Origin of the sequence: Microbacterium sp. MEJ108Y (assembly GCF_000834175.1) — a bacterium.
Taxonomy (GTDB): Bacteria; Actinomycetota; Actinomycetes; order Actinomycetales; family Microbacteriaceae; genus Microbacterium; species Microbacterium forte.
In genome coordinates this window covers 1-40741 of record NZ_JXQX01000023.1, presented here as the reverse complement: position 1 = coordinate 40741, position 40741 = coordinate 1, and the positions used below count along the sequence as shown (strand labels likewise).

General features: G+C 66.4%; 38 protein-coding genes and 2 tRNA genes. 27 read left to right on the top strand and 13 right to left on the bottom strand.

Annotated elements, in window-relative coordinates:
• The 10 genes from uvrA to RU09_RS11795 form a co-directional block, all read left to right on the top strand.
• Positions 1 to 2563 (top strand): excinuclease ABC subunit UvrA (uvrA, locus tag RU09_RS11840; protein WP_042540787.1); only part of this gene is annotated, 2563 nt, incomplete at its 5' end.
• Complete coding sequence (gene uvrC / locus RU09_RS11835; protein ID WP_042540786.1) at positions 2563 to 4479, top strand: excinuclease ABC subunit UvrC; 1917 nt, start codon at positions 2563 to 2565, stop codon at positions 4477 to 4479. The genes uvrA and uvrC, both read left to right, overlap by 1 nt.
• A 29-nt stretch (positions 4480 to 4508) precedes the next feature.
• Entirely contained in the window at positions 4509 to 5381 is an 873-nt protein-coding gene (gene rapZ, locus RU09_RS11830; RefSeq protein WP_042540785.1) for an RNase adapter RapZ, read from the top strand.
• A 68-nt stretch (positions 5382 to 5449) separates the two neighbouring features.
• Positions 5450 to 6427: a DNA-binding protein WhiA gene (gene whiA / locus RU09_RS11825; RefSeq protein ID WP_042540784.1), complete on the top strand. Its 978-nt coding sequence runs from the start codon at positions 5450 to 5452 to the stop codon at positions 6425 to 6427.
• Positions 6428 to 6614: 187 nt separating this feature from the next.
• Positions 6615 to 7241, top strand: a complete 627-nt coding sequence (locus tag RU09_RS11820) for a superoxide dismutase (RefSeq protein ID WP_042540783.1) — start codon at positions 6615 to 6617, stop codon at positions 7239 to 7241.
• Between the two features lie 115 nt (positions 7242 to 7356).
• Complete coding sequence (gene gap, locus RU09_RS11815) at positions 7357 to 8367, top strand: type I glyceraldehyde-3-phosphate dehydrogenase (RefSeq protein WP_042540782.1); 1011 nt, start codon at positions 7357 to 7359, stop codon at positions 8365 to 8367.
• A 10-nt stretch (positions 8368 to 8377) separates the two neighbouring features.
• Positions 8378 to 9592, top strand: coding sequence for a phosphoglycerate kinase (locus RU09_RS11810; protein WP_042540781.1), 1215 nt, complete (start codon positions 8378 to 8380; stop codon positions 9590 to 9592).
• Positions 9583 to 10407: a triose-phosphate isomerase gene (tpiA, locus tag RU09_RS11805; RefSeq protein ID WP_042540780.1), complete on the top strand. Its 825-nt coding sequence runs from the start codon at positions 9583 to 9585 to the stop codon at positions 10405 to 10407. The genes RU09_RS11810 and tpiA overlap by 10 nt, the downstream gene beginning before the upstream one ends.
• Positions 10408 to 10488: 81 nt before the next feature.
• Complete coding sequence (secG, locus tag RU09_RS11800; RefSeq protein ID WP_042540779.1) at positions 10489 to 10737, top strand: preprotein translocase subunit SecG; 249 nt, start codon at positions 10489 to 10491, stop codon at positions 10735 to 10737.
• Positions 10737 to 11090, top strand: coding sequence for an RNA polymerase-binding protein RbpA (locus RU09_RS11795; RefSeq protein WP_042540778.1), 354 nt, complete (start codon positions 10737 to 10739; stop codon positions 11088 to 11090). Before secG ends, RU09_RS11795 begins: the two co-directional genes overlap by 1 nt.
• Before the next feature lie 73 nt (positions 11091 to 11163).
• Here the strand turns inward: RU09_RS11795 and RU09_RS11790 are convergent, their stop codons facing one another.
• Positions 11164 to 12369: a hypothetical protein gene (locus RU09_RS11790; protein WP_042540777.1), complete on the bottom strand. Its 1206-nt coding sequence runs from the start codon at positions 12367 to 12369 to the stop codon at positions 11164 to 11166.
• Between the two features lie 119 nt (positions 12370 to 12488).
• Positions 12489 to 12559 (bottom strand) — tRNA-Gly (locus RU09_RS11785).
• A gap of 109 nt (positions 12560 to 12668) precedes the next feature.
• Between RU09_RS11785 and RU09_RS11780 the strand changes: the two genes are divergently transcribed.
• The 9 genes from RU09_RS11780 to RU09_RS11740 all read left to right on the top strand — a co-directional run bounded on the left by RU09_RS11780 (position 12669) and on the right by RU09_RS11740 (position 20641).
• Positions 12669 to 12742: transfer RNA gene (locus RU09_RS11780), tRNA-Pro, on the top strand.
• A gap of 62 nt (positions 12743 to 12804) precedes the next feature.
• Positions 12805 to 14331 carry a trigger factor gene (gene tig / locus RU09_RS11775; RefSeq protein WP_042540776.1) on the top strand — a complete coding sequence of 509 codons (1527 nt, stop codon included), beginning with the start codon at positions 12805 to 12807 and terminating at the stop codon, positions 14329 to 14331.
• Between the two features lie 82 nt (positions 14332 to 14413).
• Positions 14414 to 14911 carry a tetratricopeptide repeat protein gene (locus RU09_RS11770; RefSeq protein ID WP_331452301.1) on the top strand — a complete coding sequence of 166 codons (498 nt, stop codon included), beginning with the start codon at positions 14414 to 14416 and terminating at the stop codon, positions 14909 to 14911.
• An 81-nt stretch (positions 14912 to 14992) separates the two neighbouring features.
• The gene (locus tag RU09_RS11765; protein ID WP_042540775.1) at positions 14993 to 15589 is read left to right on the top strand and encodes an ATP-dependent Clp protease proteolytic subunit; all 597 of its coding nucleotides are present in this window, start codon (positions 14993 to 14995) and stop codon (positions 15587 to 15589) included.
• A 20-nt stretch (positions 15590 to 15609) separates the two neighbouring features.
• The gene (locus RU09_RS11760) at positions 15610 to 16251 is read left to right on the top strand and encodes an ATP-dependent Clp protease proteolytic subunit (RefSeq protein ID WP_042540774.1); all 642 of its coding nucleotides are present in this window, start codon (positions 15610 to 15612) and stop codon (positions 16249 to 16251) included.
• Positions 16252 to 16405: 154 nt separating this feature from the next.
• Positions 16406 to 17341 (top strand): sugar-binding transcriptional regulator, encoded by a 936-nt coding sequence (locus RU09_RS11755; protein WP_042540773.1) that lies wholly within the window; start codon positions 16406 to 16408, stop codon positions 17339 to 17341.
• On the top strand, positions 17338 to 18339 hold the full coding sequence (gene deoC / locus RU09_RS11750) for a deoxyribose-phosphate aldolase (RefSeq protein ID WP_082041112.1): 1002 nt from the start codon (positions 17338 to 17340) through the stop codon (positions 18337 to 18339). Before RU09_RS11755 ends, deoC begins: the two co-directional genes overlap by 4 nt.
• 11 nt (positions 18340 to 18350) lie before the next feature.
• On the top strand, positions 18351 to 19793 hold the full coding sequence (locus tag RU09_RS11745; RefSeq protein WP_042540772.1) for an aldehyde dehydrogenase family protein: 1443 nt from the start codon (positions 18351 to 18353) through the stop codon (positions 19791 to 19793).
• Positions 19790 to 20641 (top strand): aldehyde dehydrogenase family protein, encoded by an 852-nt coding sequence (locus tag RU09_RS11740; protein WP_042540771.1) that lies wholly within the window; start codon positions 19790 to 19792, stop codon positions 20639 to 20641. Before RU09_RS11745 ends, RU09_RS11740 begins: the two co-directional genes overlap by 4 nt.
• A 292-nt stretch (positions 20642 to 20933) precedes the next feature.
• On the opposite strand, the gene RU09_RS11735 is transcribed toward RU09_RS11740, so the two are convergent.
• The 4 genes from RU09_RS11735 to RU09_RS11720 form a co-directional block, all read right to left on the bottom strand.
• Entirely contained in the window at positions 20934 to 22844 is a 1911-nt protein-coding gene (locus RU09_RS11735) for an ABC transporter ATP-binding protein/permease (protein ID WP_042540770.1), read from the bottom strand.
• Entirely contained in the window at positions 22844 to 23914 is a 1071-nt protein-coding gene (locus RU09_RS18085; RefSeq protein WP_197066030.1) for a peptidoglycan-binding domain-containing protein, read from the bottom strand. The genes RU09_RS11735 and RU09_RS18085 overlap by 1 nt, the downstream gene beginning before the upstream one ends.
• 221 nt (positions 23915 to 24135) lie before the next feature.
• Entirely contained in the window at positions 24136 to 25044 is a 909-nt protein-coding gene (locus RU09_RS11725) for a hypothetical protein (RefSeq protein WP_042540769.1), read from the bottom strand.
• Between the two features lie 5 nt (positions 25045 to 25049).
• Positions 25050 to 25451, bottom strand: a complete 402-nt coding sequence (locus tag RU09_RS11720) for a hypothetical protein (RefSeq protein WP_042540768.1) — start codon at positions 25449 to 25451, stop codon at positions 25050 to 25052.
• Positions 25452 to 25629: 178 nt separating this feature from the next.
• Between RU09_RS11720 and RU09_RS11715 the strand changes: the two genes are divergently transcribed.
• From RU09_RS11715 to RU09_RS11700, 4 genes are all read left to right on the top strand, one after another.
• Complete coding sequence (locus tag RU09_RS11715; protein WP_082041111.1) at positions 25630 to 26193, top strand: RNA polymerase sigma factor; 564 nt, start codon at positions 25630 to 25632, stop codon at positions 26191 to 26193.
• A gap of 151 nt (positions 26194 to 26344) precedes the next feature.
• Positions 26345 to 27178 (top strand): hypothetical protein, encoded by an 834-nt coding sequence (locus RU09_RS11710; protein ID WP_042540766.1) that lies wholly within the window; start codon positions 26345 to 26347, stop codon positions 27176 to 27178.
• 155 nt (positions 27179 to 27333) lie between these two features.
• Positions 27334 to 28602 (top strand): ATP-dependent Clp protease ATP-binding subunit ClpX, encoded by a 1269-nt coding sequence (clpX, locus tag RU09_RS11705; protein ID WP_042540765.1) that lies wholly within the window; start codon positions 27334 to 27336, stop codon positions 28600 to 28602.
• A complete protein-coding gene (locus RU09_RS11700) occupies positions 28599 to 29183 on the top strand; it encodes an NUDIX hydrolase (protein ID WP_082041110.1) in 585 nt (194 codons plus the stop codon). Before clpX ends, RU09_RS11700 begins: the two co-directional genes overlap by 4 nt.
• A 25-nt stretch (positions 29184 to 29208) precedes the next feature.
• Here RU09_RS11700 and RU09_RS11695 read toward each other — a convergent pair whose 3' ends face one another.
• Both RU09_RS11695 and RU09_RS11690 read right to left on the bottom strand, forming a co-directional pair.
• Complete coding sequence (locus tag RU09_RS11695) at positions 29209 to 31260, bottom strand: M3 family metallopeptidase (RefSeq protein WP_042540764.1); 2052 nt, start codon at positions 31258 to 31260, stop codon at positions 29209 to 29211.
• Entirely contained in the window at positions 31257 to 32165 is a 909-nt protein-coding gene (locus tag RU09_RS11690) for a LysR family transcriptional regulator (protein ID WP_042540763.1), read from the bottom strand. The genes RU09_RS11695 and RU09_RS11690 overlap by 4 nt, the downstream gene beginning before the upstream one ends.
• Positions 32166 to 32246: 81 nt before the next feature.
• Between RU09_RS11690 and tdh the strand changes: the two genes are divergently transcribed.
• The 4 genes from tdh to RU09_RS11670 all read left to right on the top strand — a co-directional run bounded on the left by tdh (position 32247) and on the right by RU09_RS11670 (position 35380).
• Positions 32247 to 33290: an L-threonine 3-dehydrogenase gene (tdh, locus tag RU09_RS11685; RefSeq protein WP_042540762.1), complete on the top strand. Its 1044-nt coding sequence runs from the start codon at positions 32247 to 32249 to the stop codon at positions 33288 to 33290.
• Positions 33290 to 34468: a glycine C-acetyltransferase gene (locus RU09_RS11680; RefSeq protein WP_042540761.1), complete on the top strand. Its 1179-nt coding sequence runs from the start codon at positions 33290 to 33292 to the stop codon at positions 34466 to 34468. Before tdh ends, RU09_RS11680 begins: the two co-directional genes overlap by 1 nt.
• Positions 34469 to 34541: 73 nt before the next feature.
• Positions 34542 to 35165, top strand: a complete 624-nt coding sequence (locus RU09_RS11675; RefSeq protein WP_042540760.1) for an ArsR/SmtB family transcription factor — start codon at positions 34542 to 34544, stop codon at positions 35163 to 35165.
• Positions 35162 to 35380 carry a hypothetical protein gene (locus RU09_RS11670; RefSeq protein WP_042540759.1) on the top strand — a complete coding sequence of 73 codons (219 nt, stop codon included), beginning with the start codon at positions 35162 to 35164 and terminating at the stop codon, positions 35378 to 35380. The genes RU09_RS11675 and RU09_RS11670 overlap by 4 nt, the downstream gene beginning before the upstream one ends.
• 67 nt (positions 35381 to 35447) lie before the next feature.
• On the opposite strand, the gene RU09_RS11665 is transcribed toward RU09_RS11670, so the two are convergent.
• From RU09_RS11665 to RU09_RS11645, 5 genes are all read right to left on the bottom strand, one after another.
• Positions 35448 to 35663: a hypothetical protein gene (locus RU09_RS11665; protein ID WP_042540758.1), complete on the bottom strand. Its 216-nt coding sequence runs from the start codon at positions 35661 to 35663 to the stop codon at positions 35448 to 35450.
• On the bottom strand, positions 35663 to 38257 hold the full coding sequence (gene valS, locus RU09_RS11660; protein WP_042540757.1) for a valine--tRNA ligase: 2595 nt from the start codon (positions 38255 to 38257) through the stop codon (positions 35663 to 35665). The genes RU09_RS11665 and valS overlap by 1 nt, the downstream gene beginning before the upstream one ends.
• A gap of 97 nt (positions 38258 to 38354) precedes the next feature.
• On the bottom strand, positions 38355 to 38828 hold the full coding sequence (locus RU09_RS11655) for a hypothetical protein (RefSeq protein ID WP_042540756.1): 474 nt from the start codon (positions 38826 to 38828) through the stop codon (positions 38355 to 38357).
• A 1-nt stretch (position 38829) separates the two neighbouring features.
• A complete protein-coding gene (locus RU09_RS11650) occupies positions 38830 to 40401 on the bottom strand; it encodes a hypothetical protein (protein ID WP_042540755.1) in 1572 nt (523 codons plus the stop codon).
• On the bottom strand, positions 40398 to 40741 hold a 344-nt coding region (locus RU09_RS11645), incomplete at its 5' end, for a hypothetical protein (RefSeq protein ID WP_042540754.1). The genes RU09_RS11650 and RU09_RS11645, both read right to left, overlap by 4 nt.

Here is a 40741-nt window from a genome sequence, read left to right as displayed (position 1 = left end):
CACCGAGATCTACGACTACATGCGTCTGCTCTGGGCGCGCATCGGCATTCCGCACTGCCCCGAGTGCGGTGAGCGCATCCAGCGACAGACCGTGCAGCAGATCGCCGACCAGCTGATGGAGCTGCCCGAGCGGACGCGCTACCAGATCGTCGCGCCCATCGTCTCTCAGAAGAAGGGCGAGTTCGTCGATCTGTTCCGCGAGCTGGGCGCCAAGGGATACTCCCGCGCGATCGTCGACGGAGACCTGATCCAGCTCGCCGAGCCGCCCACGCTGAAGAAGAGCTACAAGCACGACATCGCCGTGGTCGTCGATCGTCTGGTCGCGGCCGACGACATCCTCGGTCGTGTCACCGACTCGGTCGAGACCGCACTCGGACTCGCCGGCGGCGTCGTGCAGGTGAACTTCGTCGACGAAGAGGGCGACGACGCCTGGCAGTCGTTCTCCGAGAAGCTCGCGTGCCCGAACGGGCACGCGCTGTCCCTCACCGAGATCGAGCCGCGCACCTTCTCCTTCAACGCGCCGTTCGGCGCATGCCCCGCCTGCTCGGGGCTCGGCACCCGCATGTCGGTGGACATCGACCTGATGCTCGGTGACGAGGAGCTCTCCATCCGCGAGGGCGCGATCATCCCCTGGACCACCCAGGGCAAGGGCCTCTTCCAGTACTACGAGCGCCTGCTCGAGGGCCTGGCCGACGACCTCAACTTCTCGCTCGACACCCCGTGGCAGGACCTCAGGGTCGACGTGCAGGACGCGATCCTCCGCGGAGACAACTACAAGGTCACGGTCAAGTTCAAGAACCGGTACGGGCGCGAGATGCGTTACGCGTCCGGCTTCGAGGGTGTCGTCCCCTACATCGAGCGGCAGTACGCGCAGGCCGAGTCCGACACGCAGCGCTCGCGCTGGGGCGAGTACCTCCGCGAGGTGCCGTGCCCCGTGTGCGACGGCAACCGTCTCAAGCCCGAGGTGCTCGCGGTGCAGGTGCACGGTCACTCGATCGCCGAGGTGTCGCACCTGAGCCTCGCCGATGCGCGCTCGTTCATGGAGACCCTCACTCTCACCGACCGCGAGGCGCAGATCGCGGCGCAGGTGCTGCGTGAGATCCGCTTGCGACTCGACTTCCTGCTGCAGGTCGGGCTCTCGTATCTCAACCTCAGCCGCTCGGCCGGATCGCTCTCGGGCGGCGAAGCACAGCGCATCCGCCTCGCGACACAGATCGGGTCGGGCCTCACCGGTGTGCTCTACGTGCTCGACGAGCCGTCGATCGGTCTGCACCAGCGCGACAACCGTCGACTGATCGACACCCTTCTGAAGCTCCGTGACCTCGGCAACACGCTCATCGTCGTCGAGCACGACGAAGAGACCATCGAGTCGGCTGACTGGGTCGTCGACATCGGGCCGGGCGCGGGAGTGAACGGCGGTGAGGTGGTGCATTCCGGTTCGTACGAGGCACTCCTGAACGAGCCGGACTCGATGACGGGACAGTATCTCTCCGGTCGTCGCGAGATCCCGACCCCTGCGAAGCGCCGCAAGCTCGACAAGAAGCGGATGCTCAGCGTCGTCGGTGCTCGCGAGAACAACCTGAAGAACGTCAGCGTGAACTTCCCGCTGGGTGTTCTGACGGCGGTCACCGGAGTGTCGGGATCGGGCAAGTCGTCGCTCGTCAACGACATCCTCTACCAGGTGCTCGCCTCGCGGCTCAACGGCGCCCGCACGGTTCCCGGAAAGCACACCCGAGTCTCGGGACTCGACAACCTCGACAAGGTCGTGCACGTCGACCAGGCGCCGATCGGCCGCACGCCGCGCTCGAACCCGGCCACCTACACCGGCGTCTTCGATCGCATCCGCTCGCTCTTCAGCGAGACGCCGGAGGCGAAGGTCCGCGGCTACCAGCCGGGGCGCTTCAGCTTCAACGTCAAGGGCGGCCGCTGCGAGGCGTGCTCGGGCGACGGCACGATCAAGATCGAGATGAACTTCCTGCCGGACGTCTACGTCGACTGCGAGGTCTGCCACGGCAAGCGCTACAACCGCGACACGCTGTCGGTGCACTACAAGGGCAAGAACATCGCCGAGGTCCTCGAGATGCCGATCGCCGAGGCGGCGGAGTTCTTCGAGCCCATCCAGGCGATCCACCGTTACATGAAGACCCTCGTCGACGTGGGTCTCGGCTACGTGCGTCTCGGTCAGTCGGCGACGACACTGTCGGGCGGCGAGGCGCAGCGCGTCAAGCTCGCCACCGAGCTCCAGCGTCGCAGCAACGGCCGCAGCATCTATGTGCTCGACGAGCCGACCACGGGGTTGCACTTCGAAGACGTGCGCAAGCTCCTCGAGGTGCTGAACGGGCTCGTCGACAAGGGCAACACGGTGATCGTCATCGAGCACAACCTCGATGTGATCAAGTCCGCCGACTGGGTGATCGACCTCGGACCGGAGGGCGGTTCCGGTGGTGGTGAGATCCTGGCGACGGGCACCCCCGAGCAGATCGCGCGAGTCGAGGACAGTCACACGGGCCAGTTCCTCGCCGAGATCCTGGGTGAGGGGCGTTCTGCGCGGAAGGCCAGCTGATGGCCGACGTCCTGCCGTACAAGCCGCGGGCTGGTGAGATCCCCACCAACCCCGGCGTGTACCGATTCCGCGACGCCGATGGACGCGTGCTCTATGTCGGCAAGGCGAAGAACCTGCGTCAACGTCTGTCGAACTACTTCGCGCCGTTGCGCACGCTCCACGAGCGCACCAGACGGATGGTCACCACGGCGTCCTCCGTCGAATGGACGGTCGTCTCGACCGACGTGGACTCGTTGCAGCTCGAGTACATGTGGATCAAGGAGTTCGATCCGCCCTTCAACGTCCGCTACAAGGACGACAAGTCCTACCCGTTCATGGCCGTGACGCTGGGCGATGAGGCGCCGCGAGTGATCGTCACCCGCAACCGCAAGATCCCCGGTGCGCGCTACTTCGGTCCCTATCCGAAGGTCTGGGCGGTTCACGAGACGATCGACCTGATGGTCAAGGCGTTCCCGATCCGCACCTGCAGCGACTCCAGCTACAAGCGCGCGATGCAGACAGGGCGTCCGTGCTTTCCGGGGCAGATCGGCAAGTGCGGCGGGCCGTGCTCGATGACGGTCACCATCGAGGAGCACCGTGCGATGGTCGACGACTTCGTCGCATTCATGGCCGGAGGCGACGAGCGCTTCACCCGAGAGCTGACGAAGAGGATGCTGGCCGCCTCCGCTGCGATGGACTACGAGGCCGCCGCCAGATTCCGCGACAAGCTCACGGCGATCGATGCGGTGCTGGGCAAGAGCGCGCTGGTCCTCGCGACCGACGAGGATGCCGACCTGTTCGGAATCGCGGAGGACGAGCTCGCCGCAGCGGTGCAGCACTTCGTGATCCGCGGCGGACGCGTCCGAGGCGTCCGCGCGATGACGATCGAGAAGGAGATCGACATCTCGACGGCCGACCTGGTCGACCAGGTGCTGCAGCGCGCGTACGGGGATGCCCAGGACGTGCCGCGGCGAATCATCGTGCCGACGCTGCCGGACGACGCGGCGGAGCTCGAGGTGTGGCTGCGCGAGCGGCGAGGCAAGAAGGTCGAGATCGCCGTCGCCCAGCGCGGTCAGCGCGCCGACCTCATGCGCACCGCGACACTCAACGCGCAGCAGGCGTTGATCCGCTACAAGACCCGTCGCACGAGCGACTACATCGCGCGCACGCAGGCTCTCACAGATCTTCAGGAGGCGCTGGGGATGTCGGAGGCGCCGTTGCGCATCGAGTGCTTCGACATCTCGCACCTCGGCGGCACGAACGTGGTGGCGTCGATGGTGGTCTTCGAAGACGGGCTGCCGCGAAAAGATCAGTATCGTTCGTTCAACATCGCCGAGACCACGGACGACACCGACTCGATGTACCAGGTGCTGCGACGTCGTCTCGCCTACCTCGATCGTCCCGAGGAAGCCGAAGTGCCCGCCGCAGCCGTGGGGGTCCCTGGAGAGTCGGAGGACGACCTCGACGAGGTCGTCGTCGAGGTCAAGCGCAAGCCCCGCTTCGCCTATCCGCCGCAGCTGCTGCTCGTCGATGGCGGGCAGCCGCAGGTCGAGGCGGCCGCGCGGGCACTCCGAGACGCCGGTCACACCGAGATCGCCGTGTGCGGCATCGCCAAGAGGCTCGAGGAGATCTGGCTCCCCGGGGATGACTTCCCGGTGATCCTGCCTCGCACCAGTGAGTCGCTCTACCTGCTCCAGCGACTGAGGGACGAAGCACACCGATTCGCGATCACGCACCAGCGCAAACGACGCAGGAACGACATCACGTCGATCCTCGCCGAGGTTCCCGGCCTCGGTGCGGCGCGGATAAAGGTCCTACTCAAGCACTTCGGATCCGTCACCGCACTGCGGTCTGCACCGCCCGAGGCGATCCAGGAGGTGCAGGGGATCGGGCCTGTGCTCGCCGAGAACATCCATACGCATCTCTCTTCTCGCTAGGCTGGGGGAGCGGGGGAGAAGGAGTAACCATGACTGACGGGGACAAAGGCGAGTTCCTCATCGTCACGGGCATGTCGGGCGCTGGACGCACGACGGTCGCGAACGCACTCGAGGACCTCGGCTGGTATGTCGTGGACAACCTGCCGCCGCAGATTCTCCGTCCATTGCTGGACCTCACCGACATGGGTGGCAACGCCTTGCCCAAGGTCGCCGCCGTGGTGGATGTCCGAGGACGCAACCTTTTCGACGATTTTCCCGGCGTGGCGCGGGCGTTGCGATCGCGCGGTTCGGTGCGCGTGCTGTTCCTGGATGCGTCCGACGACGTCCTCGTGCGTCGATTCGAGGCCGTCCGCAGGCCGCATCCGCTCCAGGGCGACGGCACCCTGCTCGACGGCATTCGCATCGAGCGCCTCCGCCTCGCGCCGATCCGCGAGTCGGCCGACCTCGTGGTCGACACCTCAGCGCTCAACATCCATCAGCTCGCCACGCAGGTGTCCGACCTGTTCTCCGAAGAGGGTGCAGCGCGGCACCGTGTGACGCTCATGAGCTTCGGGTTCAAGTACGGTCTTCCGACCGATGTCGACATCGTCGCGGACATGCGCTTCCTGCCCAATCCCTTCTGGAACGAAGAGCTCCGCGGCCTGACGGGTCAAGACGAAGCGGTGAAGAACTACGTGCTCTCCCGTGAAGGCGCCGCAGAGTTCCTCGATTCCTACACGTCAGCGCTGACCCCGGTGCTCGAGGGGTATCAGCGCGAGAACAAGAGCCACTCGACGATCGCTATCGGCTGCACGGGCGGCAAGCACCGCTCGGTCGCCATGGTGGAGGAGCTTGCTCGTCGGCTCACGTCCGTGCCCGGAGTGGCCGTCAACGTGCGTCATCGGGACCTCGGCAGGGAATAGCAGGAGCCTCCGTCAGAGTAGGCTGGAGGTTTGCGCCGCGATCCGGCGCGTGAGCGTAGAGGAGTGTCGTGGCACTAACCACCGACGTCAAGGCTGAGCTTGTCAGCATCCGTAATGCACCCCCGACGGTGCGTGTCGCGGAGGTCACCTCTATCCTCCGGTTCGCCGGCGGACTGCACTCCATCGCCGGGCGGGTCGCCGTCGAGGCGGAGGTGGATGCCGAGATCCTCGCGCAGCGTGTCGCGCGCGACCTCGCGGAGATCTACGGTGTTCGGCCCGAGATCGCCCAGGTGCAGTCGAGCACGGCCAACGACGGAGCGCGGTGGGCAGTGAGGGTGATCGCGTCGGGGGAGACCCTCGCACGCCAGACCGGTCTGCTCGACCAGCGCCGTCGCCCGGTCCGCGGACTTCCCAACCGTCTCACCACGGGCTCCCGCGCAGAGGTCGCCGGTCTGTGGCGCGGAGCGTTCCTCGCCGCAGGAACCCTGAGTGAACCAGGCCGCTCTGCCATGCTCGAGGTCGCCTGCCCGTCGTCTGAGGCTGCCATGGCGCTCGTCGGCGCCGCGCACCGCCTCGGAGTGGCTGCGAAGGCACGCGAGGTGCGCGGCATGCCCCGCGTCGTCGTCCGCGAGGGCGAGGCCATCCGCACGATCCTCAGCGAGATGGGTGCGCAGAAGACCGCGGTCGCCTGGGAGGAGATGCGCCAGCGCCGGGAGGTGCGCGCGGGTGTGAACCGTCTCGTGAACTTCGATGACGCCAACCTGCGTCGTTCCGCGCAGGCCGCTGTCGCCGCCTGCGCCCGTGTGGAGCGCGCTCTCGAGATCCTCGCCGACGAGGTGCCCGACCACCTCAAGGTCGCCGGTGAGCTGCGCCTCGCGCACCGAGACGCGAGCCTCGACGAGCTGGGCCACCACGCCGACCCGCCGATGACGAAGGATGCCGTCGCCGGCCGCATCCGCCGTCTTCTGGCCATGGCCGACAAGCGTGCGCAGCAGGAGGGCATCCCGGGCACCGAGGCCGCCGTGCCCGCCGGACTCGACGTCTGAGCCCGTCCATCGACATCAGCGAGGCGATCCCTGTCAAGGGGTCGCCTCGCTTCGTCATATGGGGGAAGGATCAGGGTCGGCGACACGTTGTCGTCACTAGGATGAGTTAAGTCCGCTCTACGCCGCACCTCGGCGGCGCAGAGGATCGGCAAGCGCCGCGGCGCGGCGCGGATTGGATGAAAGCGACATGGCGACCTACACGCTCCCCGACCTTCCCTACGACTTCGCAGCCCTCGAGCCGCACATCAGCGGCAAGATCATGGAGCTGCACCATGACAAGCACCACGCGACCTACGTCGCCGGCGCGAACACCGCCCTCGAGCAGCTCGCCGAGGCCCGTGACAGCGGCAACCTCGCCAACGTGAACAAGCTCGAGAAGGACCTCGCGTTCAACCTCGGCGGTCACGTCAACCACTCGATCTTCTGGACCAACCTCTCGCCGACCGGCGGCGGACAGCCCGAGGGCGAGCTCAAGGCAGCCATCGACGAGTTCTTCGGCTCGTTCGAGAAGTTCCAGGCGCACTTCACCGCGAACGCCCTCGGAATCCAGGGCTCCGGCTGGTCGGTGCTCAGCTGGGACTCGATCGGCCAGCGTCTGATCATCCAGCAGCTGTTCGACCAGCAGTCGAACACGGCGCAGGGCACCGTGCCGCTGTTCCAGCTCGACATGTGGGAGCACGCCTTCTACCTCGACTACCTCAACGTCAAGGCCGACTACGTCAAGGCCGCGTGGAACATCGCCAACTGGGAGAACGTCGCTCAGCGCTTCGAGGTCGCCCGCGAGAAGACGAACGGCCTGCTGGTACTGTCGTAATCGGGTCGCGTCCCGACGGGCCCAGTCTCGTCGGGACGCCATCTCAGCCAAAAACCCCCGCGCATCGCGTAAGCACTTTTGCTGCGCACAGCGCACGAGAAACAGGGAGACCTGAGTGTCTGTCAAGATCGGTATCAACGGCTTCGGCCGCATCGGACGCAACTACTTCCGCGCGGCTCTCGCGCAGGGAGCGGACATCGAGATCGTCGCGGTCAACGACCTCACCGACAACAAGACCCTTGCCCACCTTCTGAAGTACGACTCTGTGGGCGGCGTCCTCGACGCTGACATCAGCTTCGACGACGAGAGCATCACGGTCAACGGCAAGGCGATCAAGGCGTTCGCAGAGCGCGATCCCGCCAACCTTCCGTGGGGTGAGCTGGGCGTCGACATCGTCATCGAGTCGACCGGCTTCTTCACCAAGGCCGAGGCTGCCAAGAAGCACATCGATGCGGGCGCCAAGAAGGTGCTCATCTCAGCTCCCGGCACCGGTGTCGACGGCACCTTCGTCATGGGCGTGAACGAGGACACGTACAACCCGGAGACGGATCACATCATCTCCAACGCCTCCTGCACGACCAACTGCCTCGCGCCGCTGGCCCAGGTCTTCAACGACGCGTTCGGCATCGACCGCGGCTTCATGATGACCGCTCACGCCTACACCGCAGATCAGAACCTGCAGGACGGCCCGCACAGCGACCTGCGTCGTGCACGCGCCGCTGCGATCAACATCACCCCGGCCTCCACCGGTGCAGCCAAGGCGATCGGCGAGGTTCTGCCCGAGCTCCAGGGCAAGCTGAGCGGCTCGTCGTACCGCGTTCCGGTTCCCACCGGCTCGATCGTCGACCTGACGCTGATCACCGACCGCGAGAACCTCACGGTCGAGGAGGTCAACGAGGCCTACAAGAAGGCTGCTGCCGACGGTCGCCTCGCCGGCTTCCTGCAGTACAACGAAGACCAGATCGTCTCGAGCGACATCGTGCACAACCCGCACTCGTCGATCTTCGACGCGACCCTGACCAACGTCAGCGGCAACCTGGTCAAGGTCTCCAGCTGGTACGACAACGAGTGGGGCTACTCCAATCGTCTCGTCGACCTGACCGAGTACGTGGCCGAGCGTCTCTGAGACACCTCCCATGACTCTGCGCACCCTGGATTCACTGGGTTCGCTCGAGGGCAAGCGCGTCATCGTCCGTTGTGATCTCAACGTCCCCCTCCGGGACGGGATCATCACGGACGATGGCCGTGTCCGCGCCTCGTTGCCTACCCTCAACGCACTGATCAACGCGGGCGCCCGCGTCATCGTGTGCTCGCACCTCGGACGCCCCGACGGTGCGCCCGACCCGCAGTACAGCCTCGCGCCGGTCGCCCAGCGACTGTCCGAGCTGCTCGGCAAGCCGGTGGCGTTCGCACGCGACACCGTCGGCGAGTCGGCCCAGGAGGCCGTGGCCTCGCTCGAGGACGGCGACATCGTCGTCATCGAGAACCTGCGGTTCAACCCGGGGGAGACCTCGAAGGACGATGCCGAGCGCGGCGCCTTCGCGGCTCAGCTCGCAGAGCTCGGTGACGTGCTCGTCTCCGATGGATTCGGTGTCGTGCATCGCAAGCAGGCGAGCGTCTACGACCTCGCCGAGCTGCTGCCCTCCGCTGCCGGTCTGCTGATCGCGACAGAGCTCGACGTGCTCGACCGTCTCACCGAGAACCCCGAGCGCCCGTACGCGGTCGTGCTCGGCGGGTCGAAGGTGAGCGACAAGCTCGGCGTCATCTCGCACCTGCTGCCTCGCGTGGATCGCATCCTCGTCGGCGGCGGCATGCTGTTCACCTTCCTGAAGGCGCAGGGCCACGCCGTGGCCTCCAGCCTCCTCGAAGAGGATCAGCTCGAGACGGTGCGCGGCTACATCGCCGAGGCCGAGAAGCGCGGCGTGGAGCTCGTGCTCCCGACCGACGTGGTCGTCGCCTCCTCGTTCTCGGCGGATGCCGACCACGAGGTGACGGCTGCGGACGCGATCGAGGACACGGCGTTCGGCGCTGCCGGAATCGGCCTGGACATCGGTCCCGAGACTGCGGCGCGATTCGCGGAGGTCATCCGCGAATCGAAGACGGTGTTCTGGAACGGTCCGATGGGCGTGTTCGAGTTCCCGGCGTTCGCCGGCGGCACCAAGACCGTCGCGCAGGCGCTCACCGAGGTAGACGGCCTCAGCGTCGTCGGCGGCGGTGACTCGGCCGCGGCCGTGCGTCAGCTCGGCTTCGCCGACGACCAGTTCGGTCACATCTCGACCGGCGGCGGCGCCAGCCTCGAGTTCCTCGAGGGCAAGAAACTACCCGGCCTGGAGGTGCTCGGATGGGCCTAGAAAACAATTCCCGATCGTCGGCTACGCCGAACAGGGCCCGTACCCCGCTGATCGCGGGAAACTGGAAGATGAACCTCGACCACCTGCAGGCGGTCGCGTTCGTGCAGAAGCTGCACTGGACTCTCAAGGATGCCAAGCACGAGGACGGATCGGTCGAGGTCGCGGTTTTCCCGCCCTTCACCGACATCCGCAGCGTGCAGACGCTGATCGACGCAGACAAGATCCCGTTCGCGCTGGGTGCGCAGGACCTCTCGGCACACGACTCCGGTGCGTACACCGGTGAGGTGTCGGGAGCGTTCCTGGCGAAGCTCGACGCGAAGTACGTCATCATCGGTCACTCCGAGCGCCGGGAATACCACGCGGAGTCGGACGACGTCGTGGCGGCCAAGACGAAGGCAGCGCTCAAGCACGGCCTCTCGCCGGTCATCTGCGTCGGCGAGACGGCCGAAGACCTGGAGAAGTTCGGCGCGAGCGCGGTTCCGGCCGGTCAGCTCGAGGTCGCTCTCCAGGGGCTCTCGAAGGATGCCGACATCGTTGTGGCGTACGAGCCCGTCTGGGCCATCGGCTCCGGACAGGCGGCCACGCCGCAGCAGGCACAGGATGTCTGTGCCGCGCTGCGCGCGGTGATCGCCAAGGTCCTCGGTGACGACGCTGCCGCGCGCACCCGGATCCTGTACGGCGGATCGGTCAAGGCGGCCAACATCGCCAGCTTCATGCGTGAGCCCGATGTCGACGGCGCACTGGTCGGAGGCGCGAGCCTCGTGGTCGACGAGTTCGCTGCGATCATCCGCTTCGAGAAGCACGTAGGCGTGTGAGTGTGGCGGGGCTCCGGCCCCGCCGCACCGTATACTTGACCGTTACCGGGGCAATCCTGCCCCAGCGAAAGGCTCTTCCTCGTGGAAATTCTCGAGTTCGTCCTGCAGGTGGTGCTGGGCATAACCAGCGTCCTGCTGACTCTCCTCATCCTCCTCCACAAGGGTCGCGGTGGCGGCCTCTCCGACATGTTCGGTGGCGGAATGACGTCGGCTGTCGGCTCGTCGGGTCTCGCTGAGCGCAATCTCAACCGCTTCACCGTGGTCCTCGCCCTGGCGTGGTTCGTGGCGATCGTGGCGCTCGGTCTCATCACGAAGTTCGAGGTGATCTGATGGCTACCGGCGGCAATGCGATCCGAGGAACCCGTGTCGGTTCCGGCCCCATGGGCGAGCAGGACCACGGCTACCACGCCGACCGCATCGCGGTCTCGTACTGGGACGGCCTCGGCAACGAGACGGTCCGCTACTTCGCCGCGGGACTCCCGGAAGAGGAGATCCCCGAGACGATCGACCACCCCCAGTCAGGTCTGCCGGCCGGACGAGACAAGGCGAACCCGCCCGCACTCGCGAAACCGGAGCCGTACAAGACCCACCTCGCGTATGTGAAGGAGCGTCGCACCGACGCAGAAGCCGTCCAGCTTCTCGAAGACGCGCTCACCCAGCTCCGTGAGCGTCGAGGTCAGTGACCTCGATCTGAACTCATGACAGAAGCCGCCGCGATCCGATCGCGGCGGCTTCTCTCGTATCGAGCGGGCGTGCTCACCGGCATCCATACGCGGCGTCGATGTAGGACTGGGGCGGGTACCCGTAGGCCCAGACGCCGTTGGCGTCGTCGGTGAAGCCCATGCTGATCGCCCAGGCGGTGGCCCACTTCTCGATGCTGTCCTGGGTCGACGAGTCGTACATGTCCTCGCACTTCACGCTGATCGCATGGCCGACCTCGTGGGCGACGAGCGCTTTGCTGCGGTCGGCAGGCCACTGCTCCGCGACCGAGTTCGACAGTTCGATGGCCGCGCGATCGGGGTCGTCCCACCACCAGGTGGTGAGGCCTCCCATGCTGCCGTTGTAGCCGGCGTTGTTGACGATCTGATTCCAGTCGAACTCGAGCAGCACCCCGGGCGCGAGTGAGCGAGCGAAAGCCTCGATCTCCGTCCGTGCGGTCTGCAGGGGCCCGGCCTTCTCGGCGAGCTCGGCCTGTTCGGTCGCAACGACCTGCGCCGCTGCATCCTGCAGTGACACGAGTGTCTCGACGGCTGACGCGTCGAGGCGTTCTGTGCCGGATGCTCGCGATGCCGCGTCGCGCAGTGCGATCACTGCATCGTTCTTCGCCGAGAGATGCGCGGACTCGAATGCCGGTGCGGAATCGGCCGCAGAATGGAGGACGGCCGCGCCGGCCTCGGTCACGGACGTGCCGGCGGTGGTCAGCGGGGGCATCATGCTGTCGAGGTCGGCTGCCAGATCGTCGAGATCGCGCGTCTGCGCGGCCAGTTCGCCGGACGCCGCGAAGAGCTGCCAGAAGATGCCGGGTTTCTCATCTGCGGTCGGCAGGTCGTGGTCGAGAAGATCCTCCGCGGGAGTCACGACCTCGCGGGCATCGGTCGCGGCCGTCGACAGTGTTTCGCGGGCCGCTGGAGCGACGAGCACGCCGGAGTCGGTCTGCACGAGCAGGTCGGCGACGCCGAGGGTCGACGCGAGCGCGTCGAGCTCCTGCTGAAGTGCCTCTCCTGTGCTCGCGGTCGTGGCCAGGCTGGCGTCGAACTCGGTGCGAGCCTCGTCGTAGCCGAGGCTGGCGGTGATCTGGAGAAGCCCCACCGTCACTGCGGCGACCGTCGCCGCGACCGCGCCCAGGATCAGCGTGGGGCGTCGCCTGCGCCTTCTCGGTGCCGCTTCCGGCACGCTGGCGAAGCGCGCAGGGAGCGCGTGGCCTCCGATCGCGGAGGAGGCCACATCGACGGGAGCAGGCATTCTGTGGAGACCTCCGTGGGGAACCGGCGTACCACGACTCTAATGAGTGCGCCGCCTGAGAGGAGAAATCCCGGGGAAGAACGAAGGCCCCCGCTGATCGCGGGGGCCTTCGTGGAATGAGGGGCTGACGAGAATCGAACTCGCATCATCTGTTTGGAAGACAGAGGCTTTACCACTAAGCTACAGCCCCGATGTCGGCGAGGTCCGGGAGGACTGTGCCGACTCATCGATCATAGCGGACTCATGCGGGTGCTCGTGTCCGTTAGACTCGGTGGGGCTGAATCTGCAAGCGGATTCCCCGGGGCGTAGCTCAGTTTGGTAGAGCGCCCGCTTTGGGAGCGGGAGGTCGCAGGTTCAACTCCTGTCGCCCCGACATGGCTTCAACGGCCTGACAGCCGCGATTCAGCGCGGAAATCACAAGGAGAGCACACCAGAATGGCGAACAGCACCGTCGAGAAGCTGACCCCGACCCGGGTCAAGCTCAGCATCACGGTCACCCCCGACGACCTCAAGCCCAGCATCGCGCACGCGTATGAGCACATCGCTCAGGACGTGCAGATCCCCGGCTTCCGCAAGGGCAAGGTCCCCGCTCCGATCATCGATCAGCGCATCGGACGCGGTGCGGTCATCGAGCACGCGGTCAACGAGGGCCTCGACAAGTTCTTCCGCGACGCGACCGTCGAGCACAAGCTCCGCGTCGTCGGGCGTCCGGCCGCCGACATCACGCAGTGGCCCAACGAGAAGGACTTCTCGGGCGACCTGCTCGTCGACATCGAGGTGGACGTCCGTCCCGAGATCGAGCTTCCGTCGTACGACGGCATCACGGTCACCGTCGACGCCGTCGAGGCTGACGACGCGGCGCTCGACGCCGAGCTCGAGAACTTGCGCGCCCGTTTCGGCACGCTCGTTCCCGTCGACCGCCCGGCAGCGAAGGGTGACTTCGTCGAGCTGGACCTCGTCGCGACGATCGACGGCGCCGAGATCGACCGCGCAGAGGGTGTGTCCTACGAGGTCGGCTCGGGCGAGCTGCTCGAGGGCATCGACGACGCGATCGAGTCGCTCACCGCGGGTGAGGACACCACGTTCCGCTCTGCGCTCGTCGGCGGCGACCACGCCGGCTCCGAGGCCGAGGTCGCCGTGACCGTGAAGGCTGTCAAGGAGCGCGAGCTTCCCGAGGCCGACGACGACTTCGCGCAGATCGCCAGCGAGTTCGACACGATCGCCGAGCTCCGTGCGAGCCTCGCCGAGCGGGTCTCGCAGCAGGGCGTGTTCGCGCAGGGCTCCGCAGCGCGCGACAAGCTCGTCGAGACGCTCCTCGAGCAGATCGACATCCCGGTGCCGCCGAAGCTCATCGAGGACGAGGTGCACAACCACCTCGAGGGCGAGAACCGCCTCGAAGACGACGTGCACCGCGCCGAGGTGACCGAGGCCAGCGAGAAGCAGTTCCGCACGCAGGTGCTGCTCGACACGATCGCCGAGCAGGCCGACGTGCAGGTCTCGCAGGAGGAGCTCTCGCAGTACCTCATCCAGTCCGCATCGCAGTACGGCATGGCTCCGCAGGAGTTCGTCGAGGCTCTGCAGTCGTCCAACCAGCTTCCCGCGCTCGTCGGTGAGGTCGCCCGCAACAAGGCCCTCGCCATCGCGCTCGGCAAGGTCAAGGTCGTCGACACCAACGGCAAGCCTGTCGACCTGTCTGACTTCGTCGTGACCGACGACGAGGCCGAGGCTGAGGCCGACGCCGCTGCTGACGAGAAGCCGGCCAAGAAGGCTCCTGCGAAGAAGGCCGCTGCGAAGAAGGCAGACGACGCCGACGCCGCTGAGAAGCCGGCTGCGAAGAAGCCCGCTGCGAAGAAGGCTCCCGCGAAGAAGGCCGACGACGCAGAGGCCGCTGAGAAGCCGGCTGCGAAGAAGCCCGCCGCCAAGAAGGCTCCGGCCAAGAAGGCGGCCGACAAGGCTGAGTGATCGAACACGATCTCGATGAGAGGGGCGGATGCTGCGGCATCCGCCCCTTTCTCATGGAAGACGACACCCCGAGAGCGAGGACATGATGAAGACCTGGGACGAACGCATCGATGAGGTGTGGGACGACGCATCGGGTGAAGAAGTCGGCGAGGAGACGATCGCGCGGATCGACGCGCTGGCCGCCGAACGCGGCCTCGACGACGCGCGAGCGCAGTTCGAACGTGCGGGCGCGAGGGACTCCGCTGGGCGTCCCGCCGAGGCCGTGGAGCTCTACAGGCGTGCTCTCGCTCTCGGGCTCGACGACGAGCATCGCCCGCAGTGCGTCATCCAGCTCGCGAGCTCTCTGCGCAACCTCGGCGCGTACGACGACGCTCTCGCCGTGATCCTCGCGGAGCAGGAGCGGTCTGCCGACGGGCCCTACCGGGATGCCGTGGCGACAGTGCATGCGCTGATCCTGGCGAGTTCGGGAAAGCCGGCGCAGGGACTTTCGGTGGCGCTGCTGGCACTCGTGCCGCACCTCCCGCGCTACCACCGCTCGATGACCGCGTACGCACACGAGATCGCGGAACTCGACGCCTGATATGCCGACGGCGAACACGGCCTGAGCGCTGCGTTGTCGCCGGTAGATTCGAATCACTGAAACACGGAATCAGGAGCTGACATGGCTGCAGAACCCCTCCTCGCTACGAGCGTCTTCGACCGACTGTTGAAGGACCGCATCATCTGGCTGGGATCGGAGGTGCGCGACGACAATGCGAACGAGATCTGCGCGAAGATCCTCCTTCTCGCCGCAGAGGACTCCGAGAAGGACATCTACCTCTACATCAACTCGCCCGGCGGATCGATCACCGCGGGCATGGCGATCTACGACACGATGCAGTTCGTCCCGAACGACATCGTCACCGTCGGAATCGGCATGGCCGCATCGATGGGTCAGCTGCTGCTGACGGCAGGAACGAAGGGCAAGCGGTACATCACGCCGAATGCCCGCGTGCTGCTGCACCAGCCGCACGGTGGCTTCGGCGGCACGTCGAGCGACATCCAGACGCAGGCGCAGCTCATCACCTCGATGAAGAACCGCCTCGCCGAGATCACGGCGGCACAGACCGGCAAGTCGGTTGAGCAGATCAACGAAGACGGTGACCGCGACCGCTGGTTCACCGCCGATGAGGCGCTCGAATACGGATTCGTCGACCACATCCGCGACTCGGCCACCGACGTCGTCGGTGGCGGCGGAACCGACCAGGACATCAAGTAACGGAAAGCGAAAGGACTCCCATGTACGCACCCACCTTCCGCTCTGCCGGCGACCTGCCCTCCAGCCGCTACGTGCTCCCTCAGTTCGAGGAGCGCACGGCTTACGGCTTCAAGCGCCAGGACCCCTACAACAAGCTGTTCGAAGATCGCGTGATCTTCCTCGGCGTGCAGGTCGACGACGCGTCGGCTGACGACGTGATGGCCCAGCTTCTCGTTCTCGAGAGCCAGGACTCCGAGCGTGACATCACGATGTACATCAACTCGCCCGGTGGTTCCTTCACCGCGATGACGGCCATCTACGACACGATGCAGTATGTCGCGCCGCAGATCCAGACAGTGGTGCTCGGTCAGGCCGCTTCGGCCGCCTCGGTTCTGCTCGCAGGCGGGCACCCGGGCAAGCGTCTCGCCCTGCCCAACGCCCGCGTGCTCATGCACCAGCCGGCGATGGGCGAGGCCGGACACGGCCAGGCATCCGACATCGAGATCCAGGCTGCGGAGATCCTCCGCATGCGTACCTGGCTCGAAGAGACGATGGCTCGCCACACCGGCAAGTCCGTCGAGCAGGTCAACCGCGACATCGATCGCGACAAGATCCTGTCCGCCGCCGAGGCGCTGGACTACGGCATCGTCGACCAGGTGCTCACTTCGCGCAAGCGCATGTAGGCATCCGGCATCGAGAAGGACGTCGACCCCTCGGGGTCGGCGTCCTTTCGTCGTCTCCGGCGAATGTGCGACGATCGCTGCGATAGTGCTCATATGAGCAGACGGGTGCGCGAACGGTGATGCCGTCGTAAGCTGGGGGAGGAAGGAGGATGCCATGGAAGAGGAACTGATCATGGTCCGCGTCGCCGAGCTGTACTACGACGAGGACAAGACACAGGACGAGATCGGCGCCCTCCTCAAGCTCTCCCGCTGGAAGGTGGGACGGCTTCTCACTCAGGCCCGGGAGCGTGGCATCGTCCGGATCGAGATCGTGCACCCGCGTGCGCGCCGGCTCGGACTCGAACGCCAGCTCGTCGAACGTCACGGACTCGCGGCCGCGGTGGTCGTTCCCTCTCCGGACGGCGATGACGGAACACTCGAGCGCGTCGCTCAGGCCGCAGCCGACTACCTCACCGCGATGCGGCCTGTGCCGCGCACTCTCGGCGTCAGCTGGGGGCGCACTCTGCGTGCCGTGGCCGAATCGCTGCCGGACGGCTGGGCGACAGGCGTGACGGTCGTGCAGCTCAACGGGGGAGTGAGCCTCAACCGGCGCTCCGGTGGAGCCGCGGGCCTCGCCGTCACGATCGCCCAACGGGCATCCGGACACGTGTCCCTCCTGCCGAGCCCGGCGATCCTCGAGCGCGTCGAGACCAAGCAGGCGATCGAAGCGGACCGCACCGTCGCGGCCGTTCTCGTCGAGGCAGCCGAAGCGCAGGCGTTCCTGTTCACCGCGGGCCCGTGCGATGCGTCTTCCGCGCACGTCGAGAACGGCTACCTGTCGGCATCCGATGTCGAGGAGCTCGCGCGTCGAGGTGCCGTGGGCGATGTCCTGGGGCGCTACATCGACGCCGACGGCAACATCGTCGACCCGCAGCTCGACGCCCGTACGGTCGGAGTCGACCTCGGGCGCCTGCGCGCAGCGAAGCGCTCGATCTTCGTCACCGCCGGTGACGCGAAACATGACATCGCGCGCACAGTCGTCACCAGCGGCCTGTGCAGCGTTCTGGTGACAGATGAGACCACAGCACGAGCATTGTTGGAGGAACGATGACGACCCAAGAACTCAGCCGCAGGACGGCGGTGGACGTTCTCGGCGGTGAGCCGGATGACGCCACGCTCCGCCGGTTCCTGCACGAACTGCCCGGTGTCGACGCCGTCGGCCTGGAGCAGCGCGCTGCCGGGCTCGGCACGCGGTCGATCAAGACCACCTCGAAGGCCTGGGCTCTCGACACGATCATCAAGCTGATCGACCTCACGACCCTCGAAGGCTCGGACACCCCGGGCAAGGTGCGGTCCCTCGTGGCCAAGGCCAAGAACCCGGATGCCGCAGATCCGTCGACTCCGAAGGTCGCCGCCGTGTGCGTGTACGGCGACATGGTGGGCGACGCGGTCGAAGCGCTCGGTGCGCTGCACGGTGACCCCGATGACGGACTGATCTCGGTCGCAGCCGTCGCCACAGCCTTCCCGAGCGGTCGATCGTCGCTGGCGATCAAGCTCGCCGACACCGCAGAGGCAGTCGCGGCAGGTGCGGACGAGATCGACATGGTGATCGACCGAGGAGCTTTCCTCTCGGGCCGATACGGGCTCGTCTACGACCAGATCGCTCAGGTGAAGGAAGCCTGCCGTCGCGTGGACGGCTCGTATGCCTCGCTCAAGGTGATCCTCGAGACCGGCGAGCTCAACACCTACGACAACATCAAGCGCGCCTCGTGGCTCGGCATCCTCGCCGGTGGCGACTTCATCAAGACGTCCACAGGCAAGGTGCAGCCGGCGGCGACGCTTCCGACCACGCTGCTCATGCTCGAGACGGTGCGCGACTGGCACCGCGGCACGGGCGAGCGCATCGGCGTGAAGCCCGCGGGCGGCATTCGCGCGTCCAAGGACGCGGTGAAGTATCTCGTCACGGTCGCCGAGACCGTGGGCGAGGAGTGGCTCCAGCCGCACCTCTTCCGCTTCGGCGCCTCGAGCCTTCTGAACGACGTGCTTCTGCAGCGTCAGAAGCTCACCACCGGCCACTACTCCGGCCCCGACTACGTCACGATCGACTAGGAGCCCCACATATGTCATTCCTGGAATACGCTCCGGCCCCGGAGTCGAAGGCGGTCCTGAACCTCAAGGACAGCTACGGCCTGTTCATCGATGGCGAGTTCGTCGACGGATCAGGAGCGAGCTTCACGACCATCTCTCCCGCCGATGAGAGCCGCATCGCCGAGATCGCCACGGCGAACGATGCGGACATCGACCGTGCGGTCGCCGCCGCGCGTCGTGCCTACGACAAGACCTGGTCGAAGATGAGCGGTCGCGATCGGGGCAAGTACCTGTTCCGCATCGCACGCCTCGTGCAGGAGCGCGCCCGCGAGCTCGCCGTCGCCGAGAGCCTCGACAACGGCAAGCCGATCAAGGAGAGTCGCGACGTCGACGTTCCCCTGGTCGCATCCTGGTTCTTCTACTACGCGGGCTGGGCCGACAAGCTCGACCACGCGGGCCTCGGCGCGAACCCCCGGGCGCTCGGCGTCGCGGGGCAGATCATCCCCTGGAACTTCCCGCTGCTGATGCTCGCGTGGAAGCTCGCTCCCGCTCTGGCAGCCGGCAACACCATCGTGCTCAAGCCCGCCGAGACCACGCCGCTGACGGCGCTGATCTTCGCGGAGATCCTCCAGCAGGCCGACCTTCCCGCCGGCGTCGTCAACATCGTGACGGGCGCAGGTGCGACCGGTGCGACTCTCGTGCGCCACCCCGATGTCGACAAGGTCGCGTTCACCGGTTCGACCGGAGTCGGGCGCGACATCGCCCGAGCCGTCGCAGGAACCGACAAGAAGGTCACGCTCGAGCTGGGCGGCAAGGCGGCGAACATCGTGTTCGACGACGCGCCGATCGATCAGGCCATCGAGGGCATCGTCAACGGCATCTTCTTCAACCAGGGCCACGTCTGCTGTGCCGGAAGCCGCCTGCTCGTGCAGGAGTCGATCCACGACGAGGTCATTGACCGACTGAAGAACCGTCTGTCGACGCTGCGGCTCGGCGACCCTCTCGACAAGAACACCGACATCGGCGCGATCAACTCGGCGGCGCAGCTCGCGCGCATCCGTGAGCTCAGCGACATCGGCGAGGCCGAGGGAGCGGAGCGCTGGACCGCTGATTGCGCGATCCCCGACAAGGGGTTCTGGTTCGCCCCGACGATCTTCACCGGCGTCGAGGCGTCGCACCGGATCGCCCGTGACGAGGTGTTCGGACCCGTTCTCTCGGTGCTCACGTTCCGCACTCCGGCGGAGGCGATCGCGAAGGCGAACAACACCCCGTACGGTCTGTCCGCGGGCATCTGGTCGGACAAGGGATCCCGCATCCTCGCCGTGGCCGACCGCCTGCGGGCGGGCGTCATCTGGGCGAACACCTTCAACCGATTCGACCCGTCGAGCCCGTTCGGCGGATACAAGGAGTCCGGATACGGCCGCGAAGGCGGACGCCAGGGTCTCACCGCATACCTGAAGGGGGCATCCGCATGAGCAAGCGATTGACCGTTCCGAAGACCTACAAGCTCGCCATCGGCGGGGCTTTCCCCCGCAGCGAGTCCGGCCGCACCTACGAGGTGCTCTCCGCCAAGGGCGCGTTCCTCGCGAACGCGGCGAAGGGCTCTCGCAAGGATGCGCGGGATGCCGTCGTCGCGGCGCGGGCCGCGGTCAAGGGCTGGTCGGGTGCGACCGCGTACAACCGCGGTCAGGTGCTCTACCGGGTCGCCGAGGTGCTGGAAGGGCGCCGCGCGCAGTTCATCGACGAGATCGCTGCGCAGGAGGGCGTCTCGTCATCCGCTGCCGCTGCGCAGGTCGATGAGGCGATCGACCTCTGGGTCTGGTACGCCGGCTGGTGCGACAAGTACTCGCAGGTCGCGGGCAACGCCAACCCCGTGTCAGGGCCGTACTTCAACATCTCGGTGCCGGAGCCGACCGGTGTGGTCGCGATCGTCGCGCCTCAGGACTCCGCACTGCTCGGTCTCGTGTCGGTCGTCGCTCCCGCACTGGTGGCGGGCAACGCGGTCGTCGTGATCGCGAGCGAGCGGTTCCCGCTCTCTGCCATCAGCCTCGCCGAGGTGCTCGCCACGAGCGATGTGCCCGGAGGGGTCGTCAACGTGCTCACCGGGTCTCCGGCAGAGATGGCGCCGTGGCTCGCCTCGCATCAGGACGTCAACGCGCTCGATCTGGCAGGCGCTGGAGACCTCGAGTGGATCGACATGCAGATCGCCGCGGCCGAGACGCTCAAGCGAGTGCTGGCACCTGGCGCGGTCATCGCATCGCCCGAGCGCATCGGAGCCTTCACCGAGATCAAGACGGTCTGGCACACCAAGAGCATGGTCTGACGTACGTCGGAGTGTGTCTCTCCACGCCCCGGGAAGGCTGAACGCCAGCGCATTCGGGCTTCGCGACTGGCCGTGAACCTGCTGCATCGGGAAGGACCAGACCTCCGCTGCGAGAGCAGCGGTTTCATCCTCGGTAGCGTTCTTCCGGGGCGGCGGCGAGGTCGGCGATCGTCGAGCTCGCCGCCGTCGTTCGCCTGTCCCCGGGCAGCTGAGCGGAACCGTTGAACGCATGGCGCGCCGTTGCGGGAGTTCCCGCCGCTGTCAGCAGAGCGCCCCGCTCTTCTGACAGCGATCACGACCGCAGCGCGTCTGCGGGAACGATGCGGTTGGCGCGAACTGCTCCGGCGATTGCGCCGAGAGCGGCGATGGCGATTCCAGTTCCGAGAGCGGCAAGGGCGAGGACGGGGTCGAAGACCGGTGTCCATCTCTGGGCAATCGTCACGGCGAGTACAGCGGCCATCCCAGCGACGATGCCGACGAGACTGCCGATCAGGCCGATCAGCAGGGACTCGAGAAGCAGCATCGTCGCGATGTGGCTTTTGCGTGCCCCGATCGCACGTCGTAGTCCGATCTCGTTGCGTCGTTCAGCGACGGCCGACAGGGTGGCGATCGTCACTGAGGCCGCAGCAGCCAGTCCGGTCACGATCGTCAGCAGCGCAAGACTCAGCGCGACGCTCGCTTCCACGTTCGCGCGCAGCGAGTCCGCTGGCGGGGGAGATGCGACATCGACGCGTTCCGGCCGAATCGGGTCAAGCACCAGCGGCGCCTCCTCCGCGACGGTCGCGGCGGCTCCCAGTTCGGTGACGATATACGCCGTCACCGTGCCCATCGGAAGGTTCACGGTCTCAGGGCTCTCTCTGCCTCCGATTACGGCTTTGCCGAGCAGATCGGGTGCGCGAGGAGAATCAGTGATGATTCCTGCGACGACGAGTGTCCGGCCGGCGATCTCGATCGTCGGAGCCAGATCAACGGGCGCCATCCCGATGCCCTCGGCCAGATAGGCACCGACGAGCACCTGGTTCGTATCGAGCGACACTACTGGTGCGTTCGCCCAGTCGATGTCGAGGCGTAGCGCGGTTCTGACGTCTCCGTAGCTCGCGTATGTGGATGTGTCCACTGCATCGCGGGGGCTGCCGACGCGCACGCTCGCCGTGCCGAGATCTTCGAGGATGGCGACGGAAGCTGAGCCATTCAGGTCCGCCAAGGACCGGGCAGCATCCCGGAGCTCGGTGTCGATCGTCGCTGAGACGCCATCGCCGGAGACCGTCGCAGTGACGTCGCGGCTTTTGACGGCATCGAAGCTCTCGGAAACCTGCTGCTGCGCTGTGGCTGAGAGTCCCAAAGTCGCCACGAACAAGGCTGCAGCGACCGCGATCGCTGCGATGAGCGCGGCGGCGCGCCCGGGGCGGCTCAGCATGTTCGCCGCGGCGTCTTTGACTGCAGCCGCCGGCCGCACGGTGGACGCCTTCCCCGGAGTCTTCGGTTCTCTGCGGGGCGTGATGAGGGGAAGCCTCTCGGTGTCGCTGTCTTCGGTGAGCTCCTGAACCTTGCCGTCCACGACATGGATCTGTCTGTCAGCATGCTGGGCGACCTGATCCGAGTGGGTCACGAGGATCAGTGTCGCGCCATGATGACGGAGGTTCTCGAAGCTCCTCATGACGGCTTCAGTGGTGCTCGAGTCAAGGTTGCCTGTGGGCTCATCCGCCACGACGATGGGCGCCCCGGACGCGAGCGCTCTGGCGATCGCCACGCGTTGACGTTGTCCGCCGGACAGCTGGCGCGGCTTCGCATCGGCTAGGTCGGAGATTCCCACGTCATCGAGCGCCGCAAGGGCTCGTGTCCTCATCCTGCGGGGGTCTACACCGCGATAGTGCATCGACAGTTCCACGTTCTCGACGACTGATCGGCGGTCGAGGAGGTGGAAGGCCTGGAAGACGAACGCGAACGTCTCAGAGCGGTGGGCGCATGCTGCGCGTTCTTTCAGCGCGGCAACGTCCTGTCGGTCGATCAGGTAGTCTCCCATCGACGGAGCATCGAGCAGCCCCAGGATGTTGAGCAGGGTCGACTTCCCGCTGCCCGATTCACCCTGGATGGCGATGTAGCTGCCTTGCGGGATGTCCAGGTCGACGCCGCGCAGCGCGTCTACTGAAGCCAAGCGCGTGCCATAGCGCTTGGTGATGTCCCTGAGGCTGAGTACAGGCACTACTGGACTCTCACGAGATCGCCTGGCTTCAGCTGCTCTTCGTTCAGGATCTCAATGGCGCTGATGCCGTTCAGCTCGCCGACCTCCTTCACCGGGACCTCCTGGAAATCACTTTCCGCCTCTTGACGCAGAACGTACCGACTCGAGCCGCGGGAGGCGACAGCACGGCTCGGAACGAGGAGTGCATCCTGCGCGACCACGCTGCGGGTCACCACGAGAACGGGCTTCTCTCCGACGGACGAGTCCGCGATGGATACGGTGGCAGATTCGGCTGTCACGAACGTGATCGGGACCAGACCTTCCTCGTCGGCCACACCGATGTTCTGCAAGACGAGTGGGATCTCGGCCCCTGCAATCGTCGCTTTCGCCTCGAAGCCGACTTCGAGCTGGGCTGCGGTGGCTGCGATCACCAGAGCCGAGGCGATGGGAGATCCCTTGGCGAAGACGACCGCTGCATCATCCGGCAGCGAACCGACGCCTGGTGCGGCAACGACAGTAGCTGGCAGAACTGAGGTCACCACGAACGAACTCGACGTGGCGACGGCTTGCATCTCCGGCACGGTCGGAGCTACGGGGACCGGCTGGGCCGGCTGGGCTGCGGGGTTTGAGGGGGTAGAGGGCTCTTGCGTGGGCGCCGGGGCATCTTCCGTCGCAGCCGAGCCGTCCTCGGCCACGACTTCTTTCGGCACCTCGTAGCCATGGTCGGCGTAGAGACTCGTGAGCGAGCGCTCGGTTTCCAGGCCGAAGATCCCATCTGCTGTCGTGGAGTAGCCGGCGGTGTTCAACGCGCGCTGCAGCTGCTCGACGTCGCGGCCGGTGTCGCCGGTGCGCAGATCGCGGAAGAACGGAAACGCACCAGGAAGCGCGAAGACCGGCTGCGCGTTGATCTCGAGGACCACTTGGCCGGGCGAGACCTGGGAGCCAATCGCAACAGGCGCGTCGGTCACGACTGCAACACCGCCCTCTCCAGCGGCAGTCAGACTGGCCGATGTCTGATCGCCTGCGCGCACCTCGCCCTGCACCGTCAGGGTCTCGGCGAGGACTCCTTGCTCCACGGGTGCTGTGATCACGGAGGGCGGAGGGGCTGCGGCGTCACTGGCGATCTGGCCGGGGGAACGGAACACCGACGCGACTGCCCACCCTCCAGCGAGTAGAGCCACAATGGCAACCGCGCCAGCGATCCCCAGCATCGCGCGGCGGCCGGGTGGGTAGCCACCTGGCCGACGAGGAGGGTCTGCTGGCCCCGCGGGGCTGTCGAGATACTGCGAGGATTGGCTCTGACCGACTCGTGTCATCCTGCTCGTGACTCCGCGATGATCTCGTCGATCTTCGTCGTCATCTTCTCGATCTCTGCGCCGGCGTCCACGAGCGCCGCTTCGTTGTCTTCGAGCATCGAGCTCTCCCGGGTCCACAGAGCGTCGTAGAACGATTCGGTGAAGCGCGAGGAGTCTCGGCACTTGGCGTCGGCGGTCGCCAGGTCGATCTCTTCGGCGGTGGGCTCAGTGATGGGGCCGTCGATGCTCCCACCCAGACCCAGGCGCTGACGAACGGACTCAGTGGGCATCTCGATCGGCGTCGGCGGGAGGTCTTCGATGCCCACATCGGCCATGCAGTCGTACCATGCGGCCGCGGACTCGAGAACAGCGGGGTCCTTGCTCGCTCCGGAGTACGCCGCTGCGGCCAGACCCGACGTGAAGTTCATCAGGGTGTTGCTGTATCCAGGGCTGTCGGTGGCAGGGTCGTCTCGACACGCCAGGAACGCCTCGTCCTCGGAGGGCGTCGACGCCTGATGCTGGAAGTCGTCCCACGCCTTGAGGCCGGCGGGGCGCTGCTGCGAAGGGTCGTGGTATCCGTACGTCTGAGCGATCTTCAGATCGAACCATTTACGCACCGTGACGTTGGAGCCGTACGCCGCGTCGATGTCCACGTACGGAACGGGATCATCGATGCCTTTGTCAGCGAGGCAGTCGTTGATCACGATCGCCTCGGCGTATGCCGCCTTCGTCAGCTGCAGATCTGAGAGCAGATAGGGATCCAGGGGGAGCGCCCATCGAGCGATGTCCTTGCCCTGCGTGTCCAGCGCCTCTGTGAGCTGATCCGCGCTTCCGGGCGCGCACGCGGCCGCCACCGCGACGGTGGCGGCCGCGACGATGCTGCCGACGGCCCGGCGAGCGAATATGACCTGCCTGGGTCGCCTCATGATGCTCAGATGAACTTCGCGGCGTTGGGGTCCCAGGCAAGTCCCTGGACGATTCCGGCGCTGTTCTCGATGTTGCCGTCGCCCTGGTTCGTGTTGAGGCAGACCGAGGACCCGCCGTAGCCGTTGGTGGCGGTGTCGTAGAAGCAAGCGACGGAGTACCGACCGTTGTTGAACCAGGAGTCTGCCGTGTTGCCAGCCGTCACCGAGGTGCCGGCGTAGTTGTAGTTCGACATCGGCGTGACGTAGTACTCGAACCACAGCACGCCCGCGTAGCTGCCGTTCGTGTTGAAGTCCGGATCGTCCCAGACGCAGGCCCTGCCGAGGCTGCAGTAGCTCGGAGCGGCGCTGGCAGGTGCCGCGAACCCGAACAGTGCGACCAGCGGAGCTGCCAGTGCGATGAACGTCATGGCGATTCTTCTGCGACCTCTTCTGACCTCAACTGATGTCTTCATTGTCATTCCTTCCGAACCAGAATGCGGAGTTCCCGCTGCATGGGTTGTTTCCGAAGTGATGGCGTTCGTTCCCACGAAACAGATATATTCCTCGCGCCTCAAGATTCGTAACAATGTGTGAAACACATCACTCGTGTGCGGAAATAGTTGGTTCAGGAGAGCTGCGGGAGGGGGCGCGCGGTTGGATCAGTTCCCGGATTTCTATCGGAAGCACTATCGGTTGATCTTGACCGTGGCTCAGCAGCGTCTCGGCACCATGGCAGATGCCGAAGATGTGACGGCCGAGGTGTTCCGTGTCGCTTGGGCTCGGCATGACGACGGCGCACAGTTGACCCTGCCGTGGCTGTACACGACTCTTCGCAACCTCATCGGCAACGAGTACCGGCGTCAGGGACGACTCGGCTCTTTCGTTTCTGACGCGGGGCCGATCCTCACCTCTGACGACAGTTTCGGACCCGCGACGGACGACGCGATCGAGGTGCGACGAGCTCTTCGCAGGGTGTCGACGGCCGACCGCGAACTCTTGTACATGGCCTACTGGGAGGAACTCTCGCGAGCCGAGATCGCATCGATTCTCGGCATCAGCGCGATCGCAGTGCGGGTTCGCCTGATGCGCGCTCGCGAGCGATTCAGACATCTGCTTCCACGAGAAGAGGACATTCATCACGAGGAGGTGATCAGCGATGGACGAGCTTGAACGGAGAATTCGTATGGCGCGCCCAGTGAGCGGGTATCGAACCCTGCCGCTCACTGATCGAGCCGAGAAGGAGCTGGCTGGGCTAGTCTCCACGAGACCGCTCACCGCCGCGGATCACCGCCGAGCCAGACTTACCGCGCCGAGCAGGCTGATGCCGTTGGCGGTCGCCACTGCTGCTGCGGTGGTCGTCATCGCCCTCGGGCTGACGCTGTACCTTCCGACTGCTCCGACGTATGCCGCGACTCCGCCTCTGCTCGAAGTATCCCCGGTCCCCCAGCCACGGGAGGAGCTGCTCATGGGCCTGAGCCAGAAAGTGAAGCTCGGTACCGAGACCCCCACGCCCGACCCCGAAGTAACGAAGATTTCGGCTGTGGCGTGGTCGCTCGTCGTGATGTCGGACGGCGAGCACCAGACTGCGAATGTGGTGAACCTGGATTACGACATCACCGTTCAGTCCGACGGCGCCGTGCATCAGATCGTCAAGGCAGGGTCGTCCGTCGACGCCGACGGCCGATCAGTGACCGAGGGGGTCCCTGCTGTCGGTGAGCTCATCTCCGAGGACGAGTGGGCAGTCGGCAGCCCAGAACTTCGGTTCACCGAACCACTGCCGTCAGAGAGCCACCAGATCCCCGCATACTTTGCCAAGACGTACGAGACCACGGAGCTTCCTGATGCGGCTCTGGTGATCAACTCGGTCGCGGACCTCATGCGCCAGCGTCAGCTCTCATCGACAGAGGAAGCCACGGTGCTGGAGTACTTCGCGCATGAGGCGGGCCTCAAGGTCGTCGGGGCCGTGACTGACCGGCTGGGCCGTGATGCGATCGCGTTCTCGGCTGCACACGAGGATGACCCCTCTTACGAGGAATATCTGCTCGTCGCCCCCGACAGCGGACAGATCCTTGCAGTCGAGACGCATTACATCGCACAGGGGCGCGATGACATCCCCTCGCCGTCGGTGACCGGCTATTTCGCCTGGCGCAGGTGACGCGACCCCTCCGATGCTCTTCGCCGAGCAGGCGCGGACACATGCGGTCGGGCGATGCGGACTCGTGATGCGCGACCCCGCGCCAATGCGTCCCGGTGTCGGATGCAGCGGTTAGGCTCAGTAGACGATCTCAGGATCCCCCTAGGAGGACGCGCATGGCCCGTATCGGCGAAAGCGCTGACCTGTTCAAGTGCTCATTCTGCGGAAAGAGTCAGAAGCAGGTGCAGCAGCTCATCGCAGGACCCGGTGTGTACATCTGCGACGAGTGCGTCGAGTTGTGCAACGAGATCATCGAGGAGCGGATGGCGGAGTCCTCCGCCGACGGCACGGCGGACTTCGAACTGCCCAAGCCGCGTGAGATCTTCTCATTCCTCGAGGAGTACGTCGTCGGGCAGGAGCCCGCGAAGAAGGCTCTGGCCGTCGCGGTGTACAACCACTACAAGCGAATCCGTGCGCACGGCACCCTTCAGACGGCCGAGCAGAAGGCCGAGAGCGTCGAGATCGCGAAGAGCAACATCCTGCTCATCGGCCCGACGGGCTGCGGCAAGACCTACCTGGCGCAGACGCTCGCGAAGCGACTGAACGTGCCCTTCGCCGTCGCAGACGCCACAGCGCTCACCGAAGCCGGCTACGTCGGTGAAGACGTCGAGAACATCCTCCTCAAGCTCATCCAGGCCGCCGACTACGACGTCAAGCGCGCGGAGCAGGGCATCATCTACATCGACGAGGTCGACAAGATCGCCCGCAAGGCCGAGAACCCGTCGATCACCCGCGACGTCTCTGGCGAGGGCGTGCAGCAGGCTCTCCTGAAGATCATCGAGGGCACTGTGGCATCGGTGCCTCCTCAGGGCGGGCGCAAGCACCCCCACCAGGAGTTCCTCCAGATCGACACGTCGAACGTGCTGTTCATCGTCGCGGGCGCGTTCGCCGGCCTCGAGGACATCGTGTCGGCACGCGTCGGCAAGCATGGCATCGGCTTCGGCGCCCCGCTGCACGACAAGGGCAAGGATCTCGATCTCTTCAGCGAGGTACTGCCGGAAGACCTGCACAAGTTCGGTCTGATCCCCGAGTTCATCGGCCGTCTTCCCGTCGTGACCTCGGTCTCGCCGCTCGACCAGAGTGCGCTCATCGACATTCTCACGGGACCTCGCAACGCACTCGTCAAGCAGTACCAGCGCATGTTCGAGCTCGACGGCGTTCAGCTCGAGTTCGAAACAGAGGCGCTGCGCTCGATCGCCGACCTCGCCGTCGAACGCAAGACCGGCGCTCGTGGACTCCGTGCGATCCTCGAAGACGTGCTCGGGCCGATCATGTTCGAGATCCCCTCGGCCGAAGACGTGGCGAAGGTCATCGTCACCCAGGCGGCCGTCGACGAGGGCGCTGCGCCGACGATCGTGATGGAGCGCAAGCGCAAGAGCGCGTGAGTTCGGTTCCCTCGCCCTGGCGAGTGGTCGGCAGCGAGCTGGTGCATGCCGATCGCTGGATCCGCGTGCGCGCGGACGACTGCGTCGATGAGCGTCAGCGGACCATCGCCCCGTATTACGTGCTCGAATACGGGGACTGGATCTCGGTGCTGGCCCTCGACCGAGAGGGCCACGCGATCGTCGTCGAAGAGTACCGACACGGAGCCGCGATCGTCGCGGTCGGCACGATCGGCGGCGGCGTGGAGGCTGGCGAATCGCCGGACGCAGCCGCGGTCAGAGAGCTGCGCGAGGAGACCGGGTACGAGGCCGAGGAGATGATCGGTCTCGGAGCCACCTGGGCCAACTTCGGCAACCACACCAACCGGGTGCATCACTTCCTCGCCCGAGGCTGCGTGCGCGTCGCCGAGCAGTCGCTCGATGACAGCGAGGCGATCGCCGTGCACACAGTCCCTCTCGACACCCTCGGCGAGCATCTCTCGCAGAGCTACCATCAGCTCACCTGGTACAAGGCGATGGAGCGTCTCGACCGCTCGGCGATGGAGCGTCTCGACCGCTCGGCGATGGAGCGTCTCGACCGCTGACGTCAGGAGGCGGCGCGCGACTCTCTCATGCTTCGAGGCCGCGACGCTTCAGCAGCGGCGCGATCTCGGCATCCCGGCCACGGAAGTCGCGGTATGCGTCGAGCGGATCCTTGGAGCCACCCACGCCGAGGAGACGGGCGCGGAACCGGTCGCCGTTCTCGCGCGTGAGTCCGCCGTTCTCGCGGAACCAGTCGACCGTGTCGGCGTCGAGCACCTCGCTCCAGATGTAGGAGTAGTAGCCGGCGCTGTATCCGCCCGAGAAGACATGCGCGAAGTAGGTCGACGAGTAGCGGGTCGGCACGACGGGATCGTCGAGTCCGATGTCGGCGAGCGCGGCCGCCTCGAACTCGGCGACGTCGTCGACGACGGCCCTCGTATCCATGCGGTGCCACGCCTGATCGAGCCACGCTGCCGCGAGGTACTCGCTCGTCGCGTGACCCTGATCGAACGTCTCGGTGGCGCGAAGGCGTTCGACGATCGCGGGGTCGAGCGCTTCGCCGGTCTCGTAGTGACGTGCGTAGTTGTCGAGGACCTCGGGCCAGAGGATCCACATCTCGTTGACCTGACTCGGGAACTCGACGAAGTCGCGGAAGACGTTCGTGCCGGCGAAGTGCGGGTAGGTGACGACGGCGAACAGACCGTGCAGTGCGTGCCCGAACTCGTGGAACAGCGTCGTGACCTCGTCGAGCGTCAGTAGGGTCGGCTCACCGTCACCGGGAAGCGGGACATTGAGGTTGTTGACGACGACGGGCAGCGTCCCTCGGAGGCGCGACTGGCTGACGATGGGATTCATCCACGCGCCACCGCGCTTCGAGTCGCGCGTGTAGAGGTCGAGCACGTACAGGCCCACCGCGCTGCCGTCGGCATCGCTGACCTCGAACACGCGAGCACCCGGGTGGTAGGCCCGGAGGTCGTGCCGCTCTGCGAACGTCACCCCGTAGAGCTGTGTGGCCGCGAAGAACACCCCGTCCTGGAGCACCCGTTCGGCCTCGAACCACGGGCGCAGCGCGCTCGTGTCGATCGCATAGCGGGCAGTGCGCACCTTCTCGGTGTAGAACGCCCAGTCGTGCGCCTCGACCGTGAAGGGTGCGGCCTCCGTCTCGTCGACGATCGACTGCAGGGTTTCCCGCTCTGCACGGGCGTTCCGCGCAGACGGCGCGGCGAGCTCGCGCAGCATCCGCTCTACAGCCACAGGGCTGCCGGCCGTCTCGTCTGCGGTGACGTAGGCGGCATGCGAGTCGTAGCCCAGCAGCGCTGCGCGCTCGGCGCGCAGGCGGACGATCTCCGTGAGCACCGGCCGGTTGTCGTTCGCGTTGGGGCGGGACGCCCGCGACCGTGAGGCCGCCATGATGCGGCGGCGGGACTCGCGGTCGCGGAGCTGAGCGAGATACGGATGCCCGGTGAACAACGGGAGAGTGATGACGAACCGTCCGTCGAGGCCTCGATCGCTCGCCGCACGAGCTGCGGCGGAGAGCTCCCCACTGCTGAGACCGTCGAGTTCGTCGGAGGAGTCGAACACCACGGCGAGATCGTTCGTGTCGTTGAGCAGGTTGCGCTCGAAGGTGTTGCTCAGCGTCGACAGCTGCTGATTCAGCACGGTGAGCCGGCTCTTCGCGTCGTCGTCGAGGGCCGCACCTGCGTGGGTCATCTCGCGATGGTGCCGCTCGACGAGATACCGCTGCTCGTCGTCGAGCTCGAGGTCATCCAGGCGCGCATGCACCTGCTGGACGCGCCAGTACAGCGCCCCGTCGAGAGTGATGGCATCGTGATGCGCCGCCATGAGCGGAGCGAGCTGCTCGTCGATCTTCTGGATCTCGGGCGTCGCGTCGGCCGATGTGACGGTGTAGAAGGTGTGTGCGACGCGGTCGAGCAGTTCTCCGGAGCGCTCCAGCGCCTCGATCGTGTTCTCGAAGGTGGGCATCGATCGCACCATGGTGATCCGAGAGATCTCCTGGAGATGCTCGTCGAACGCCGCCTGGAACGCGGGCAGGTAGTGCTCGGGCGTGATCGCCGCGAAATCGGGGAGCCCGTAGGGGAGTGCAGACGGCTGAAGCAGAGGGTTCGAGGCGTCGGTCATCCTCTGAGCCTAGCCATCACCCGCTGCAGGGCGTCGACGACGACGCGCACGGATTGTCGTCTCAGGTTCTCCGGCCTGGCGAGCACGTCGATCATCCGGTGGGTGCTGACTCCCCGCAGCGGAAGCCGCACGATGTCACGGTCGTCGACGGTGCGGGACGTATAGCGCGGCAGCATCCCGAGGACCCCGCCCGCAGCGATGACCGCCGCGACCGCACCGTAGTCGTTGATCCGGTGGCGGATCTCGACGGGACGCCCGGCGACGGCTGAGACGGCGCGCAGCACATCGTCGGGCGAGTATCCGATGCGACTCGTGACCCAGGGGCTGTCGATGACGTCGAAGGACGTCACCTGCGCGCGGGTGGCGAGAGGGTGGGAAGACGAGACGGCGACGTCCAGCGGTTCTCGAACGAGCGCCAGGCTGCGCACCCCGTCTGTCGGCCACGGCGGCGAATGCTCCATGCGGTGCGCGAGCACGAGGTCGTACCGGGCTGCGAGAGCGGGGAACTCGCTCTGCGCCACGTCCTCGTCGGTGAGCTGCACGGTCGGCGGCGCGGGGGAGTCGTCGAGTTCACGGATCAGCGACCCGAAGAGCGCCTGCCCGACGCTGTGGAATCCGCTGATTGTGACCACGCCGGTGCTGTCGTTCTCGAAGTCGTCCAGCGCGCTGCGCGCTGCGGCCATCGCGTCTATCGCCTCGGCGCCCGCTGCCGCAAGCGCCTGCCCGGCTGCGGTCAACGTGAGGCGACGGCCGTCTTTGCGCGTGAGCGGTGTGCGGAAGCTCCGTTGCAGGGCTGCCAGATGCTGTGACACGGCAGACGGGGTGACGTTGAGCGTCTCGGCGACGGCGGTGACGCTTCCCAGAGCGCCGAGCTCTCTCAGGATCTGCAGCTGATGGAGTTCCATCCACTCAGATTAGTGTTTGCTACAGGGTCTATGCAGAAGTTACCGGTTGTTCTACATGGTCGAATGCGATCTGATCGACATATGAAGGCATTGTTCAAAGCCGAACGCGCCGCCGGACTCGAGCTCGTGGATCGTCCCGAGCCCACTGCGGCGCCAGACGAAGTCGTGATCCGCGTGCTGAGTACGGGGATCTGCGGCACCGATCTGCATATCCGTCGCTGGGACGACTGGGCTGCATCCGCCATCGATGCCCCACTCATCCCCGGTCACGAGTTCTACGGCGAGGTCGTCGAGGTCGGTCCGCTCGTCCACGACATCGCTGTGGGCGATCGGGTGTCGGGCGAGGGGCACATCGTGTGCGGCACGTGCCGCAATTGCCGCGCAGGACGCCGCCAGATGTGCATCCGCACGATCGGCCTCGGGCTGCAACGCGACGGGGCCTTCGCCGAGTTCCTGGCGTTGCCCGCCGTGAACGTCTGGGTGCATCACGCCGACGTGGCGCCGGAGCTCGGCGCGATCTTCGATCCTCTCGGCAACGCCGTGCACACGGCGCTCACGTTCCCGCTCGTGGGTGAGGATGTGCTCGTGACAGGGTGCGGTCCGATCGGCCTCATGGCGATCGCCGTCGCTCGGCACGCCGGAGCCCGCTTCATCGCGGCGACGGATGTGAGCGCGCCTCGCCTCGAGATGGCGCGTCTCATGGGCGCGGACGAGGTCGTCGACGTCTCGGCCCGCGAGATCCGAGATGCCCAGCAGGCGCTCGGTCTGCGCGAGGGATTCGACATCGGCTTCGAGATGAGCGGCGCGGCGTCGGCGCTCCCGGCGATGATCGACAACATGAACCATGGCGGCCGGATCGCGATGCTCGGACTGCCCAGCACCGGATTCGAGATTGACTGGGGCAAGCTCGTCACGCACATGCTCACGATCAAGGGGATCTACGGACGCGAGATGTTCGAGACGTGGAACGCGATGGGTGCCATGCTGCAGACGAGTGCGACGCTGCGCGACTCGATCGGACGGGTGATCGCGGATGTGATCCCCGCCAGGGACTGGGAACAGGGCTTTGCCGCGGCCGAGTCCGCCGGCACGGGAAAGATCATCCTCGATTGGACGGAGCTGTGATGTACGGGACATTCCAGAAGCATGTGGCTGACGAGCTCGCCGGGATCGAGGCCGCGGGCCTCACGAAGCACGAACGAGGCATCCGCGGGCCGCAGAACGCCGAGATCACCGCCGACGGCGCAGAGGTGCTCAATTTCTGCGCGAACAACTACCTCGGTCTCGCCGACGACCCGCGGATCCTGGATGCCGCCACTGCGGCACTGCAGGAGTGGGGCTACGGGCTCGCCAGCGTCCGCTTCATCTGCGGTACGCAGGAACAGCATCTGGAGCTCGAGCGACGACTCGCGGGATTCCTCGGCACCGACGACTCGATCCTCTTCTCGTCATGCTTCGACGCGAACGGAGGAGTGTTCGAGACGCTCTTCAGTGCTGAGGACGCGATCATCTCGGACGAACTCAATCACGCGTCGATCATCGACGGGATCCGTCTCTCGAAGGCGCGTCGGCTTCGCTACCGCAATCGTGACATGGCGGATCTCGAAGCGCAGCTGCAGGCGGCATCCGATGCACGCTTCCGGGTGATCGTCACCGACGGCGTGTTCTCGATGGACGGCTACATCGCGCCGCTCGCCGAGATCTGCGACCTCGCGGATCGCCACGACGCCCTGGTGTTCGTCGACGACTCGCACGCGGTCGGCTTCGTAGGGGAGAACGGACGAGGAACGCCGGAACTCTGCGGTGTCGCCGATCGTGTCGACATCTATACGGGCACGTTCGGGAAGGCGCTGGGCGGAGCATCCGGTGGCTACGTCGCCTCGCACGCCGACGTCGTCGCCCTGCTGCGTCAGCGTTCGCGTCCGTATCTGTTCTCGAACACGCTCGCCCCCGCCATCGTCGCCGGAACCCTCACCGCGCTCGATCTCGTCGAGGGTTCGGCCGATCTCCGTGCGCGTCTGCGCGACAACGCGGCACTGTTCCGTGAGCGGATGACGGCGGAGGGTTTCGATCTGCTGCCGGGAGAGCATCCGATCGTCCCCGTGATGTTCGGCGACGCGGCTCTCACAGCGCGCATCGCGACGGAGATGCAGGCGCAGGGCATCTACGTGACCGCGTTCAGCTTCCCCGTCGTTCCTCGCGGGCTGGCGCGGATCCGCGTACAGCTCTCGGCGGCGCATACGCCCGAGCAGATCGAAAGATGCGTGGCTGCCTTCGTCGCCGCGCGAGCCGTCGTGAGCTGAGAGGCGAGCAGACAAAGATTGCTTTGCAAAAGAATGCTTGCAAAGAAGTCTTTGCAAGAGTATCTTTGCATGCATGGCAGACGAAGAGCAGTTGCGACGACTCGATTCCGGGGCGCTCAAGGCCCTGGCTCACCCGCTGCGTGTGCGGATTTTCGATCTGCTCAGCGCACATGGGCCGCAGACGGCGAGTTCGCTCGCATCGATGCTGGGGGAGACCTCCGGGTCCACCAGCTACCATCTGCGCACTCTCTCGGCACATGACCTGATCCACGAGGTCGAGGGGCGAGGCACAGCGCGCGAGCGCTGGTGGGAGCTGCCTGAGGGGCGCATCGACATCCCCGGTCCGAGCCAGAGCATGTCGCCCGCCAACCAGGCAGCGGCGCAGATCGTGTCGTCGGAGTTCTTCCGCCTGCGGCACGAGACCCTGATGTCCTACGTCAACCGGCCGGACACAGAGGTGCCGGAAGGCTGGAAGGACGCGGGGCTGATCGCCACAACCCTCCTCGAGATGACCCCCTCGCAGATGGAGGACCTCAAGGACGAGCTCATGGGAGTCATCGAGGGTGCCGTCGGGCGATATCGCGGCCAGACCGGGCCGGACGTGCGCCGGGTGTCGATGCGCACCGAGCTCTTCGACCTTCCGGCGACCGGGCCGGTGCTCGCCGGTGCCGCTGACTCGAACGAGGAGGAATCATGACCAGCGCGACCATCCGCCTCGTCGCCCCGACACAGGCGGAGCGGAAGCTCCTCGGCCTTGCTGATCTCCTCACGGTCTTCGTCGAGCGACGCATCACTCGCCGCGCTCAGAAGCGGGCCCTCGCTCTCGATCTCCTGCGAGAGCAGCAGACCAGGCGACAGGATCCTCGCGCGGTCGAGCACATGCTCGCGCAGATCGGGCTCCCTCGGCGCTGAGGCGTTCTGATCACGGCGAAGCCCCCTGCCGCAGACGCGGACAGGGGGCTTCGTCAGCAGAGACCGCTCAGTCCTCGAAGGGTCGGGCGACCACATCGCCGGACCCGGTCTGGAAGACCTCCCAGCCCGCATCGAGCTCTGCGATCGCGCGGCCTTCGAGCCACGTGAGCGTCCAGTGCCCGGAGAGACCGCGCGATTCGACTTCGGCGATCGCCGGCCGGAGCGCGGCGGGAACGGATGCCGGTGGCTCGGAACCGGTGGCCCACCTCGTGCCCAGCTGCATCAGGCGCCCTCGACCGGCGCGAGCTCGATCGCGGTGACCGCGAACTCGTCGGCCTCGGTGAACTCGAGTTCGGCGATGCGTCCCACTGCCCGGAGGTCGTCGGCCGCGGCGCGGAGCGCCTCGAGCTTGACGGCGGGAGCGGCGATCGCGGCGCGGGAGACCGGAGTCTTCTGCGATGCCTTGGCCTCGGTCTTGGCGCGGCGGATGCCGATCAGCGCCTCGCTCGCGGCCGACAGCACGGCCGTATCGCCCTCGATGCCGAGTGCTTCAGGCCACGCCGCGGTGTGCACCGAGCCTTCTTCGAACCACGACCACACCTCTTCGGTCGCGAACGAGATGATCGGGGCGAGCAGGCGCAGGAGCGTCGACAGTGCCAGACGCAGCGCGAGAGCGGCGGATGCCTGACCCACGTCGTTCTGGTTGTAGGCGCGCTCCTTGACGAGCTCGAGGTAGTCGTCGCAGAACGTCCAGAAGAACGCCTCGGTCACTTCGAGCGCCTTGGCCTGGTCGTAGTTCTCGAACGCCTTCGTCGCCTCCTCGATCACGGCGTCCAGGCCGGTGAGCATCGATGCATCGAGCGCGTGGGTGACCTGAGCGCCCTCCGGTACGGGGAACGACAGCACGAACTTCGCGGCGTTCAGCACCTTGATCGCCAGACGGCGGCCGATCTTGACCTGCGTCGGGTTCTGCGGGTCGAAAGCGGCATCCATGCCCAGGCGGCTCGAAGCGGCCCAATAGCGCACCGCATCCGATCCGTGGGTCTCGAGGATGTCCGCCGGAGTCACCACGTTGCCCTTGGACTTCGACATCTTCTTGCGGTCGGGGTCGACGATGAAGCCCGAGATCGCGGCGTTGCGCCACGGCGATCGGGAGTCCTCGAGAGTCGAGCGCAGCATGGTCGAGAAGAGCCAGGTGCGGATGATGTCCTGGCCCTGGGGGCGCAGGTCGAACGGAGCGGTGAGCTGCCACAGCTCCTCGTCGCGCTGCCATCCGCCGGCGAGCTGCGGAGTGAGCGACGAGGTCGCCCAGGTGTCGAGGATGTCGGCTTCGGCCTCGAATCCGCCGGCCGCACCGCGCTGGTCCTCGGTGTAGCCCGCGGGGACGTCGGTCGTCGGGTCGATGGGAAGGCTCGCGTGGTCGGGAGCGATCACCCGGTCGTAGTCGCGCTCGCCGTTCTCATCGAGTCCGTACCAGAGCGGGATCGGCACGCCGAAGAAGCGCTGGCGTGACACGAGCCAGTCGCCGGTCAGGCCGCCGACCCAGTTCTCGTAGCGCACGCGCATGAAGTCCGGGTGCCACGTCAGCTGGGTGCCGCGCTCGAGCAGCTCGTCGCGCCGCTTCGCGTCACGCGCGCCGTTGCGGATGTACCACTGGCGGGTCGAGACGATCTCGAGCGGGCGGTCGCCCTTCTCGAAGAACTTCACCGCGTGATTGAACGGCTTACCGACCGCCGTCATGTCGCCGGTCTCCTGCAGCTTCTCGACGATGGCCTTGCGGGCCGAGAACACCGTCTTGCCGGCGAGCTCGGCCTGGTACCAGTCGATGGCCTCAGCGTCGGCCACGATCGACGGGGCGGTCGGGAGGAACCGGCCGTCGAGACCGATCGTCGTCATGTTCGGGAGGTGGTCGCCCGCGGCTGTGCGCAGCTCACGCCACCAGATGATGTCGGTCACGTCGCCGAAGGTGCAGACCATCGCGGCTCCCGTGCCCTTGTCGGGCTGTGCGAGGTGGTGTCCGTGGATCTCGATCTCTGCGCCGAAGAACGGCGTGCGCACCTTCGTGCCGATCAGGTGCTTGTGCGGGCCCTCGGGGTGGGTCACGATCGCGATGCACGCCGGCAGCAGCTCGGGGCGGGTGGTCTCGATCGTGATCGAGCCAGATCCGTCGGCGAAGGGGAAATCGATGGTGTGATAAGCGGCCTGCTGATCGCGATCCTCGAGTTCGGCCTGCGCGATCGCCGAGCGGAAGTCGATGTCCCACAGGGTCGGTGCGAGCGACTGGTAGGCCTCGCCGCGCTCGAGGTTGCGCAGGAACGCGAGCTGGCTCTGGCGGATGGTGTCGTCCGAGATCGTGCGGTACGTCTGGGTCCAGTCGACCGAGAGGCCGAGCTGGCGGAACAGCGCCTCGAACTGCTTCTCGTCTTCGATCGTCAGACGCTCGCAGAGCTCGATGAAGTTACGTCGGCTGATCGGCACCTGGTCGGCGGCGCGGCTGGACTTGTTGTCGCCGCCCTCGAACGGCGGCGTGAAGTCGTCCTGGTAGGGAAGCGAGGGGTCGCAGCGCACGCCGTAGTAGTTCTGCACCCGACGCTCGGTGGGAAGGCCGTTGTCGTCCCAGCCCATCGGGTAGAACACGTTCTTGCCGCGCATGCGCTCGAAGCGCGCCTTGACGTCGGTGTGCGTGTACGAGAACACGTGGCCGATGTGCAGGCTGCCGGATGCGGTCGGCGGGGGAGTGTCGATCGAGTACACACCCTCGCGGCCGGACTGTGCGGCGCGGAGTCGGTCGAACAGGTAGGTGCCCTGCTCGGACCACGACTCACCCCACTTCGCTTCGAGACCTTCGAGTACGGGCTTGTCGGGAATCACGGACATGGAGGTCTCCTCGAGCGATGTATGCGGCACTGTGTGAGCGTGCCTGAGTGTGGGTTGTGCCCCACAGTCTAATCGCCCCGAACCGGAGGGGAGCCCCTCACTCGCCCCAGACGGCCTCGACGATCGCGGCTGCCTGGTCGTTCGTCACCTGGATGTCGCCGTAGGTGCTCGACGCGATCTCCAGGTCGGGCGAGATGCTCCGCACCAACGCCTCGAGGTCGATCGATTCGCCATCACTTCCGTTGACGCCGAGGTCGATCTCGTCGCTGGGCACGTCGTTGTGCTCGAGGACGATCCTCAGGATGCCCGCCAGATCATCGGCGGAGGCGTCTTCGTGGTCGAGATCGACGCCCACGCTCAGATAGAAGGTGAACCCGGAGATCGTCTTCGCAGCGTAGGCATCGGTGACGCCGATCTCTGAATCCATCAGCGCTGCGGGAATCGTCTCGGCGAAGTCCCCGTCGGAGGTCTCCTTCAGAAGCGGGCCGCACCCGCTCAGTGCGAGCATCATCGCCGCGAGCGCGAGTGCGACGGCTCCCCGAGTGGCTCGCGCACGGCCGGTGATGCTCATATCAGCGTTCCACTCCTTGGTATACCTGGTGATCGACCACTGTGCCGCCGAGACCGGCGAGGTCCCAAGGATCCGTTCCGCCGTTGGCATCGCGATAGGCGGCTTCCCACTCTGCCACGGACGTCGCATACTTCGGGTTGTTGTGTGCTCCGAACCCGTGTGCCCCATCCGGGTCCGGGAGCGTGATCTGGTGGATGTTCGGCGGGAGCACGGTCACCGGGGTGTTCGGGATGTCGAACGGGGACTGGCCCGGCAGCCCGGGAACGCCGACGAGGCTCCCATCCAGCATCGGCACGACGTCTGTCGCGTGCTGGAACGCGTAGACCGGCACGTTCGGCGGCACGTGGAAGTTGTCGACGGGGGAGCCGTTGGTCACGACCCCGATCGGGTTGTACGGGAAGGACGAGTCCGCGGCGAGGTTCGCCGCCATGATGCCGCCCTGGCTGAAGCCGGTCAGCACGACGTCGGATCCCGCAGGGATCCCCGCCTGCTGCATCGCATCCAGCACCGCGCGCTCGTACTGAGTGCGGAAGAGCGGGTTGTCGAGCATCAGCGCGAGGTTGTTGTCCCGGTCGTTCATCGCGCCGCTCGAGGGGCCGAACTCCCAGGCCTGTGTCGACGGGAGCGACACGACCCAGTGCGTCGAGCCGTCGGGACTGACGACCTCTTTGATGTCGATCGCCGTGGAGCTCTCCCCGCCCATCGCGTCGGTCGTGCCGTTCACCGACACGAGATCCGACAGCGAGTCGAGCGAGGTGACCTCGTGAGCGTCGTTCCATGCGGCCAGTTGATCCTCGTTCAACGTCGACGGATCGATCTCGCGGACCTGCGCGTCACCGGTCAAGAAGTCGTGGAGCACGTTGCCGAACACCAGTCCGAGCGGCCCGCCGGTGAGTCCGCCGACCAGCGGCAGCATGTCGGCGAGGACATCGCGGAGGGTGGCCAGCGCGTCGCCGACGAGCGGCACGAGCTTGTAGAGGAGCTGCGCAAGAGACACGACGGCGCCGGTGAGACTCTTGACCAGCGCGCCGGCGGTGCTGACGAACTCGGCTGCGGACTCGGCGAACCGCTGGATGTCCTCGAGCTTCTGCAGGGGATTGAGGCTGAAGCGGAACAGATCGTCGGCGAAGCGGCTCAGGCGACCGAGGAAGTCGCAGATCAGCACTCGTGTCGACTCGATGATCTGGCTGACCAGGCGCACCGCGCTCGCCGTGGCTCCGGTCCACTGGGCGGCATCCTCGGCGACGGACAGCAGGTCGCCGTACCGGGCCCGCAGCGCGCGGACCGTGCGGCCGTCGAGCTCGGCCAGCCGGGGCTCGGCATCGCGGAGCGTCTCGACCACTCGGCGGAGCGAGCTCTCTGCTCCCTCCCAGCGCGAGGCGAACCCGCCGACGGTGCCGGGGTCGCCGAGGAGATCGTCGAACCACTCCCGCAGCGGGGCGATGTACTGCATGAGCATGCCGGCGATGCCGGGGATGCTCGCGCAGTCGGCCTGCGAGGCGCTGTACCCGGGTGCTCCCGCCGCCCACGAACCGGAGCGCACCTGGCTGCTGATGCTTGCGGACGCGCTCACAGCTCTCCCTCGATGGCGCGGAACGAGGTGACGGCGCCGTCTTCGATCGCGCCGAAGGCATCGACGATCCCCTTGAGGCCGGTCGCCGTCGCGTCGGCGAGAGTCGTCGCGGCAGCGAGCGTCGACTCGGAGGCATCCGCGAGCGCGTCGACCGCGGGCCCGAGCAAGGGGCCGCACATCGCGCCGAACGCCGACTGCCCCACACCTCCGGCGGCTGTCGTGGCGGCGGATCCGAGCAGCTCGGCCGCTGCGGTGAGCGCCCGCACGTGCGCGCGGAGCTCGTCCTCGTCGATCACGATCTGCTGATTGGATGCGGTCATGATGATCGGTTCCCCCCCCC

Excerpts from the sequence above, each read along its gene's own strand:
- uvrC (WP_042540786.1), top strand. The coding sequence starts at position 2,563 with ATGGCCGACGTCCTGCCGTACAAGCCGCGGGCTGGTGAGATCCCCACC.
- rapZ (WP_042540785.1), top strand. The coding sequence starts at position 4,509 with ATGACTGACGGGGACAAAGGCGAGTTCCTCATCGTCACGGGCATGTCG.
- RU09_RS11820 (WP_042540783.1), top strand. The coding sequence starts at position 6,615 with ATGGCGACCTACACGCTCCCCGACCTTCCCTACGACTTCGCAGCCCTC.
- RU09_RS11810 (WP_042540781.1), top strand. The coding sequence starts at position 8,378 with ATGACTCTGCGCACCCTGGATTCACTGGGTTCGCTCGAGGGCAAGCGC.
- tpiA (WP_042540780.1), top strand. The coding sequence starts at position 9,583 with ATGGGCCTAGAAAACAATTCCCGATCGTCGGCTACGCCGAACAGGGCC.
- RU09_RS11795 (WP_042540778.1), top strand. The coding sequence starts at position 10,737 with ATGGCTACCGGCGGCAATGCGATCCGAGGAACCCGTGTCGGTTCCGGC.
- RU09_RS11790 (WP_042540777.1), bottom strand. The coding sequence starts at position 12,369 with ATGCCTGCTCCCGTCGATGTGGCCTCCTCCGCGATCGGAGGCCACGCG.
- tig (WP_042540776.1), top strand. The coding sequence starts at position 12,805 with ATGGCGAACAGCACCGTCGAGAAGCTGACCCCGACCCGGGTCAAGCTC.
- RU09_RS11770 (WP_331452301.1), top strand. The coding sequence starts at position 14,414 with ATGATGAAGACCTGGGACGAACGCATCGATGAGGTGTGGGACGACGCA.
- RU09_RS11765 (WP_042540775.1), top strand. The coding sequence starts at position 14,993 with ATGGCTGCAGAACCCCTCCTCGCTACGAGCGTCTTCGACCGACTGTTG.
- RU09_RS11760 (WP_042540774.1), top strand. The coding sequence starts at position 15,610 with ATGTACGCACCCACCTTCCGCTCTGCCGGCGACCTGCCCTCCAGCCGC.
- RU09_RS11755 (WP_042540773.1), top strand. The coding sequence starts at position 16,406 with ATGGAAGAGGAACTGATCATGGTCCGCGTCGCCGAGCTGTACTACGAC.
- deoC (WP_082041112.1), top strand. The coding sequence starts at position 17,338 with ATGACGACCCAAGAACTCAGCCGCAGGACGGCGGTGGACGTTCTCGGC.
- RU09_RS11745 (WP_042540772.1), top strand. The coding sequence starts at position 18,351 with ATGTCATTCCTGGAATACGCTCCGGCCCCGGAGTCGAAGGCGGTCCTG.
- RU09_RS11740 (WP_042540771.1), top strand. The coding sequence starts at position 19,790 with ATGAGCAAGCGATTGACCGTTCCGAAGACCTACAAGCTCGCCATCGGC.
- RU09_RS11725 (WP_042540769.1), bottom strand. The coding sequence starts at position 25,044 with ATGAGGCGACCCAGGCAGGTCATATTCGCTCGCCGGGCCGTCGGCAGC.
- RU09_RS11720 (WP_042540768.1), bottom strand. The coding sequence starts at position 25,451 with ATGACGTTCATCGCACTGGCAGCTCCGCTGGTCGCACTGTTCGGGTTC.
- RU09_RS11710 (WP_042540766.1), top strand. The coding sequence starts at position 26,345 with ATGCCGTTGGCGGTCGCCACTGCTGCTGCGGTGGTCGTCATCGCCCTC.
- clpX (WP_042540765.1), top strand. The coding sequence starts at position 27,334 with ATGGCCCGTATCGGCGAAAGCGCTGACCTGTTCAAGTGCTCATTCTGC.
- RU09_RS11695 (WP_042540764.1), bottom strand. The coding sequence starts at position 31,260 with ATGACCGACGCCTCGAACCCTCTGCTTCAGCCGTCTGCACTCCCCTAC.
- RU09_RS11690 (WP_042540763.1), bottom strand. The coding sequence starts at position 32,165 with ATGGAACTCCATCAGCTGCAGATCCTGAGAGAGCTCGGCGCTCTGGGA.
- tdh (WP_042540762.1), top strand. The coding sequence starts at position 32,247 with ATGAAGGCATTGTTCAAAGCCGAACGCGCCGCCGGACTCGAGCTCGTG.
- RU09_RS11680 (WP_042540761.1), top strand. The coding sequence starts at position 33,290 with ATGTACGGGACATTCCAGAAGCATGTGGCTGACGAGCTCGCCGGGATC.
- RU09_RS11675 (WP_042540760.1), top strand. The coding sequence starts at position 34,542 with ATGGCAGACGAAGAGCAGTTGCGACGACTCGATTCCGGGGCGCTCAAG.
- RU09_RS11670 (WP_042540759.1), top strand. The coding sequence starts at position 35,162 with ATGACCAGCGCGACCATCCGCCTCGTCGCCCCGACACAGGCGGAGCGG.
- RU09_RS11665 (WP_042540758.1), bottom strand. The coding sequence starts at position 35,663 with ATGCAGCTGGGCACGAGGTGGGCCACCGGTTCCGAGCCACCGGCATCC.
- valS (WP_042540757.1), bottom strand. The coding sequence starts at position 38,257 with ATGTCCGTGATTCCCGACAAGCCCGTACTCGAAGGTCTCGAAGCGAAG.
- RU09_RS11655 (WP_042540756.1), bottom strand. The coding sequence starts at position 38,828 with ATGAGCATCACCGGCCGTGCGCGAGCCACTCGGGGAGCCGTCGCACTC.